Source organism: Nocardioides thalensis (assembly GCF_013410655.1).
Taxonomy (GTDB): Bacteria; Actinomycetota; Actinomycetes; order Propionibacteriales; family Nocardioidaceae; genus Nocardioides; species Nocardioides thalensis.
In genome coordinates this window covers 3049534-3106458 of record NZ_JACCFP010000001.1, presented here as the reverse complement: position 1 = coordinate 3106458, position 56925 = coordinate 3049534, and the positions used below count along the sequence as shown (strand labels likewise).

Genomic DNA, 56925 nt, shown 5'->3' with positions numbered 1-56925 from the left:
TAGGTCAGCACGTGCTCGATTCGAGTTGCCATGTCGGCATCATGGCAGGCGATCGGCGGAAGACCAGGACAGGTCCGGCCGGTTGTTGTGGGGGACACACCTGGGGCCTACGGTGACGGTGTGTCAACGACGACGCACCACACCGACCGTGACCAGCTTCTCAACCAGGCCGCCGACGTCGCCGGCCACAGCCGGGGCTCAGGAGGCCCGCCGGAGGACCCCGAGGCGCTGAGGGCGCTCCTCGCCGCCTACTTCCGGCACGTCGACACCGAGGACCTGGCCGATCGGTCCGAGGTCGACGTCTACGGCTCGTACGCCTCCCACCACCACCTGGCCGACGAGCGGCCGGCCGGCACGGCGCGGGTGCGGGTCTACACGCCGACCGTGGCCGAGCACGGCTGGTCCGCGGGCCGGCACTCGGTGGTGGAGGTCGTCGTCGACGACATGCCGTTCCTCGTCGACTCGCTGACGATGGAGCTCGCCCGCCAGCTGCGCGACGTGCACCTGGTGCTGCACCCGACGTTCGACGTCGAGCGCGACGCCAAGGGACGCCTGCTCAAGGTCCACCCGTCGGCACCCGGCTCGACCGAGCCCACCGAGGGCACGATCCGCGAGTCGTGGATGCACGTCGAGATCGACCGGCTCGGCGACGGCGACGCCGCCGACGCGCTGCGCGCCGACCTCGAGCGGGTGCTGGGCGACGTGCGCGCCGCCGTCGAGGACTGGCCCGCGATGCACGAGCGGGTCAACGAGATCGTCGCCGAGCTGGGCTCCGACGACTGCCCGCCGCTGGACAAGGCGGAGGTCGACCAGGCTGCGCGCCTCCTGAACTGGCTGGCCGACGAGCACTTCACGTTCCTGGGCTACCGCGAGTACGAGCTCGACAAGGTCACGCTCGACGGCGAGCCGGAGGACGTGCTCCGGCCCGTCGCCGGCACCGGACTCGGCATCCTCCGCGAGCACACCGCCGCGGACACCGAGAAGTCCGCCGCGTTCGGCAGGCTGCCCGACGCCGTCAAGAAGAAGGCCCGCGAGAAGAAGCTGCTCGTGCTGGCCAAGGCCAACTCTCGCGCGACCGTGCACCGCCCGGCGTACCTCGACTACGTCGGCGTGAAGAAGTTCGGCGCCAACGGCGAGGTGGTCGGCGAGCGCCGGTTCCTCGGACTGCTGTCGAGCGCCGCCTACACCGAGTCGGTGCTGCGGATCCCGCTGCTGCGCGAGAAGGTCGAGGACGTCATCCGCCGCAGCGGGCACGACCCGCGCAGCCACGACGGCACCGCGCTGCTCGACACGCTCGAGACCTACCCCCGCGACGAGCTCTTCCACACGCCGGTCGCGGAGCTCGCGCCGATCGCGGAGGCCGCGATGCAGGCGCGCGAGCGGCGCGCCGTACGCCTCTTCATCCGCCGCGACACCTACGGCCGCTACCTCTCCGTGCTGGTCTACCTGCCGCGCGATCGCTACAACACGGGCGTTCGTCACCGGTTCGAGAAGATCCTCACCGAGCGGCTCGGCGCGGAGTCGGTCGAGTTCAACGTCTCCATCAACGAGTCGACCACCGCGCGGGTGCACTTCGTCGTGCGGCTCGGCCCCGGCAAGCTGGTGCCCGGCGACGTCGACACGGCCGACCTCGAGCGGCGCCTCGTCGAGGCGTCGCGGTCCTGGCAGGAGGACTTCCTCCAGGCGGTCATGGCGGAGTACGGCGAGGAGGTCGGCGCGATCCTCGGGCGCCGCTACGTCGAGGCGTTCCCCGAGGCCTACAAGGAGGACTTCCCCGCGCGCACCGCCGCCGTCGACCTCGGCCGGGTCGAGGCGGTGCAGGGCGACGGCCTCGACCTCGCGCTCTACGAGGACATCGACGCCGCTGAGGGCGAGGCGCGGCTCAAGGTCTTCCGCGTCGGCGACCCGCTCTCGCTGTCCGGCGTGCTGCCGATGCTGTCGTCGATGGGCGTCGAGGTCGTCGACGAGCGGCCCTACCAGCTCGACGGCCTCGAGCGCCGTACCTTCATCTACGACTTCGGGCTGAGGTACGGCGCCGCGCTGCCCGAGCACGCGCGGGAGCTGTTCACCGACGCCATCCGCGCGATCTGGGACGGCTACACCGAGGTCGACGGGTTCAACGCGCTGGTGCTCAGCGCCGGCATCACCTGGCGGCAGGCGACGCTGCTGCGCGCCTACGCGAAGTACATGCGCCAGGGCAACAGCCCGTTCGCCATCGACTCCATCGAGGGCGCACTGCGCGACAACGTCGAGCTGACCCGGATGCTCGTCGACCTGTTCGAGACTCGCTTCGACCCCGACCTCGACGACTCCCGGCGCGACAAGCGGGAGCACGACCTGGTGGAGCAGATCCGGAAGGGGCTCGACGACGTCGCCAGCCTCGACCACGACCGGATCCTGCGGTCCTACCTGACCCACGTCGAGGCGACGCTGCGCACCAACTACTTCCAGCACCAGCACGGCGACCACATCGGGACGGGCTCGGGCGCGCGGCCGAAGAACTACCTCTCGCTCAAGCTCGAGCCCTCGTCGATCCCCGACCTGCCCGAGCCGCGACCGCGCTTCGAGATCTTCGTCTACTCGCCGCGCGTCGAGGGCGTGCACCTGCGGTTCGGCCCCGTCGCGCGCGGCGGTCTGCGCTGGAGCGACCGGCGCGACGACTTCCGCACCGAGGTGCTCGGCCTGGTCAAGGCGCAGATGGTCAAGAACACCGTCATCGTGCCGGTCGGCGCGAAGGGCGGGTTCTACGCCAAGCAGCTGCCCGACCCCGCCGGCGAGGGCGGCCGCGACGCGTGGCTCGCCGAAGGCGTGGAGTGCTACAAGACGTTCATCCGCGGCCTGCTCGACGTCACCGACAACCTGGTGACCGAGGGCCACACGCTGCCGCCGCCGCGCGTGGTCCGGCACGACGCCGACGACTCCTACCTCGTCGTCGCCGCAGACAAGGGCACTGCGACGTTCTCCGACATCGCCAACGGCGTCGCCGCCGACTACGGCTTCTGGCTGGGCGACGCGTTCGCCAGCGGTGGCTCGGTCGGCTACGACCACAAGGCGATGGGCATCACCGCCCGCGGCGCGTGGGTCTCGGTGCAGCGCCACTTCCGCGAGATGGGCATCGACTGCCAGACGCAGGAGTTCACCTGCGTCGGCATCGGCGACATGTCCGGCGACGTCTTCGGCAACGGGCTGCTCTGCTCCGAGAAGACCCGCCTGGTCGCGGCGTTCGACCACCGCGACATCTTCATCGACCCCGAGCCCGACGCCGCGGCGTCGTACGCCGAGCGGCGCCGGCTGTTCGACCTACCGCGCTCGAGCTGGCAGGACTACGACCGCTCGCTGATCTCCGAGGGTGGCGGGGTCTTCCCGCGCTCGGCGAAGAAGATCCCGATCAACGCGCAGATCCGCGCGGCGCTCGGCATCGGGCGCCACGTCGACTCGATGACGCCCGCCGAGCTGATGCGGGCGATCCTGCTCGCGCCCGTCGACCTGCTCTGGAACGGCGGCATCGGCACCTACGTCAAGGCGTCGACCGAGACCCATGCCGACGCCGGCGACAAGGCCAACGACGCCATCCGCGTCGACGGCACCGAGCTGCGGGCGCGGTGCGTGGGCGAGGGCGGCAACCTCGGGTTCACCCAGCGGGGCCGCATCGAGTACGCCGCCGACGGTGGTCGCATCAACACCGACTTCATCGACAACTCCGCCGGCGTCGACACCTCCGACCACGAGGTGAACCTGAAGATCCTCCTCGACCGCGTGGTCGCCGACGGCGACCTCACCGAGAAGCAGCGCAACAAGCTGCTCGCATCGATGACCGACGAGGTCGCCGAGCTCGTGCTCGCCGACAACTACGAGCAGAACCTCGCGCTCGCCAACGCGCAGAAGAACGCCCCGTCGCTGCTCCACGTCCACGAGCAGTGGATGCGCGACCTCGAGCAGCGCGGCCTGCTCGACCGCGAGCTCGAGGCGCTCCCGTCGCGGTCGGAGGTACGGCGCCGCATCGAGCAGGAGGGGGCGCTCACCCAGCCCGAGCTCGCCGTGCTGATGGCCTACACGAAGATCGTGCTCGCCGACGAACTGCTCGCCTCCGACCTGCCCGACGACCCCTACCTGACGCTCGACCTCCGGGAGTACTTCCCGTCGAAGATCAAGGACGGGTTCGCCGAGCAGATCGAGCAGCACCCGCTGCGGCGCGAGATCATCGTGACCCAGGTCGTCAACGACCTGGTCAACGGCGCCGGGTTCACCTACTGGCCCCGGCTCGCCGGCGAGACCGGCGCGTCGGCTGCCGACCTCACCCGCGCCAACTTCGTCGCGAGGGAGATCTTCGCGTCGCTGCCGCTGCGGCAGGAGCTGGCGACGTACGACAACAAGCTCGACGCGGCGCTGCAGACCCGGATGCGGGTCGAGATGCGCACCCTCGTCGAGCGGGCCTCGCGTTGGCTGGTCACCAACCGGCGGCCCCCGCTCGACAGCCAGGCCACCGTCGACTTCTTCGCCGGGCCGGTGCAGGCGACGATGCTCGAGCTGCCCGACCTGCTGATCGGGCAGGAGCTCGCGGCCTACGAGCAGCGGCGCAACGCGCTCGTGCAGCAGGACGTGCCCGAGGACCTGGCCGCGCGGGTCGCCACGTTCGACGTGGCCTATGCGCTGCTGAACGTCGTCGAGATCGCGATCGGCGACAACCTGCCGCCGGCCGAGGTCGCCCGCGTCCACTTCGCGCTGGGGGAGCGGCTCGGGCTCTCCACGGTGCAGGAGCGGATCGTCGCGCTGCCGCGCGCGGACCAGTGGCAGACGATGGCGCGCGCCGCGCTGCGCGACGACCTGCACGCGCTGCACGCGCAGCTCACGGCCCGGGTCATCGCCGAGACGCCCTCGGGCGACGACGGCAGCGCGGACGCGGCCGACCGGGTCGCGGCGTGGGAGGAGGCGACCGGCGGCGACGTTGTCGAGCAGGCCGCCGCGATGCTCTCCACGATCTTCGAGGACGAGGCGAGCGACATCGCCCGCGTCTCGGTCGGCCTGCGGGTGGTGCGGTCGCTGCTGACCTGACCGGCCGCGGTCGAGTGGCCGCTCCCCGGTGGTCGAGGAGGCCGGCCACGGCCGTCACGAGACCCCGGCCGGTGGTCGAGGAGGCCGTCCACGGCCGTCACGAGACCCCTCGCTGCCAGGGATTCCAGATTTACGTGGTTGCTCGCCGCTTCGGTCGCGGTGCTTGGTTGCTCTACTGCGTCGGCTTCGGGTTGCTTCGGGTCGTCGTTCTGTGGTCGCGGTACGACGGACACGGCAGTCGGAGGTTGAGGTGCGAGGCCGGCCACGGCCGAGCCTCGAAACCACCGATCCAGGGTGGTCGAGGAGCCGTGTTCAGGGTGGTCGAGTAGCCCGTGCGCGCTAGCGCGCGGGCGTATCGAGACCCACTTTCCGTCCACAGACCGTGATCGAGAATTCCCTGTCCACAAGCGGGTTTCCGGCGTCTGGTTGTGTCGGTCCTCGGTAGTTCAATAGGGGTCATGGATCTCGGGATGGCACCTCTCTTCGACCTCCCGGCCGCACCCCCGGCCGGAGCGGTCGACGTGCCGTTGACCGAGGCCCCGCTCTCCCGCGCCGACCAGCTCCTTCGAGACATCAAGGACAACCGCGCCGGCATCAACGAGCGGATGCTCGGCGAGGTCAAGATGCTCGCCGAATGGGCCCTCGAACACACCGTCGAAGTGCCGGAGGACGCCTCCACCCTCACCGAACGCGGCCTGGACACCGGGCTGCCGCTGGCCGGTGAGGGTGCCCCGTTGATCTCCGACTTCGCCGTCCTCGAGCTCGGCGCCATCCTCGCCCGGGGCATCGACTCGATCCGCAACTACGTCGGGCAGGTCGTGGAGCTCTCCCACCGCCTCCCCCAGGTCTGGGCCCGCGTCCTGGACGGCCACGTGCCGGTGTGGAAGGGCCTGCGGATCGCCGACTGCACCCGCGACCTGAACCCCGACGCCGTCACCTACGTCGACCAGCACCTGGCGAGGTTCGCTGCGACCTGCTCCTGGGCCCAGGTCGAACGCCTCATCGACGAAGCCATCACCCGCTTCGACCCCGCGTTGGCCGAGGAACGCCGCAAGCAAGCGGCAGAGACCCGGCACTTCGACATCGACTTCGACCGCGCCGGCACCGACGGCACCGTCCCGTTTCACGGCGAGATCGACCTCGCTGATGCCCTCGACGCCGAACAAGCGCTGCGCCACCGCGCCCGCGAGCTCGCCGAGCTCGGCTGCACCGAGTCCTTCGATGTACGCCGTGCCATGGCCTTCGGCGAGATGGCCCGCTGCGACCTCACCCTCAACTACCTCCCCGAAACCGACAAAGATCCGGTGGTCGAGGAGACCGGCCTGCGTCCGCACACCCCGCGCGGGCGGACCGTGGACCTGACGGTCCACCTCTCCCAGGCCGCGGTCGAAGGCGTCAACCCCGCCGGCGCGGTGGGCCGGCTCGACAACACGCGCTCACCCGTGACCGCGGAACAGATCCGCGAATGGTGCGCCGCCGCGGGCACGATCATCGTCCGGCCCGTCATCGACGTCGCCGGCCACGAACCCACCGGCGCGTATGAGATCGCCGAACGCCAAGCCCGCCAGGTCCTGCTCCGGGACCAGACCTGCGTCTACCCGCACTGCAATCGTCCCGCCGAGGCCTGCGACCTCGACCACGCCATCCCGCACGCCAAGGGCGGCGTGACCTGTCCGTGCAACCTCGCCCCGGTCTGCCGCGGACACCACCGCTTGAAAACACACCGGGCCGGCTGGGCGTATCGGGTCCTCGCGCCCGGGGTCTATTACTGGCGTGCCCGCACCGGGCACCAGTGGCTGGTCACCCCCGGCGGCACCTACGCCCTCGACACCCAACCCTGCCCCGGACCTGTTAAGGCGGCTGACCCGCCACCCGACTAGCTCCCACGCCCCGCACCCCGCCGAACCCCACGACCGGCGGGGGCACAGGCATGTCCGGGGTTGAGGTGCGCACGTCGATGAGGGCTGATCAGCCCAGCGAGGCCCGCATCGCAGGGAAAGCCGTCTCCCGGAAACCCGCGCGGACGTACATGCCGCGCCCCGCTCCAGTCGCCATCAGCTCCGCCCTCCCGACGCCCGTCTGCCGCGCCCACGTCATCACCGCGTCGAACGCCGCCTGCCCGTAGCCCCGACCGCGGTGGTCGGGCGCGGTGCAGACGTTGCTGATGAGCACGTCGCGGCCGTCGGGCACGCCGGGAGACGGCGCGGCATCACGGATGGCGCCGGTGGCGCAGCTGACGACGCTGCCGTCGACCTCGACGACGGCGAGACAGTAGTCGGGGTCGTCGAGCCGTTCGACGAACCAACGGCGCGCGTGGTCCCGCCATTGTTCGCCCGCCCCGGCCACGCCCATCGCCGCGAACATCTCTGCTCGCAGGTCCACCAGCGCGTCCACGTCGGGAGTGGCCGCCTTCCTCACCATCGCCGTTGCCACGAGCCGAGCGTAGGGAGCCGGGCGAGAAAATCAGGCCGCGGACACAACCTCGCGGCCGGTCCGATCCATCACAGGGGTATGACGACGCCCGCCCCGCCCCGCACGGCATCCTTGTCGGCGGAGGTGGTGATGGATCCCGAGCAACAGTTCACGGACCTCTTCGCCGCCCTCTGGCCACGCCTCTACCGGACGGCGTACGGCGTCGCCGGCGACCGTGGGGCGGCCGAGGACGCCGTGCAGAGCGCGATGGCCAAGGCCTATGCCTCGTGGTGGCGGATCCGGAAGGCCGACAACCCCGAGGCATACGTCCGCCGGATGGTCATCAACGAGGTGATCGGCGCCCGGCGCAGCGGTTGGCGGCTACGGGAGCGGCCGCGCGAGATAGTCGAGCACGCCGACGCGCTGCCCTCGCCCGAGACGGGAGTCGCCGACCGCGACGCGGTGTGGACGGCCGTGCTCGCGCTGCCGGTGCGGCAGCGCGCCGTGATCGTCCTCCGTTACTACGAGGACCTGTCGGAGGCCGAGATCGCCGACGCGCTCGGCTGCAGCCGCGGCACCGTGAAGTCGCAGGCGTCCGCCGCCCTCCGGAACCTCCGGAGCGCCGGCATCGAGACCGAAGGAGACGACCGATGACCACCGACCTGCGCACCGCCCTTGCCGAGCGCCTCGACGCCGCTGAGCCGCCCCCGCCCGACCTCGCCCGCGTCCTCCACGACGGGACCACGCTCCGCCGCCGTCGCCGCGCGGTGGTGGCCGGAGCCTCCGGACTCGGGCTCGTCGTCGCCGCCGGTTCGGTCGGCCTCGCCACGCTGGGGGGAGGGAGCGACGGCACCGGGATCGACGAGAGCGCCTACGCGAGCCTCGGCGCGCTCGACTTCTCCCACGGTGTCCGCGCGTACGCCGATCCGGGCAACGAGATCCACCTCGGTGGTCGCACGTTCCCCGCCGACGACCTCGGCTGGCTGGACACCGATGCGGTCGCGACGCCCTACGGCATCGTGTTCTTCGACGAGGGCCGGCCGGGGCTCTTGCGGGAGACCGGCAACGTCGTCTCGCTCGACGACACTGCGCAGAAGGCGCCCGGGGGCTTCCACCCCACGGCCAAGGCCGACGTCACCGGCGACCTCGCAGCCTGGGCGACCTGGCGGGAGGGCGTCGCGACCATCACCGTGCGTGACATGGCGACCGGCAAGGATGTGGCGACCGTCGACGTGGAGTGCAGCAACACGGAGTGCACCGACGTCGTGATCGACGGCATCGACGGGGGTGCGGTCTTCGTCCGCGACGCGGAGGGCACGCGCATCTGGGACAGCGCCACGGGGGACTGGACCGACTTCGCCGGCCCAGAGACCCGGGTGGCGGACGTCCGCAACGGCGTCGTCCTGTACGACGGCCCGGCGCCCACCACTCCGGGGGACTGGCAGCCGGCGGCCGGTTCGATCGACGCCCAGCTCAGCCACGACGGTCGGCACGTCCTCGACTGGAGCAGCACGCTCGAGCCGGTCGATCCCAGGGACGACCCGATCGTGCTGGAGCAGGGGCCTGCGGACGGCATGGGCGCCGCGTGGTGGACCTTCGACACGGACGGGTCGGTGCTCGTGGTGACCGGGAAGAACTACGGCGACTTCACCGTCTACGACTGCAAGCTGCCGAGCGGCGCGTGCGTCGCGGTCGGGCCTCTGCGCACGACGAGCGGGGACCCGGAGTTCATCGGCAACGACATGTGACCTGACGTCTTCCGCCCACCGCGAGCGGGAGGAGGAAAACGATTCGTTCGTTGTCCGTGACAACGAATATGGTCGTGGCACCGATGACGACGACCACGAATGCTCCGGCTCCCGACCAGCGCGACCCGCTCGGCCCCGACCCGGACAATCCGCCTCCCGCCGGCGTCCACTCCCTCTGGCGCCTGCGCCACTACCTCCGCCCGCACAGCGTCTCGCTGGCGATCATGCTGTTCGCCTCGCTCGCGTTCGTCGGGGTGGCGGTGTCGATCCCGTTGGTGATGAAGGCGCTGATCGACGGCCCGATCACCGACCGCGACCTCGGCCCGGTGGTCCCGCTCGGGCTCTGCGTGCTGGCGCTCGGCGTGCTCGAGGCGTTCCTCGTCTGGTGGCGGCGCTGGGTGCAGTCCAACGCGGTTCTCCAGGTCGAGACCACGATCCGCGGCGACCTCTACGCGCACCTCCAGTCGCTGCCGATGAGCTTTCACAGCCGCTGGCAGTCGGGCCAGCTGCTCTCGCGCGCCACCACCGACCTGTCGGCGATCCGGCGGTTCTTCGGCTTCGGCATGGTGTTCCTGGTCATCAACATCGTCCAGGTCACGGCCGTGACGATCGTGCTGCTCTTCATGTACTGGCCGCTCGGCCTGGTCGTCGCCTTCACGTCGGTGCCGGTGGTCTGGCTGTCGATGCGCTTCGAGAAGAAGTACGTCCTCATCTCCCGGCGGGTCCAGGACGAGCAGGGCGACCTCGCCACCCGCGCCGAGGAGGGCGCGGTCGGCATCCGCGTCATCAAGGCGTTCGGCCGCAGCCGCTACATCGGCGACCAGTACGAGGACGCCTCCCGCAAGCTCCACGCCACCAGCATGGAGAAGGTCCGGCTCTCCGCCCGGTTCTGGACGTTCCTCGAGGTGATCCCCAACATCGCGGTCGCGATCGTGCTGCTCTTCGGCGCGATCGGCGTCGGCCGGGGCGACCTGACGCCCGGCGAGCTGGTCGCGTTCATCACCCTCATGCTGTCGCTCGTCTGGCCGGTCGCCTCGCTCGGCGTCATCCTCGCGATGGCCCAGGAGGCGATGACGGCCGCCGCACGCCTGCTCGAGATCTTCGACACCGAGAGCGCGATCGTGGGCGGCACCCGCACGATCGAACGGCCGCGCGGGCACCTGCGCTTCGAGCACGTCGACTTCGCCTTCCCCGACGCCCTCGACGAGCCGGTGCTGCGCGACGTCAACCTCGACGTGCGCCCCGGCGAGACCGTCGCGGTCGTCGGCGCGACCGGCTCCGGCAAGACCGCCCTCACCGCCCTCGTCCCGCGGCTGTACGACGTGACCGCGGGCCGCGTGACGCTCGACGGCGTCGACGTGCGCGAGCTCGACCTCGTGCACCTGCGCCGGCTGGTCGCCACCGCGTTCGAGGACCCCACGCTCTTCTCGATGAGCGCCCGCGAGAACCTCACCCTCGGCCGCGCCGACGCGTCGGACGCCGATATCGAGGAAGCGCTCGACGTCGCCCAGGCCGGCTTCGCGCGTGACCTGCCATGGGGTCTCGAGACCCGCATCGGCGAGCAGGGGATGGCCCTGTCCGGCGGCCAGCGGCAGCGGCTCGCGCTCGCCCGCGCCGTCCTAGCCCGCCCGGCCGTCCTCGTGCTCGACGACACGCTCTCGGCGCTCGACGTCCACACCGAGAAGCTCGTCGAGGAGGCGCTCCGGCGGGTGCTCGCCGAGACCACCGGCATCATCGTCGCCCACCGCGCCTCGACCGTGCTGCTCGCCGACCGGGTCGCCCTCCTCCAGGACGGCACGATCACCCACGTCGGCACCCACAGCGAGCTGCTCGCCACGGTCCCGGCCTACCGCGAGCTGCTCGCCGCCGACGCCAACGCCGACGAGGAGGTCGCGTCGTGACGACGTCCGAATGGCGGGGCATCGCCAAGACCGACGAGGACGAGCACGTCCTCGAGATCGAGCGCAGGTTCACCGGTGGGTCCGGCGAGCTCCTGCGCGAGCTGCTGGCGCCGTACAAGTGGGCCATCTGGGGCCTGGTCGGCATCGTCCTCGTGGAGAACGCCGCGCGGCTCTCGATCCCCTACCTGGTCAAGGAGGGCATCGACACCGGCATCCCGCCGATCCGCGCCGACAACGACCTCGGGCCCCTGGTGACGATCGTCGCGATCGTGCTGCTCGCGACGCTGACCCAGGCCATCACCCGCAACCTGTTCCTGGTGCGGTCGGGCCGGATCGGCCAGGACGTGCTATCCGAGGTACGGCGCCGCGTCTTCCGCCACTTCCAGAAGCTCAGCCCGGCTTTCCACGACGACTACACCTCCGGCCGCGTGATCTCGCGCCAGACCTCCGACGTCGACGCGATCTACGAGATGCTCGAGACCGGCTTCGACGGGCTGGTGACCGCGGCGCTCACGCTCGTCGGCACCGCCGGCCTGCTGCTGTTCCTCGACGTCAAGCTCGGCCTGGTCGCCCTGGTGTGCGGCCCGTTCCTCTTCTGGATCACCAACTGGTTCCGGCGCGAGTCGGCCAAGAGCTATCGCGTGACCCGCGAGAAGGTCGCGCTGGTCATCGTCCACTTCGTCGAGTCGATGGGCGGCATGCGCGCCGTGCAGGCGTTCCGCCGCGAGCCGCGCAACCAGGAGATCTTCGACGACGTCAACGACCAGTACCGGGTCGCCAACCTCAACGCGTTCCGGCTGATCGTCTGGTTCATGCCCGGCATCCGGCTGATCGGCAACGTCACGATCGCGGTCGTGCTGCTCTACGGCGCCTACCTCGCGTTCCACGGCGAGGTCACCGTCGGCGTGCTCGCGGCGTTCCTGCTCTACCTGCGGCAGTTCTTCGAGCCGATGATGGAGATCAGCCAGTTCTACAACACCTTCCAGTCGGCGTCGGCCGCGCTCGACAAGCTCGCGGGCGTGCTCCGCGAGGAGCCCGGCGTGCCCGAGCCCGAGCGGCCGGTGCGGCTCGGACAGGCGCGCGGCGACCTGCGCTTCGACGCCGTCGACTTCGAGTACGCCGAGGGCCGGCCGGTGATCGTGGGGCTCGACCTCGAGGTGCCCGCCGGCCAGACGCTCGCGGTGGTCGGCACCACCGGCGCCGGCAAGACGACGATCGCCAAGCTCGCCACCCGCTTCTACGACCCGACGGCCGGCGCGGTGCGCCTCGACGGCCTCGACCTGCGCGAGCTGACCTCCGACGACCTGCGCCGCAACGTGGTGATGGTGACGCAGGAGAACTACCTGTTCTCCGGCACCATCGCCGACAACATCCGGTTCGGCCGGCCGGACGCGTCGATGGCCGAGGTCGAGGCGGCGACCCGCGCGCTCGGTGCCCACGACTTCATCGCGGCCCTGCCCGACGGCTACGCGACGAAGGTCGCCAACCAGGGCGGCCGGCTGTCTGCCGGGCAGCGACAGCTGGTCGCGTTCGCGCGGGCGTTCCTCGCCGACCCGGCGGTGCTGATCCTCGACGAGGCGACGTCGTCGCTCGACGTGCCCTCCGAGCGGCTGGTCCAGCAGGCGCTGCAGACCGTGCTCGCCGGCCGCACGGCGGTGATCATCGCCCACCGGCTGTCGACGGTCGAGATCGCCGACCGGGTGATCGTGATGGAGCACGGCCGGATCGTCGAGGACGGAGCCCCCGCCGACCTGGCCGCCGCCGGCGAGGGCAGGTTCTCCGACCTCCACGAGGCGTGGCTCGACAGCCTCGCCTGAAACGCGACCAAAGTCGCTGGTGGCTCCTCCGCCCGTTGCCTAGGGTCGGGGCCGTGCCAGCCATCGACGCCCGAGGACTGACCAAGAAGTACGGCGACACGACCGCCGTCGACGACGTGACGCTGGCCGTCGCCCCCGGTGAGTTCCTCGGCGTCCTCGGCCCCAACGGCGCCGGCAAGACCACCCTGCTGGAGATGATCGAGGGCCTGCGGCGGCCCGACGCGGGCTCGGTCACGGTGCTGGACGAGCCGGTGTGGCCGCGCAACCCGGCGCTGCAGACCCGGATCGGCGTACAGCTCCAGGCGTCGTCGTTCTTCGAGCGGCTGACCGCGCGCGAGCAGATCCACACGTTCGCCTCGTTGTACGGCGTGGCCGCGTCGGTCGCCGACGAGTGGCTGGCGCGGGTCGGGCTCACCGACAAGGCCGGCACCCGCGTCGAGGACCTGTCCGGCGGTCAGGCGCAGCGGCTGTCGATCGCCTGTGCGCTGGTCCACGACCCGGAGGTGGTGTTCCTCGACGAGCCGACCGCGGCGATCGACCCGCAGGCGCGGCGCAACCTGTGGGACCTGCTGTCCGGCATCAACGACAGCGGCCGCACCGTCGTGCTCACGACCCACTACATGGACGAGGCCGAGGCGCTGTGCGACCGGGTCGCCGTCATGGACCACGGCCGCGTGCTCCAGGTCGGGCCGCCGGCCGAGCTCGTCGCCGGGACGCCGGACGCCGACCGGCTGGAGGACGTGTTCCTCGCCCTGACCGGACGGGAGTACCGCGAGTGAGGTCCTCCGCCTTCCGTGCGCTCTCCGTCGCGATCCTCAAGGGCTTCCTGCGCGACCGGGCCGCGGTCTTCTTCGCGATCGTCTTCCCGCTGATGTTCCTCGTGCTCTTCGGCGGGCTGTTCTCCGACCAGGGGCAGTCCGAGGTCGACATGATCCAGGTGGGCGAGGTGCCGCTGCTCGAGGAGCTCCCTGGCGATGCGCGCGAGGCGTTCGACGACACCTTCGAGGTGACCCGCTCCGACGACCTCGCCGCGGCGCTCGAGGAGGTGCGCAAGGGCGACGCCGACGTCGCCGTCGAGCAGCAGGGCGACACGCTGGTGGCGCACTACACGGCGACCGACCAGGTCAAGGCCGCCGTCACCCAGGGCACGCTGCGCGCGTTCGTCGACGGCGCCAACGTCGCCGCCACCGGCCGGCCGCCTTCCTTCCACCTCGAGACCGCCGCGGTCGAGGACGACTCGCTGACCACGATCCAGTTCGTCACGCCGGGCCTGCTCGGCTGGGCGATCGCGATGAGCGCCGCGTTCGGCGCCGCCGCGACGCTCCAGGGCTGGCGGCAGTCCAAGCTGCTCCGGCGCCTCCAGCTGGCGCCGGTGTCGACCGGCACGATCGTCGGCGCGCGGGTGGCGGTCACCGTCGCGGTCGCGCTCGGACAGCTGGCGATCTTCCTCGGCGTCGGTGCGGCCGCGTTCGGGCTGACGCTCACGGGGTCGTGGTGGATGGCCGTCCCGCTCATCGTGGTCGGCACCCTGTGCTTCATGGCGATCGGGCTCCTCGCCGGCGCGATCGCGAAGAGCACCGAGGGCGCGGTCAACATGGCCAACTTCTTCGTGCTGCCGATGGCGTTCCTCAGCGGCTCGTTCTTCCCGCTCGACGACGCGCCCACCTGGCTCCAGCGCGTCTCCGACCTGCTGCCGCTCAAGCACCTCAACGAGGGCATGCTCGACGTGATGGTCCGCGGCCAGGGCCCCGGCGCGGCCGCCGTACCCCTGCTGGTGCTGGCCGGGTTCGCCGTCGTCGTGACCGTCCTCGCCGCTCGGCTGTTCCGGTGGGAGACCGCCTGAGCGCCTGCGGCTACCGTGCCTTGGCGTCGAACGCGAGCGTCCGGTGGCCGATCCGGACCCGGGTGCCGTGGACCAGCACCAGCTCGCCGCCGGGCGGCATCCGCATCCAGTCGTCGGTCTGCGGCACGTGCACGTAGGTGCCGTTGGTCGACACGTTGTCGACGAGCACGGCGTCCGGCCCGCGCAGCTCCACCCGCGCGTGCACGCGTGAGACCTGGTTGGACGTGTCGATGACCGGCAGCGCGCGGAACGCGCCGGAGCGCACCCGCTCGTCGCTCGCCGGGTCGCGGCCGAGGAGGTAGGGCACGTCGAGCTGGTAGACCGAGCCGTCGTCGAGCACGACCACGCCGAGCGGCTCGCGCGCCCGCGCGACCTGGCTGGAGTCGTCGACGATCGGCAGCGGCTCGAAGCTCTCGTCGTCGAGGTCGTCGAGGAGCACCGACTGGAAGCTGACCTCCTCGGGCACGTACGGCGGCGGCAGCGGCCGCCCCGAGGACTGGCCGGGCGCCGGCGGGACCACCGGGATCGAGTCGGCCGTCGGTGGTGGCGAGGGCGGTGGCGGAGGAGGCGGCTGCGTCGCTCGCATCTCCTCGACCTCCGCGATCCGGGACAGCATCGAGTCGTCGGCGGGCTCGGCGGCCGGCCCGGTGACCAGCAGCGCCCCCGCGGGGACCACTCCGTCGTGCAGGCGGTACGGCGAGCCGGGGTCGGGCGTGGTCGCGCCGGGCAGCGCGACGGTGACGCTGCCGACCGGCCACGGCACCAGCCGCTCGACCCAGGCGAGCGAGTCGGCGCCGGAGATGACGGTGTCGTCCACGGTCACCGTGACGTCACCGTCGACGAAGACCGACAGCCCGGTGTCGTGCGGCGCGAGGGCGGCGAAGCCGGGGGAGTCGTCGGTCGCGGTCGAGAGCAGCATCGCGTAGCCGCGCACGAGCTGCCGCCCCTGCCCGCCGTTGGCCGCCACCATAGCCGCGTGGTCGACGTACGGCCGCACTACGTCGGGGTCGCTCGACCCGACGAGCAGCACGACCGGTCCGATCCGTGCGAGCGTCCCGTCGCCCGGTCCGGGCACGACGATGCTGGACGCCCAATCCTGTGCCGAGGTCCTCACGACACACGATCCTTCCACCGAACCTCGGTCCGTGGGGCAGGAAGGTGCCATGCTGTACCGGTGGACGGGATAGCCGACTACGAATTCGAGCGCCCGCTGGGGGAGTCCAACTACGGCACCAACTACCTGGCGCGCACTCCCGCGCGGCTCGGCATCGACGCCGACCACGTCGTGGTCAAGGTGATCGCCGGCCCGACGTCCGACGACGCGTTCCGGCGCGCCACCCGCGAGCTGAAGCACTTCAGCGTCGCCGACAGCGACCGCCTGGTCGAGGTCTACGACGCCGGCCGCCACGGCGGCGCGTTCTACTACGCGATGGAGTTCCTGCCGATGGGCTCGCTCGAGAGCCCGGCGTCGCCGCTCGACTCGGGGCGTGCGGTCGCCGCCGTTCGCGACGCGGCACTCGCCGCGCACGCCCTCCACGAGCGCGGGATCGCCCACCGCGACATCAAGCCCGCCAACATCCTGATCGCCGACGACGGCGGCCGGCTCGCCGACCTCGGCCTGTCGCAGCTGCTCGCGCCCGGGATGGTGATGACCGGCCTCGGCCGGATCGGGCTGGAGTACACCGACCCCGCGATCATGACCGGCGCCCAGGCGTCCCGGGCCAGCGACATCTGGTCGCTCGGCGCCTGCCTGCACTTCGCGCTCACCCGGCGCGGGGTGTACGGCGACAGCCTGCCTGCCGAGCCGTTGCTGCTGGTGCGCGCGATCCTCGCGACGAAGCCGATGATCGCCGACGACCTCCCCGGCCCGGCGCGCGACCTGATCTCGGACTGCCTCGACCCGGACGTCACGCGCCGGCCGCGTACGGCGGACGAGGTCGCCGAGCGGGCGACCGCCATCGCGTCGACGATGTCAACGTGATCGTCCTCGCGACGGAAATTTCTGCGGACCCGCAGGTCCAGACCACTTCGCCGCCGTACGATTCCGGCGACCGCTAGGTCGCGCGCTGAAGGGACAACCGATGGAACTGCACGAGAGCCTCTACGCACTGGGCCAGGCCCAGGGCCGCGAGCTGTTCAACGACGCCGACAGCTTCCGCGGCGCGCTGGACGACTGGCTGGACGAGGAGGCCGCCACGACGGGCGACATCAACCTGCTCGTCGACGCGGTGCGCCTCGGCGCCTTCGGCTCGATGTCCTCCATGCTCGACAGCGGCGCCGACTCCGACCGAGCGATCGCCGACGCCGGTGCCCGGCTCGCCCGTGACCGCGGCAGCGCCGACGTGGGCGGCGCGATGTGGGCCCTGTCCGTGCTCGGTTACGCGATCGGCAGGGTCTCCGAGGGCCAGGTGCGCACCTACCAGTCCCAGCACGCGTCGCGGCAGGTCCCGCCGCCGGGCACCGCCGTGCCGCCGGCCGCCGGCGCGCCGACCGCGGTGAAGCCGCAGACGCCCGCCGGTCCGCCGCCGGTGACGCAGCGGCCGGGCGCCACGCCCCCGGCCAACCCGGTCTGGCCGAGCTCCGGTGGCAACCCGACCGCGGTCCCGGGCCAGACCCCGCCGCCCCCGGCCCCGACGCCGGCGCAGCCGGCGTACGGCGGGAGCTTCCCGCCGCCCCCGCAGGGCCCGCAGCCCACGAAGGGCAAGAAGAGCCCGTTGGTGCCGATCCTGGTCGGCCTGGTGGCGCTGCTCGTGATCGCGGCCGGCGTCGTGGGCGCGATCGCGCTTACCGGCGGCGACGACGAGAAGAAGGACGACCCGACGGCCGACGGCAGCGAGACGCCCGACACCGGCGAGCCGGACCTGACCCCGGAGGGCATCACCGAGCGCTACAGCGCGCTCGCGCAGAGCATCGCGTCCGGCACCAGCCTCAAGGAGTGCACGCCCGCCGACTCGCTCGCCGCCGGCGAGGAGGAGAAGCTCGACTGCACCGTCAGCACCGGCACCCTCGTGCTCACGACCTACTCCGACGAGGCCGACATCAACGCCGCGCGCACGAAGGCGATCAACCTCGCGGAGGGCCACCTGACCAACCAGGTCGACTCCGGCTACTTCTCGTTGTTCGACCCGACCGACGCCGAGGACACCTCGCGCCCGGCCTCGCTCTACTGGGACAGCAAGGCCGCCACCCAGTCCGCCCTGCTGACCGCCGCCAACGGCAGCGACGCCGACGCGCTGCTCACCGCGTGGAAGGCGACCACCCCGACCGTCGACGAGCCGACCCGGATCATGTCGCCGGAGCTCCAGGCCCTCGCCGACCAGTTCAGCATCCGCCGCTGCGAGCGGATCCCGACGCTCTACCAGGGTGAGCTCGAGGAGTCGCAGTGCGTGCGCAACGGGAAGTCGGTGTGGGTCGCCGAGTTCGCGGAGGAGAAGGACTTCCGCGACTACCGCGCGCTGGCCAAGCAGCTGTCGAAGCAGGACCAGTACCCGGTCGACTCCTACTGGTGGGACACCAACGACGCCAGCCAGACCGAGCAGGGCAAGATCTACGGCTACACCGACGACTCCAACAACGGCGTCCTGTACTTCGACGACCTCGACTGCCTCTGCTACGTGCAGGCCTACGACAACGGCGACGGCAACCCGGTGGCGCTGTGGAAGTCCTACTTCAACGTGGAGTGACGCGCTAGCGGGCTGCTAGAGCTCGGAGCGGGCCAGGATCGCCATGGTGGTGTCGTCGCCGCCGACCCTGGCCGGCTCCTCCAGCCACGCCGGCAGCTGCTCGCCGATCCAGTCCAGTCCGCGGCTGCGGCCGAACTCGACGAGCTGTTCGCCGGTCTGGCGCCACCAGCCGTCGGCGTCGACGCGTGAGTTGCCGAACCCGTCGGAGCACAGGAACGCCAGCACGGTCTCCTCGACCCGGGTGTCGAGCACGGCGACCCGCAGCGCGCTGAGCGGGTCGGGCTGGCACAGCGAGCTGGTGTGCACCCCGTCGAGGTGGGGGTCGTCCGGCAGCGCACGACTGGCGGTGCCGTGGCGGTCGACGACCACCGAGTCGCCGTCGCCGATCTGGAGGAAGACCATCAGGTCGCCGGCGACGGCGGCGGCCAGCAGGGTGGTGCCGTAGGCGCGCAGCGGGTCGGCCGCGGCGCCGTACTCGCCGAGCTCGATGTCGCTGTAGGGGTTGGCCTCGCGGTGGTGGGCGACCTTCGCGTTCCAGGTCTCGACGATCGCCGCGGCCGCTGCCCGGACGAGCGCCTCCGTCTCTGCGGCGTCGTCGCCCAGCTGCGGCACCAGCCGGCGCAGCACCTCGACCGCGCTGACCGCCGCCAGCGCGGCGCCGGTGTCGCTGCGGAAGTGCAGCCGGTGGCCGTGGCCGTCGGCGACCGCCACCACCGCCTGGTCGCCGTCGCTCCAGGTGAGCACGGCGTCCTGCAGCGGGAGTCCGTCGCGGAGGTGGACCGAGCCGATCGTCGTGCCCGACAGCGTCGTCCAGACCTTCGGCCGCGGACGGGTCGCCTGCGGGTCCGGATCCGTCATCCCAGCGTGCTCCAGATCGGGTCACCGATCGGGCTCGGGGGCGGCGTGGCCGTCGTACCGCCGCCGACGACGGGGCGCGAGGCGACCTTGCTGGCGGCCTTGGACGCCCAGACGATGTACTCGACCAGCTGCTCGGGGTTGTCCGCCCGCAGCAGCGGCACGTCCTCGTCGCCGATGAACCGGCGCAGCGAGTGCATGTCGGCGTCGCGGCCGACGCCGAGGGCGAGACGGACGGCGGTCGCGCCCCACCGGTTGTTGAGCAGCGACTGGAGGCCCTCGGCGAACGTCGTGCCGCTGCTCTGCGTCGGCCGGCCGTCGGAGACCAGGATGATCGCCGGCGGGTAGGCGCTGTGGGACTCGTCGAGCTGGGAGAGCTTGTCGGTGAGCGCGACCAGCGCGCTGCCGAGCTCGGTGAAGCCGCGGGGGACCGCCTCTAGCCGGCTCCAGTGGACCTGGTCGACGGGGGTCGGCTCCTCGATGACCCAGCGCGGCTCGTTGGCGAACGCGAGGACCCGGATCAGCAGCTCGGCGTGCGGGTTGGCGCGCGCCTCGTCGCGCAGGTGCGGCAGCACCTCGGTGATGGCGTTGTTGAGGGCCTGGATCCGGCCGCCGCGCAGCATCGACCCGGAGACGTCGAGCACGAAGATGAAGTGCAACGGCTTGCGCGCCAGCGCGCCACCCAGGCGGTCACTCATGGCTATAGATTGTCATGCATGGTCCTGGCGGAGGGTGAAGTCGTGGATCTCGGGCCCCTCGGCCATGCCCGCGTCACGTCGCTCCTCGGACAGGGCGGGCAGGGCTACGTGTTCGAGGTGCGCCGCGAGACGGGCGAGCCGCTCGCCCTGAAGTGGTACAAGCCCGAGAGCGCGACCACGGAGCAGTACCAGGAGATGCAGCAGCTGGTGGAGATCGGATCGCCCCACCAGCGGTTCCTGTGGCCGTTGAGCATGGCGCGCGTCCCGACGCAGCCGAGCTTCGGCTACGTCATGCACCTGCGCGACCCGCGGTTCCTCGAGCTGAGCTTCCTGCTGCTCAACGCCGACCGCGACGGCAACCCGCTCGACGTGTCGTTCGCCTCGATCATCCAGCTGTGCCGGCAGCTGAGCTACAGCTTCCTGCGGCTGCACGCGCGCGGGCTCTGCTATCGCGACATCTCTTTCGGCAATGTGTTCTTCGACCCCGCCAACGGCGACGTGCTGATCTGCGACAACGACAACGTCGGCATCGACAACGGCACCGGGCGGGTCCTCGGCACGCCGTACTTCATGGCGCCCGAGGTGGTCCGCGACACGACGTACCGCACGCTCCCCAACACCGACACCGACCGGCACTCGCTGGCCGTGCTGCTGTTCTACTCGCTGTTCCTCGGCCACCCGCTCGAGGGCGCGCGCACCGACAGCGGGATGCGCGACGCGCACTGGCTGATGACGCACTTCGGCACCGATCCGCTGTTCTGCATGCACCCGGAGCGCACCGACAACCGGCCGGCCGAGATCGTGCAGAAGTACTGGGGCATCTACCCGCAGTTCCTGCGCGACCTGTTCGTGCAGGCGTTCGTCGACGGCCTCGACCGTCCGGGCGCCCGTGTCACCGAGGGGCAGTGGATCAAGGCGATGGACCGGCTCCGCGACGGGCTGATGACCTGTCCGTCGTGCGGCACCACCAACTTCTGGACGCCGGAGGAGCGCGGGCTCACCTGCTGGCACGACCAGACGCCGCTGCAGCCGTCGTACCTCATGCAGGTCGGGCGCCGCACCCTCGTCGTCGGCCCGCAGGCCGAGATCCGCACCGACCACCTGACCTCCGGGGTCGACCGGCCCACCGTGCTCGCCAAGGTGCGCCAGCACCCGACCGAGCCCGGCCGGTGGGGCCTGCACAACGCGTCCGACTTCTCGTGGCCGGTGTCCTACCCGGGCCAGGAGCTCGTGCTCGAGCCCGGCCGGACCATCGAGCTGGTGGCCGACGCGCGGATCCAGATCAAGAACGCCACGGTTCACGTACGGCGGCCGTAGTCGGCCGTCACTCGAACCAGATGTCGCTGGTCACCAGTGCGACCAGGTCGTCGTGGCCGAGGAGCGGCGTGTCCCGGTCGGGGTCGCCGGGCTGGGTCGAGCTGACGGTGATCCACCAGTGGTCGGTCGTCACGATGTCCGCCCATGTGTGGAGCTCGCCCAGCTCCTCGCCGGGACTGGCGTAGTCGTTCGTCGACACCCAGGAACCGTCTGCGAGCTGCGTGCAGGTCGGGAAGGGTTGCGGCCGCGTGCAGTGCGGCGCGTGGCGGTTGGCCCAGCAGGCCTCCGACTGCGCGCACGTGAAGTACTCGTGATCGGTACGCCACGCGCTGCAGGCACGGAAGACGGGGTCGTTCATCTGCGCGTTGGTGGGGGAGCCCTCGGTGAGCATCGCCCGGGTGCACCCCTCGGGCCGGGGCCCGGGATCGGGGACCGAGTCGGCCGGCGGCGGGGTGTCGTCGTAGAGCTCGGCCACCACCACGGCGTCCTCGAGCGTGAGCTCGACCGTTGCTGGTCCATCCTCGACGGGCTCGGCCACGCTGACGTCGGTCACCTCGCCCTCCGGCAGCACCGCGGCCAGCCGGTCGCGGATCACGTCCAGGGACGCGAGGTCGCGCTGCCCCGCGGCGGGCGCCGTCGCGACGGTGAGGTCCTCGGCGATCGTCGGCTCGGAGCCGCTCGGGAGGAGCGTCACGCCTGCCGCAAGCGCCGTAGCGACCGCGGCCGCCGTACCGAGACTGAGCGCCACCCGGCGGCGTCGTAGTGAGCTCCGACCCCGGGCCACGCCTGCGGCCAGCAGGCGCTCCACGTCGGGCGCCAGGTCCTCGGTCGACCGCTCCAGCAGGGCGGTGAGGTCGTGCTCGTTCATTGCAACGCTCCGTCCCGCATCCGCGCCAGCGCGCGCATGCTCCGGTTCCGAACCGCCCCGGGAGAGAGACCGAGCAGCTTCGCGACGTCTTCGACGGACAGGTCGTCGAGGTAGCGCAGCACCAGGACCGCCCGGTCCAACGGGGAAAGCCCGGCCAGCGCGGCGTGCAGGCTCACCCGCACGTCCGAGCTTTCGGCGTGGTCGATCGACACGCGGTCGGGCAGGTCGTCCGACGGCCTCTCGGTGCTGCTTCGGCGCCGGCGCTCACTGATGAAGGTGCGCGTCAGCACGGTCTGGGCGTACGCCGCCGGGTTGTCGAGGCGTGGCCCGAGCCGCCGGTGCATCCGCACGTAGACCTTCGCGAGCGTCTCCTGGACGAGATCCTCCGCCTCGGTCCGGTGGCCGCAGAGCAGCCACGCCGACCGGTAGAGGTGAGGGGTCCGCGCACGCGCGAACTCCTCGAAGTCGTCAGGCACAGGCTCGATCATGTCTCTCCGGGGTGTAGGTGACACCCCGTATGACGCAACGGGCGCCTCGCCGTGTCACACCTGAGTTCGGGAACTCGGTTGACCGCCGCCCGGGCGGCGCCTGTCATGGGACGGTGACGCCGCGGAAGGTGGTCCTCGTCGAGGGCAACAGCGACCGGGTCGCGCTGCTGACCCTCGCCGCGCGACGGGGTCGCGACCTCGCCGCCGAGGGTGTCGAGGTGGTCAGCATGGGCGGCGTCACCAACACCCGCTCGTTCGCGCTGCGCTATGGGCCCGACGGCCTCGGCGTCCCGCTGGCCGGGCTCTACGACGCCCCCGACGAGGCCAAGGTGCGCGGCGGGCTGTCGGCCGCAGGGCTTCCGGTCTCCGCCGACCCTGGCGGCCTGGCCGAGCTCGGGTTCTTCGCGTGCGTCGCCGACCTCGAGGACGAGCTCATCCGCGCGCTCGGCCTCGACGGCGTGGACGAGGTCATCGCCCGTGCCGGCGAGCGACGGTCGCTCGCGCTGCTCGCGGGCATGCCGGCCCAGCGCGGCTGGACCCGGCTCGCGGTCGTCCGGCGGTTCCTGGGCAGCCAGGGCGGTCGCAAAGCGCGGTACGCCGCTCTCTTCGTCGACGCGCTGGAGGACCATCGGGTGCCGGCGCCGCTGGCGGCGGTGCTGGATCGGGTGTGACACCGTGTGCACGCGTCGACAGTCTGCATGTTCTCGAGAGATCGGAGTGAGTGCTTTGGCCACGCAAGAGGACTACGGCTGGGTTCATGACGTCCTGTTCGAAGCGGCCTGCGTGACAGCGGTGGCCGGCGGGACGCGGGACGGTGTGCTGGCCGCCTTCGGCGCCGACGGGTCCGTCGAGGTCCCCGTCGAAGACGCGTTCGCAGACGAGGCTGATTACGTGTCGGTCGCCGAGGTGCCCGGCGGTGCGATCGCGGTTGAGCACAACGGGTTCCGTGGGTCGCTTCCCGAGGTGCTGGTCCGGGTGGCCGGCGGGGGCGTCACAGCGAGCATGTTCTGGAACGTCAACGACCTCACCGCGTTCAGCTGCGTGCGAGACGGTGTCGTGGTTGCCACCGTTGACATGTACGACGCGGACCAGGCGGACAACGTGGACCTGCCCGACGAGCTCCGCGAGCTCTTCGCGTCGGCGGATCGGGACGACGCCGACCTGCACGCGACCGGCATGGCGATGGTCGAGACGTTCACCGGAGTCAAGGTGCCCGCGGACGTCGTCGAATCCATGACGACCGCCCACCCGATCGGTTGACGATGTCCCCGCCGAACGCGGGGTTCGGCGGGGTTCAGGGCGTGGTCGCTACTCGTCGGGCGGGTCGACCGAGTCGGTCGTGGTGGTGCCGGGGCAGGGACGGGTGTCGAGGGCGTAGGTGCCGCCGGGGGTGACCAGCCACTGTTCACCGGTGCGGCCGCGCCAGAAGTAGACGCCGGGGGCGAGGACCCAGTAGGCCCAGCCGTGCCTATGGGTCTTCAACCGGTGGTGGCCGCGGCAGACCGGCGCCAGGTTGCAAGGGCACGTCACGTCGCCCTTGGCATGGGGGGTTACGTGGTCGAGATCGCAGGCCTCGGCGGGACGAGTGCAGTGCGGGTAGACGCACGTCTGGTCCCGGAGCAGGACCTGGCGGGCTTGGCGTTCGGCGATCTCGTAGGCGCCGGTGGGTTCGTGGCCGGCGACGTCGAGGACGGGCCGGACGATGATGGTGCCCGCAGCGGCGCACCATTCGCGGATCTGTTCCGCGGTCACCGGGGTGTGGGTGTTGTCGAGTCGGCCCACGGCGCCGGCGGGGTTGACGCCTTCGACGGCGGCCTGGGAGAGGTGCACGGTGAGGTCCACGGTCCGCCCGCGCGGGGTGTGCGGACGCAGGCCGGTCTCCTCGACCACCGGGTCGGTGGGGTCGGTGAGGTAGTTGAGGGTGAGGTCGCAGCGGGCCATCTCGCCGAAGGCCATGGCGCGGCGCACGTCGAGGGGTTCGGTGCAGCCGAGCTCGGCGAGCTCGCGGGCGCGGTGGCGCAGCGCTTGTTCGGCGTCGAGGGCATCGGTGAGGTCGACCTCGCCGTGCAGGGGGACGGTGCTGTCGGTGCCGGCGCGGTCGAAGTCGATGTCGAAGTGCCGGGTCTCCGCGGCCGCGGCGCGTCTGGCTTCGGCGAGGTCGGGGTCGAAGCGGGTGATGGCTTCGTCGATGAGGCGTTCGACCTGGGCCCAGGAACAGGTCGCAGCGAACCTCGCCAGATGCTGGTCCACGAACGCGACGGCCTCCACGCCGAGGTCGCGGGTGCAGTCGGCGATCCGCAGGCCCTTCCACACCGGCACGTATCCGTCCAGGACGCCGGCCCAGACCTGGGGGAGGCGGTGGGAGAGCTCCACGACCTGCCCGACGTAGTTGCGGACCGAGTCGATGCCGCGGGCGAGGATGGCGCCGAGCTCGAGGACGGCGAAGTCGGAGATCAACGGCGCGCCCTCACCCGCCAAGGGGAGCCCGGTGTCCAGACCGCGTTCGGTGAGCGTGGAGGCGTCCTCCGGCACGGCGACGGTGTGCTGCATGGCCCATTCGGCGATGTCGCGGACCTCGCCGAGCTGTTGGTCGGTGATGATCCTCCGGCGCTGTGCGATTCCTTTCAGCAGTTCGTCGGCGCGGGAGAGCGGGGCCTCGGTCAACGGCGCGTCGACGGTGCCGGCCGGGGGTGCGGCCGGGAGGTCGAAGAGGGGTGCCATCCCGAGATCCATGACCCCTATTGAACTACCGGGGACCGACACAACCAGACGCCGGAAACCCGCTTGTGGACAGGGGATTCTCGATCATTGCCTGTGGACGGGAAGTGGGTCTCGATACGCCCGCGCGCTAGCGCGCACGGGCTACTCGACCACCCTGAACACGGCTCCTCGACCACCCAGGACACGGCTCCTCGACCACCCTGGATCGGTGGTTTCGAGGCTCGGCCGTGGCCGGCCTCGCACCTCAACCACCGACTGCCGTGTCCGTCGTACCGCAACCACAGAACGACGACCCGAAGCAACCCGAAGCCGACGCAGTAGAGCAACCAAGCACCGCGACCGAAGCGGCGCGCAACCACGTAAATCTGGAATCCCTGGCAGCGGAGGGGTCTCGTGACGGCCGTGGACGGCCTCCTCGACCACCGGGAAGGGGTCTCGTGACGGCCGTGGCCGGCCTCCTCGATCCCCTGGTCGACCGAGGCCTACTCGGGTTGCTGGGTGTCGGTGCGGATGCCCTGGGTGCGCTGACGGACGGCTTCGACGTCGGCACCCTGGTGGAAGCGGTAGCGATCCGTGCCGGCGAAACAGAGCGCGAAGAGGCCAAGGACGATGACGCCGACGATGATCCAGAAGAACATGGGTGCCTCCAGTGGCTTGAGTGGTGAATCTACCCGCGCCCTGGCCGCGCCAACCACGACTTTCAGGCGGATGGCATCCTCACGCCCATGATGCGCCGCGAGCTCCAGGACGTCCCCGGCGTCCGGTTGGTCCCTGACCGGGCGACCGGAGTCGGGGCGCTGGTCCTCGCCGGCTCCAGCGGCCGGGTGGACGAGGAGCGGGCCGCTCTGCTGGCGCGCCACGGTGCGCTGGCCGAGTCGGTCCAGTGGTTCGGTGGGCCGGGACAGCACGACGGGCCGTGGGAGATCGCGCTGGAGCTGTTCCTCGGGCGCGTCGACGACCTTGCCGAGGACTGCGACCGGGTCGTGGTGCTGGGCACCTCGTTCGGCGCGGAGGCGGCCCTGCTGACCGGAGTGCACAGCGACCGGGTGTCGGCGGTGGTCGCGTTCGCGCCCTCCGACGTGGTGTGGACCGGGGTGACCGGCGACGGCCGGGCCACGTCGCACTGGACCCTCGGAAATGAGGCCCTCGCCTGCGTGCCGTTCGTCGACGACTGGGAGCCGGCCGGCGACCCGCCGGCGTACGTCGACTTCTACCGCGCGTGCCGGGCGCGGTTCCCGGAGAAAGCGGCCGAGGCGGCGATCCCGGTCGAGCGGATCCCCGAGGTCGTGACCGTCGCGGGCGGTGACGACCAGGTCTGGCCGGCGGTCGAGCACGCCGAGTCGATCGCGGTACGGCGCCGACGGCACGGCCTCGCCACCATCGTGGTCACCGACCCCGAAGCCGGCCATCGCACCGTGCTGCCGGGCGAGCCGGTCGTCGCCGCCGGGGCGCGGATGGCGCGCGGCGGGACGGAGGAGGCCGATCGCCGCCTCGGCCGCGCGGCGTGGGGGCACATCCAGGCGCTGCTGTGACCGCTTAGCTGGCCTTGCGGGCGGCCGTCTTCTTGGTGGTCGACTTCTTCGCCGTCTTCTTCGAAGCAGCGGACTTCTTCGAGGCCGCCTTCTTGGCCGGCGCCTTCTTGGCAGCGGACTTCTTCGACGAGGACGACTTCTTCGCGGCGGGCTTCTTCTCCTCGGCCGGCGCCTCGCCGCGCGAGGTCTTGGCCGCGTCGACGGAGCGCTGGAGCGCGGCGAGCAGATCGACGACCTCGCCGCCGGTCTTCGTCGAGGTGGGCGTCCGCTGGATCTCGCCGCCCTCGATCTTGGCCTTCACCACGGCCTGCACGGCCTCGGCGTAGTCGTCCTCGAACTCGTCGGGGTCGAAGTCGCCGGCCAGGGTCTCGACGAGCATCTGCGCCATCTTGACCTCGGCGTCCTTGACCTCGCCGGTCTCGATGTTGAAGTCGGGCTTCCGGATCTCGTCGGGCCACATCATCGTCTGCATGACGATCACGTCGTCGCGCACCCGCAGGACCGCGGTCGTCGTCCGGTTGCGGATCGCGACGGTGACGACGGCCATCCGGTCGGCGTCGACGAGCGCCTGGCGCAGGAGGGCGTAGGGCTTGGCGCCGCTCGACTCCGGCTCGAGGTAGTAGCTCTTCTCGAAGAGCAGCGGGTCGATCTGCTCGCGCGGCACGAACTTCTCCACCGAGATCTCGCGCGACGACGACGTCGGCAGCTCGGCGAGGTCGTCGTCGGTGAGCACGACCATCTCGCCGTCCTCGGTCTCGAAGCCCTTGGCGATGTCGGCGTAGGGGACCTCCTCGCCGTCGATCGAGCAGACCCGCTGGTACTTGATGCGACCGCCGTCCTTGGCGTGGACCTGCCGGAACGACACGTCGTGGCTCTCCGTCGCGGAGTAGAGCTTCACCGGGACGCTCACCAGGCCGAAGGAGACGGCGCCCTTCCAGATCGCACGCATAGAGACGAGGGTACGCCGCCGAGGGGACATGATGGGCCGCGTGACCCTGCTCCCCATGCTCGCGACCGTCGGCAGCCACGTGCCGACGGGGGAGGGGTGGCTGCACGAGGTGAAGTGGGACGGCGTCCGCGCGCTGGCCACGCTCGCCGGCGGCGACGTCACCCTGACCAGCCGCAACGGCAACCGGATCACGGGTGCCTGGCCCGAGCTCGTGACCCCGCCCGACGGCCACGACGACCTCGTCGTCGACGGCGAGATCATCGCGCTCAACGAGCGCGGCGTGCCCGACTTCCGGGTGCTCGCGGAGCGGATCCACGTGCGCAAGGCCGCGCAGGTCGCACGGCTCGCCGAGCGGGTGCCGGCGACGTTCATGGTCTTCGACGTCCTGAGGTACGGCGGCCGCGACCTGACGCGGCTGCCGCTCACCGAGCGCCGCGAGGTGCTGGAAGGGCTGGAGCTGGGCCGGTGGCAGGTGCCGGCGACGTACGACGACGGGCCGATGCTGCACGACGCCACGAAGCAGCAGGGACTCGAGGGGATCGTGAGCAAGCGCAGCGACTCGCTCTACCGCCCGGGAGAGCGCACGTCACACTGGCTCAAGTTCGCGCACCGCCACCGCGCGTCGTACGTCGTGGGCGGGTGGCGCCCGCAGACCGGCACGTCCGACCGCCTCGCCGCGCTGCTGGTGGGGGAGCCGACCGCCGAGGGCCTGCTCTACCGCGGCCGCGTCGGCAGTGGCATCGGCGCCAAGCAGTCGCGGGCGCTCACCGAGCTGGTGGCCTCGCTCGGCCGCGCGACCAGCCCGTTCGCCGACGAGGTGCCGAAGGTCGACGCCGCCGGGACCCATTGGCTGGATCCCGTGCTCGTCGTCGACATCGAGACCCACGGCCACGGCTACGAGCGGCTGAGGCAGCCGTCCTTCCAGGGCGTGCGTTCCGATCTCTCACCCGACGACCTACGGTGGGGCCCGTGAGACGCCTCCTGCTCCTCGCCCTGGCCGGCCTGCTGCTGGGGGCGCTGCTCCCCGCGACACCGGCCTCCGCGGCGGCGAAGGACTGGCCCTGGCCGCTGCCCTGGCCCGACGTCGACGACGCGGCCGCGACCCAGCCGGCGGACGCGCCCGCCGCAGACCTGGCGTCCGGCGGCACCGTCCGCCTCGGTGGCGTGAAGGTCGAGCTGCGCGCCCGCACCCGGCAGGTGGTCACCTACAACCACCGCAGCGGCCACAGCGGGCGCATCTCGTTCTGGGTGAAGCGCAAGGGCACCTGGCACGAGCGGCTGAGCGCCACCGACGGCCGCATCGGGTACGGCGGGCTCGTCCCGCGCAAGGAGCGGCGCCAGGGGACAGGCACCACGCCGCTCGGCACGTTCGGGATGCCGTTCGCGTTCGGCATGCACCGCGAGCGCGACGCCTGGGACATCCGCTACCGCAAGGTCCGCAAGGGCGACTACTGGGTGCAGGACAACGCCTCCGACCACTACAACCGCTACCGCAACAAGAGCCAGGGCGGCTTCCGCTGGTGGCTCGACGGCGAGAACTCCTCCGAGCGGTTGCTCGACTACCGCGACCAGTACGAGTGGGCGATCGTCATGGACTTCAACTGGAACCAGGTGCGCTATCGCGGCTCCGGCATCTTCCTCCACGTCAACGGCTCCGGCGCGACCGCCGGCTGCGTGAGCGCGCCGCGGTGGTTCATCAAGCGCGTGATGAAGCACATCGACAAGGACAAGGGTCCGGTCATCGCGGTGGGCAGGTGACGCCTCCGGGCGAGGAGGTCCACGTCGACGTCGAGGGCCGCACGCTCAAGCTCTCCAACCTCGGCAAGGTCCTCTACCCGGCGACCGGCACCACCAAGGGCGAGGTGCTCGACTACTACGCGCGGATCGCGCCGGTGCTGCTGCCGCACCTCGCGGGCCGCCCGGTGACGCGCATCCGCTGGCCGCACGGGGTGCAGGACATGAGCTTCTTCGAGAAGAACGCCCCGGCCGGCACGCCGTCGTGGGTGCGCACGGCGAAGGTGCCGACGACTGGCTCGCGCGGCGAGAGCCGGTACGGCGACACGCTCGTCTTCCCTATCGTCGAGGACCTCGCGACGCTGATGTGGATGGCCAACCTGGCCGCGCTCGAGCTGCACGTGCACCAGTGGAGCGTCGACGAGGACGGCGACCCGGTCGGCGCCGACCGCGTCGTCATCGACCTCGACCCCGGCGAGCCGGCCGGTCTCCACGAGTGCTGCCAGGTGGCGCTGCTGGCGCGCGAGGCGCTCGACGAGCGCGGCCTCGCGGCGTACCCCGTGACCAGCGGCAGCAAGGGCCTCCACCTCTACGCGCCTCTCGACGAGCCGCTGCCGCCCGACGAGACGAGCGCGCTCGCCAAGGAGGTGGCCGAGGAGCTCCAGGAGGCGTACGGCGACCGCGTCACCGCGACGATGACGAAGGCCCGTCGGGCGGGGAAGGTGTTCTTCGACTGGTCGCAGAACGCGGGGTCGAAGACGACCGTCGCGCCGTACTCCCTGCGCGGCAAGGAGCGGCCGACAGTCGCGACGCCGCTGGGCTGGGACGAGGTCGAGGCGGGCGCCGAGGACGAGATGGAGCTCGGCCAGTTCTCGTTCACCGAGGTGCTCCAGCGCGTGGAGGAGTACGGCGACCTGTTCGCCGATGCCCTGCCCGGCTGACCGACGAGGCGGGGGACGTCAGGCGCCGCGGCGACGCAGCGAGTAGACGTCGAACTCCGCGACCTGGCCGGCGCCCTCGCTGACCGGGTCACCGGTGCCGGCGTCGAGCTCGTCGAGGGTGGCGTCGATGAGCAGCTGGAACTCCGGGGAGGGGTTGGTGACGCGCATCGGCGTCGGGGCGACCTTCCAGCCGTCGCGGCCGAGGTCGTTCATCAGCCTGACCAGGCTGGTGTTCTTCTCCGCGGCGAAGCCCTCGAACCCGTCGGCGGCCTCGATCAGGTAGACCGGCCGGGTGACCGCGAGCGCGACGTCGTCGTACAGCGGCACCCACAGGCGCGCGTACTCGTACGTCCGGTTCTTGCTCACATCATCAGTCTAGGCCGGTCCAGGCCCGGACTTGCGTTGCTTTTCGGTCACGCCGAGCGGAGCGGCCTCACTGCGACCGGGTCGACCACGTTGGCGAGGTCGAGTACGGCGCCGAGCACCGCGCCGTTGCCGACGATGGGCGGGGCGTCCACGACGTCGGCCACGATGCAGGTGACGTTGTCCCGGCTGCCGGCCTCGAGCGCCGCCTCGACGAGACGCGCGGTGGCCGTGCTGCGCGACGGGTCGCGCAGGATCTCGGCCAGGTCGTGGTCGGGCACCACGTCGGTGAGGCCGTCGCTGCACAGGAGCAGCCGGTCGCCGGCGCGCAGGTCGAGCCAGAGCAGGTCGGGCGTCGGCTCCGTCTGCGCGTCGAGCGCCTGGAGGACGACGTTCCGGTACGGCGAGGCCGCTGCCTCCGCGGTGGTGAGCCGCCCGGAGTCGACCATCGCCTGCACCATCGTGTGGTCGTGGCTGAGCTGGGTCAGCCCGCCGTCGCGGAACAGGTAGGCGCGGGAGTCGCCGAGATGGGCGAGGCCGAACCGGAGGCCGTCGGTGAGGACGGCGGTCAACGTCGTCGCCATGCCGGTGCGCGCGGGAACGGCCTCGACGCCGGCGGCGATCTGCGCATGGGATTCGCCGACCGCCCGCTGCAGCACGCGGAGCGGGTCGTAGCCCGGGTGCGCGAGCGCGCGGGCGCTGACGACGTACGACGTCGTGGCCGCCGCGACCTCACCGGCCGCGGCCCCGCCGACGCCGTCAGCGACGCAGAGCAGGTAGGGCCCGGCGAAGCCCGCGTCCTCGTTGTGGTCGCGCACGCGACCGGTGTCGCTCAGCGCGTCGTAGCGGAACTGCAGCATCGGGAACCACCCCTCTCGGGGCCATGCTGCCCCGCGTGCCTGTGAAACGGCTAGGTGCGGGCGAAGAGTTCCCTCAGGAGCTCAGGACCTGAAGCCGACCTGGCCGCTGACCGAGCGGCCGATCTCGACGTACGCCAGCTTGGCGGTCGGGACGACGATGACCTTGCCCTTGGCGTCGGTCAGGGAGAAGACGGCGGAGTCGTCGCCAGCGCCGAGCGCCTCGCGCAGTGCCGCGGTGATGTCCTCGGTCGACTGGTTGCTCTCGACGACGAGCTCGCGGGAGGCGTTCTGCACGCCGATCTTGACCTCGACGGTCATGTTCTCTCCTTGGTCACTGCACAGACGGGACGGTGGGAACGTTAGTCGGTGAGTGGGTAACCCCGGATGCCGCGCCACGCCAGGCCGGAGACGAGCGCCACGGCCTGCTCGCGGTCGAGCCCACCACCCTCGGTGAGCCAGAACCGGGCGCTGACCTGTGCCATTCCCACTAGCGAGACGGCCAGCAGCTTCGACGCGTCGGCGGGGAGGCCGGTGTCCTCGCCGATCACGGCCGCGATCATCTCGGCGCACTCGATGGTGACCCGCTCCACGTGGGCCCGCACCTCGGGCTCGTTGGTGAGGTCGGACTCGAAGACCAGCCGGAACGCGCCGGTGTCGTGGGCGACGTACCCGAAGAACGCGTCGATCGCCGCGGCGACCCGCTGCTTGTTGTCGTGAGTCGACTCCAGCGCCGCACGACAGTTGGCGATCATCGTGTCGCACGACGCGTCGAGGAGCGCGAGGTAGAGCTCGAGCTTGCCGGGGAAGTGCTGGTAGAGCACGGGCTTGGACACGCCGGCGCGCTCGGCGATGTCGTCCATCGCGGCGGAGTGGTAGCCCTGCGCGACGAACACCTCGAGCGCGGCGCTCATCAGCTGGGCCCGGCGCTCGCGGCGGGGCAGCCGCACGCCACGGGGGCGGTCGTCCACGTCGTACGACTCGGTCACCACTGGACCCTCCTGATCAAGCGCGTGCTACCCACGGGTAATGCGACGGTGAGCCTACTCCGTGCGACTTCGGGTCCGGATGACGGGACGTGGCGCGGTCGCCTTGGGCCCGCGGGCGACCATGGATGTTCCCGAGGGAACACCGGACGCAGCGTGCGTGTTGTGCGGTGCGTCTGCGTCAAGAGTCCGAACAGGAGCTATCCGTGAGTTTTCCCGCGCTGGTCGAGCCGGCCGACGAGCTGACCATCGACGAGGTACGTCGCTACAGCCGCCACCTGATCATCCCCGACGTGGGCATGACCGGGCAGAAGCGGCTCAAGAACGCCAAGGTGCTGGTCATCGGCGCGGGCGGCCTCGGCAGCCCGGCCCTGATGTACCTCGCGGCGGCGGGCGTCGGCACCATCGGCATCGTCGAGTTCGACGAGGTCGACGAGTCCAACCTCCAGCGCCAGATCATCCACGGCCAGTCCGACATCGGCCGCCCGAAGGCCGTCTCGGCCCAGGAGTCGGTCGCCGAGATCAACCCCTACGTGAACGTGATCGTCCACGGCGAGCGCCTCGACAACGACAACGTGTTCGAGGTCTTCGAGGGCTACGACCTGATCGTCGACGGCACCGACAACTTCGCGACGCGCTACATGGTCAACGACGCGGCGTACCTGCTCGGGATCCCTTACGTGTGGGGCTCGATCTACCGCTTCGACGGCCAGGCATCGGTGTTCGCGCCGAAGCAGGTCGAGGGCGCGCCCTGCTACCGCTGCCTCTACCCCGAGCCCCCGCCGCCGGGCATGGTCCCGAGCTGCGCCGAGGGCGGCGTGCTCGGCGTCCTGTGCGCCTCGATCGGCTCGATCCAGGTCAACGAGGCCATCAAGCTGCTGACCGGCATCGGCGAGCCGCTCGTCGGCAAGCTGATGATCTACGACGCCCTCGAGATGGAGTACCGCAAGCTCAAGGTCCGCAAGGACCCCAACTGCGCGCTGTGCGGCGAGAACCCGACCGTCGACGCGCTCATCGACTACGAGTTCTTCTGCGGCGCCGTCTCCGACGAGGCGGCCGAGGCCGCGGCCGACTCGACGATCTCCGTGGTCCAGCTCGAGCACCTGCTCAAGGAGCGCGAGGAGGGCACCCGCGACTTCGTGCTCATCGACGTGCGCGAGCCCAACGAGTACGAGATCAACAAGATCCCCGGCTCCGTGCTGATCCCGAAGGGCGAGTTCCTCAACGGCAACGCGCTCGCGCAGCTGCCGGCGGTCGACTCGGGCAAGCAGGTGATCATGCACTGCAAGTCCGGCGTCCGGTCCGCCGAGACGCTCGCGATCGTGAAGGGTGCGGGCTACGACGACGCGGTCCACGTGGGTGGCGGCGTCGTGGCGTGGGTCAACCAGATCGACCCGTCGCAGCCGTCGTACTGAACCTCCCCGGTAACTGCGACACGGCATCGCCGTAACCGCGACAGCGGTTCGTCGTTGTCCAGACCAGCAGACTTTCGGTCTTCGTTCGCACCGAGGGAGCACCTGAGGGCCCCGTCGCCGCCGCGACGGGGTCCTCGGCGTCTCCGGCAGGATGTCCTGCGTGGATGAGGCGTACGTCGAGCGGGTGCTCGAGACCGTGGAGCAGATCCCGCCCGGGCGGGTGACGACGTACGGCGCGATCGCGGCCGTCGTCGGGGGCGGCCCACGGCAGGTCGGGACGGTGATGGCCCACCACGGCGGGCCGGTGCCGTGGTGGCGCGTGGTGCGCGCCGACGGCACGCTGCCGCCGAGCCACGACGGCCGCGCCGAGGCGCACTACGAGGCCGAGGGGACCCCGCAGCGCGCCGACGGGCGGCTGATCATGCTCGAGGCGTTCTGGGACCCGGCGGATCCCGACTAGCGGTGGCTCAGCCCAGGGCCGCGACCGCGGCGTCGTAGTCGGGCTCGGTGGCGATCTCGGGCACGAGCTGGGTGTAGACGACCTTGCCGTCGGCGTCGATCACGAAGACCGAGCGGGCCAGCAGTCCCTCGAACTTGCCGTCGGTCAGGGACACGCCGTAGTCGTCGCCGAAGCTCGACCGGAAGCCGGAGGCCGCGACGACGTTCTCGACGCCTTCGGCGCCGCAGAACCGGGCCTGGGCGAACGGCAGGTCGTTGGAGACGCAGATGACCTGGGTGTTCTCCAGGCCGGCCGCGAGCTCGTTGAACTTCCGGACGCTCGCGGCGCAGACGCCGGTGTCGACGCTCGGGAAGACGTTGAGGACCGTGCGGGTGCCCGCGGGAAGCTTGACGGTGCTGAAGTCGCTGCCCACCAGCTCGAACGCCGGGGCGGCCGCGCCGACCTCCGGGAGCTCGCCGTTGGTGTGGACCTCGTTGCCGCCGAGTGCAGTGGTAGCCATGCGGTGAGGCTAGGGCATGGCTCCCAAGTCCCCGCCTGCTGCGCGACGTTTCCGACTCGACCTGGCTGTGTTGCCGTCGCTCGACGTGCGATCGAGCACGCCAGCGCTCCGGCGCCTTGCCAGCTCGGCCGCAAACGTCGCTCGCGACGGCGCTGACCTGGGAGCCATGCCCTAGCGAAGCCGTCCGAGGAGTCCGGCGGCCGTCCGGATCTCCAGCAGGCGGCGCTCCCAGGTGATGCCGACGACCACGAGCAGCGCGCCGCCCAGACCGATCCACACCCACGCGGGCGCGTCACCGGCGTACGGCCCGAGCTCGCGGAGCACCACGGTGGCGCCCACCGCGGCCCCGACGACCAGCGGCGCGCTCCAGCGGAGCGCGGCACCGGCGACGGTCATCAGGACGGCGCCGAGGCCGAGCAGCACCGCGCGCAGCGAGGCCGGGTCGTCCAGCACCCACAGCAGCGAGGGGAGCGTGGCCAGCAGCAGGCCGGGCGTCAGCATCGTCGCGGTCGAGGCGTCGGGGTCGCGGCGGAGCCCGATCAGGCCGATGACGGTCAGGATCGCTGCCAGCGGCAGCGTGTAGGCCTCGGGCTCGCGGACGCCGAGATCGCCGAGGCGCACCCACGTCGCGAGCAGCAGGATCGCGCCGCCGGCCCATGCCGCGTGGCGCCGCGACTCGTGGATCACCGCGGTGGCCGAGACCAGGAAGCCCAGCACGGTCAGGTGCAGCGCGAGCGAGGAGGCGGTGTCGGGAGCCGCGTTGATCGCGAGCAGGCCCCCCAGCAGGCCGGCCAGGAGTGCGGGCTGCTCGACCTCGTGACGGGGCCGGGCGATGGCGAGCACGCCGAGCGCCAGCAGCAGCGGGACCCCGCGCCACGTGGTGTCCAGGTCCGCGGCGGCGGTGGCGGACCAGACGAGCAGCGCGAGGCTCGGGCCGAGGCAGGAGCCGCCGACGGCCCGGAGCGCCGGGACGCCCGCCCGGAGGTGGAGCGCCGCGGCGACCACCAACGCGACCGCGGAGGCAGCGACGGTCAGGCCCGACCACGGGAGACCCAGTACGACGGCGGTGCCGCCGACGACCATGCCGAGGGCGGCGACGCCGAGCTGGGCGCCGTCGTCCAGCGCCAGCGCGACGGTGGCGGCGCCCGCCGCCGTCACGAGCAGGACCGCGATCGCGGCAGCGACGGGCACGTCGTACGACGCGACGGTCACGGCCGCGGTCACCCCGGCGACGACGCCCGCGACCGCGGCCCAGGCGATCCAGGTCGACCGCGCCCGGTCCCTGGTGCCGGACACCAGCAGGGCGGCGATCGCGACGACGACCAGGGCCGACGGCACGGTCAGCAGCGGCTCGGTCGCGGGCTCCGTGCCGGTGAAGCGGCCGGCGGCCCGCAAGCGGTCGGACGAGACGACCTCCATCCAGCGGCCGAGCGCGATGCTCGTGGTCACGAGGACGAGGCCGCCGAGGATCACGCCGCCGATCACGGCCGGGGCGACGGCGACCGGCCGCAGCAGGGCCGGGAGGAACGCCAGCGCGAGGGTCCACCCGAGGGTGATCAGCAGGGCCACCAGGCCGACGGTCTCGACCGGCGTGTCGATGCACGGGACGGCCAGGGCGGCGGTCACGACCAGGGCGGCGACCGAGCCGCCCCACTGGATCAGCGCCCGGTGGCGCAGGACGACGCCGGGCACCACGGCGGCGGCCGCGGTCGCGAGCAGCGACCAGCCGGAGCCGTCGAGCCACAGCTGCTCGACGGACGGGGTGTCGAGCGCCTCGCCGAGGGCGACCAGCCCGCCGAACGCCCAGGCGATTCCGGCCGGAGCGGCGAGGCTTCCCGCGAGCACCCCGAGGCCGGCGCGGCGCGCGGCCAGCGTCCCGGCGACGCCGAGGACGACCGCGAGGTGGCTGGTCAGGAGCGGGTGGCCGATCGTCTCGAGCGCGCCGCAGTAGGCGACGAGGAGGCCGAGGCCCGCGATCAGCTGGGGTGCGACCAGCCGCGGCCGTCCGGCGAGGCGGAGGGCGCCGACGGCGGTGCCGGCGACGAGGAGAGCGACACCCGACGCCAAGGCGATCGCTCCGTCCGACAGCTCGCCGAACCAGCCCGCGTTGCCCGCACCGACCACGTCGAGCGCGAGCATCCCGAGGCCGACGACGACGAGGGACTCGCCGGCGATCCGCAGGCCGAGTCGGTGCAGCAGAAGCGCGGCACCGCCCGAGAGGGCGGTGAACGCGAGCAGCACCGCCGTACGGCCGCCGACGCCGAGGTGCGACCACGACACGGCCAGGAACGTGACCGCGGCGACCAGGAGGAAGAACGCGCCGAGCCCGAGCAGGATCTTGGGCACCGACGCCCAGGCGACGCCCGTACGACGCGCCGGCGCGGACTGCGGGAGCGGCGGCGGAGGGACCGGTGCCGGCGGGACCGCGGGCGGTGCGGGCGGTGCGCCCACCGCGACCGGGACCCGGCTCTCCTGCTGGAGTCGCGCGAGCAGCACGTCGGCGCGCCTGAGCGTGGAGAACAGCTCCGTCGCGAGCGGATGACGAACCTGGAGCCCGCAGGACGGGCAGGCCGGGACGGCGTGGGGCAGGTCCGAGCGGCAGTCGGGGCACAGGGACGGGTCGGCGTAGCGCATGCATCCATTCCGTCAGTCGCAGCGCCGACCGGACACAGCGCGACGACTCAGGCGACCTGAGTAGACGTACTCAACCGCGCGGCCCGTCCACAGCCCTACCCACAGATCTGTGGACGACGGGACGCGCTTCTGTGGACGCGCGCCGGAGTGTTGTGGACGACACGCCGGAAACCCGAAACCCATGGAAAAACCTGGGATGAACCCCTTGCGCGGCCCGGACGGCCGGGCATAGAACTACTCCCACGCACTCCTCCGGGAGAGCGGGATCAACCGGAAGACGCAAGATCCGTACGGCTGGTCGCTCCGCAAGGAGTGCCGCCGCGTGGGCCGGGTGGCGAGGCCCATGGGATCGAGAGAGCCGGTGGATCGATCGGGAGCGTCACCAGTACCGATCACCTGAGAGGCGCTTGTTGCTCATACCAACAAGCGCCTCTCTCCTTTTTTCCGGCAGACTGGCCGGTTGCGGACATTCGTCCGTTCGGAACGGTCCAGTCGGTGAGTTCTTCCGCCAGCTCACTGTCGCGCGGCGCCTTCGTCTGACAATCTGCGCTCGAGGCCGCCACGTGCTCATCCCCATGCCGAACGACTCGGGAGCTTCCGTGAACCTGGTTCCACGCCTATCGGTGATCGCCGCCTCGGCCGCGCTCGCCACCCTCACCATGGTCGGCCTCGCGCCGACAGCCACCGCAGCCGAGGACGACGGTCGCGGCCGCGAGGCCGACACCAGCGCCACCCGGCCGCTGCCGCCGGACGCCCGGATCGACGAGCGCGGCGTCGCGCCGGAGCTCGCCGGGCCCAGCGCCGCGCTGGAGATGCCGGCGTCCTATCCGCACGAGCCGCAGCTCACCGTCTACCAGGACAACCCGGGGGACGCCTCCGACACCGGCGGGCTTCTCGGCCACGACGACCTCGCGCCGATGTTGATGGACCTGATGGAGACCAGCAACCGGCTCTCGGTCCAGGTCGTCGGCCAGTCCACCAGCGGCCGGGACCTCTACCTCGCGACGGTCACCGCCCCCGAGACCGCCGCGCAGACCGCCCAGCAGACCGCGTGGCGCGAGCTGATCAAGGAGGACCCCGAGGCGGCCGCTGCTGACGAGGAGCTGCAGGCCGGCTACAAGACGCCGATCTGGATCAGCGCCAACATCCACGGCAACGAGTGGGAGGGCACCGACGCCGCGATGGCGACGATCGAGGACCTCGTCACGGCGCCGTGGAACGAGGTGAGCGCCCTGCTGCGCGAGCACCGGATCTACTTCTCGCTGAGCCTCAACCCCGACGGCCGGACGCTCGGCACCCGCGCGACGGCGCAGGGCCTCGACGCCAACCGCGACCTGATCACCAACACGACGCCGGAGACGCTGTCGTTCATCCGTACGGCTCACGCGATCCAGCCGCTCTACAGTGCCGACTTCCACGGCTACACCCGCGTGCTCCAGGTCGAGCCCGGCGGCCCGCCGCACGGCGAGAACTACGAGTACGACCTGTTCCTGCCCCAGGCCTACGCGATGGCGCTGGCGGTCGAGGAGGACGTCGTCGCGGCGGCCATCCCCGGCAACACCTACTTCAACGTCGAGAGCGGCGAGGTCGTGCCGGAGGTCACCGGGCCCGAGACCGCCCACATCAAGATCCCGTACCGCGACACCCCGTCCGGCTGGGACGACTACCCGCCGATCTTCACCGCGCAGTACGCCGCGTTCTTCGGTGCGTCGACGAGCACGGTCGAGCTGCCCAAGAGCCGTCCTAACAGCAACAGCCAGACCCCAGCCAACGCTGCGATCAACGTCGCCGTCGCCGAGCAGACGATGACGAGCATGATCGACTACTTCAACAGCGCCTCGGACGACTTCCTGGGCAACCAGATCGAGACCTTCCGACGCGGCGTGGCCGGCGAGGCCAAGGACTCACTCACGCTGGAGGAGATCGAGGCCGTGCCCGGCCCGGACCAGTGGAAGCCGCTGTGGGACGTCGCGGACAACCAGGACCCCGTAGTGGTCCCGCGCGCCTACGTCATCCCGGTCGGCGACGCCCAGCGCTCCCAGAGCGACGCGCGACGCCTGGTCGAGCAGCTGCTCCTGCACGACATCGAGGTCGGGACCCTCGACGCGGCGGCGACCATCGCAGGCAAGAGCTACCCCGCAGGGTCCTACGTCGTCGACATGCACCAGCCCCTGCGCGGCCTGGCGAACTCGCTGCTCGACCTCGGCACCGACATCTCCGACAAGGTGCCATCGATGTACGACATCTCGGCGTGGAGCTACAGCTACCTGTGGGGAGCGACGGTCGACAAGGCCGGCCTCACCGAGGAGGGTTCGCTGCCGGCGACCACCCCGGTCACGGCGCCGAAGCCGGCCGGCCCCGTGCCTGCACACGGCAAGCACCTGACGTTCGACCTCGCCGGCGTCGCGGACTACCAGGCCCTCAACCAGCTCCTGGAGGCGGGTGTCGAGGTGGCGATGCCGACCGACGGGAGCGCGATCGTCGGTCCGGACGACCGCGGCGAGCTCGCGGCGGTGGCCTCCGAGCTCGACATCGAGGTCGAGGCCGCGTCGGCCGCTGACCTCGCGGCGCTGACGGCCGAGGAAACGAGGTTCCTCAGCGACCTGACGGTGGCCTACGTCGGCAACCAGGACGACCGGCTCTCGCTCACCGAGCTCGGGTTCGACGACCTGGTCGCCGTCAACGCGGCGTCGGTGAACGCCGACCCCACGCTGGTGACCGGCGCCGACATCCTCTGGATCGGCGGGGCCTTCAGCGTCGACCAAACCGCACGGGACGCGATCCAGGCGTGGGTCGACGCAGGGCACTCGATCGTCGGCCGCACCCACCGCGCGTTCGAGGTCGCGGCGTCGTACGGCCTGGTCTCCGGCACCGTCGTGCCCGGCAACGGCGCCGGCAACGGCATCGTCGCGGTCGACACGCCGGCGGACTCGATCCTGGCGCCCTACGCGCAGGACCACTCCTTCATCTACCCGGCGTACTGGTTCACCGACCTGGGAGCGAGCACCACGGCCGCCCAGACCTACGACGCCGAGGACCCGTTCCTCGCCGGGCACTGGCGCGCGGGAGACGCGGGCACGGACGGTCCCGCCAGCGCCGCAGGAAAGGCGTCGGTGGTCGTCGGCGAGGCGGAGTCGGGGGCGAAGGCCGTCGTGTTCGGCACGTCGGTCTTCTTCCGCACGCACCCGAAGGGTGGCCTGAGCCAAGCCGCGCGCGCCCTGTTCTGGGCCGGCCCCGAGGGCGACGTGGTCAAGGTCCCGTCGACCACGACGCTGAAGGCCAGGAAGGTCGCGCCCCGCAAGGTGCGGCTGACCGTGAAGGTCACCGTGCCGGGGGTGAGCGGCGACTTCCGGGTCGTCGTCACGGACAAGGGCGAGGTGCTCCGGCGGATCACGGTCCCCGAGTCAGGCGTCGCCTCGGTCACGGTGAAGCTCCCGCGGGGCACGCACCGGCTGAAGGCATCGCTGCCCGCTGGCGACCAGTACCTGGGCAGCACGTCCGAGGTGGCGGTCGTCAGGATCCGCTGACCGTACCGGTCACCTGAGAGGCGCTTGTTGCTCATGCCAACAAGCGCCTCTCTCCCTTTTGCCCTCTGCGCTCAGCGCCCGGAGACGGTGAGCGTCGCGTGAGCGGCGTCCGAGCGGCCGAGCGTCTCGGCGATCGCCCGGGCCACCTGCCGGCGGGAGACCTTGAGGCCGTCGAACTCGTCGTTCGCGCTGACGCGCGCGGCCTCGGTCTCTTCGCCGTCGTGCAGCACGACCGGCCTGATCAGGGTCCAGTCGAGCCCGCTGCCGCGGACGACGTCCTCCTGCCGCTCGCTGTCCTCGACCTGCCGCTTGATGACGAAGCTCAGGAACACCTTCAGCGAGATCGGCAGGTTGCGATAGGTGTCGCCCAGGCCGTACATCGACTCCACCACGAGGCGCGTGACGCCCTGGCGCTGCATCGCGCCGACGACCTCGCGGGTCCCGTCCGAGCGCACCCGCAGAGGCGTCGACGCCCGGTGGAGCCACTGCACCTTGAGCGGGTTGTCGCTGATCCCGAGCGTGACCACCACGGCGTCCTGGCCGATCACCGCCTTCTCGACGTCGGCCGGCGACATCACGTCGCCGTCGACCCGGCGGACGGCCGCGTCGCCGTAGTCGGCCGCGGACGCCGTCCGCGCGAATGCCGTGACGTCGTGACCCGCCGCCGCCAGCTCCCGGACGACCTGGTTGCCGCTGCCCCTGCTCGCTCCTACCACCAGCACCTTCATGACCTGCTCCTCTCGGTTGGTTGATCCGTGGCACCAGCGTGACGGCGATTGCCTGGACGATCCATGCCATATCGACCGTGACTCTTGCTCATTCGTCCACGGTGGAGCAGGATGGCGGCGTGGACCCGATCGCGAGCGCCCTGGGCGACCTCGAGCTGCGCAGCGTCTTCTACAGCGCCTCCGACCTGAGCGCGCCGTGGGGCGTCGACATCCCGGCGATCCCCGGCACCGTGATCTTCCACCTGCTGACCGAGGGGGAGGCCGTGGTGCGGGTGGAGGGCGAGGACGTCGCGCTCCGGGCCGGGCAGCTGCTGCTGGTGCCGCACGGCACCGGCCACGCGATCGCGAGCGACGTCGACGCCGAGACCGCCCCGCTCTTCGACCTGCCCCGGATCGAGCTGACCGACCGCTACGAACGGATGAGCGTGCACGGCGGCGGCGCCCCCGCCTCGCTCGGGTGCGGCGCGGTCTGCTTCACCGACGCGGCCGTCGCCCGGCTCATGAGCTCGCTGCCGCCGTACCTCCTGGCCGGCGAGAGCGACTGGCTCCGCGCGACCATCGACGTGGTGCGCGAGGAGTCCGCCGCGGAGCGGCCCGGCGCCGAGGTGGTGACCGTGCGGCTCGCAGAGGTGCTCGTCGTCTATGCGATCCGCTCCTGGCTGGAGTCGACGACCCCGTCGCGGGGCTGGGTCGCCGCGCTGCGCGACCCGTACGTCGGCCGCGCGCTCGCGGCCGTCCACGACGAACCCGGTCGGCCCTGGACCCTGCCCGCGCTCGCCGCCGAGGCCGCGATGTCGCGATCGGCCTTCGCCGCGCGATTCACCGACCTCGTGGGCGAGCCGCCGATGGCCTACGTGACGTCGTGGCGGATGGACGTCGCGGGCCGACTGGTGCGCGAGGGCGAGCTGACGCTCGCGGCCGTCGCCGAGCGCGTCGGCTACCGGTCGGAGGCGGCGTTCAACCGCGCGTTCCGCGCCGCTCACGGCATGCCGCCGGGGCGCTACCGGCGCGAGCCGTTCCGGCTGCCCGTGATCGAGGACCTGGTGCCTGCCTGAATGTGTCGTGCCCGGGTGGTTGAGTAGCGGCTGAGATGACCGCGACCCAGCAGATCAGCTACCACCTGGCCCCGCCCGCTGCGGCCACCGCGCCGCCGACGCTCGACGAGCACCAGCAGCGGGTCGTCGACCACCCCGGCGGGCCGCTGCTCGTGCTGGCCGGCCCCGGCACCGGCAAGACCACCACGCTCGTGGAGGCGATCGTCGACCGCATCGAGCGGCGCGACGCGAGCCCCGACCAGGTCCTCGCGCTGACGTTCTCCCGCAAGGCCGCCGACCAGCTCCGCGACCGGGTGACGGCGCGGCTGGGCCGCACCACCGGCACCCAGCTGAGCTCGACGTTCCACTCGTTCGCCTACGGGCTGGTGCGGCGTTATGCGCCCGCCGAGCTCTACGAGGCGCCGCTGCGGCTGCTCTCCGCGCCCGAGCAGGACGTCGTCCTCCGCGAGCTGCTCGCCGACCACCCCGAGTCGGTGCGCTGGCCCGACCGGTTCCGCCACGCGCTCGGCACCCGCGGCTTCGCGCGCGAGGTGCACGCCGTGCTCGGCCGGGCCCGCGAAAAGGGCCTCGACGGCGAGGCGCTGCGCCGGCTGGGAGAGGAGTCCGGCACCGACGAGTACGTCGCCGCCGGCCTCTTCCTGGAGCAGTACCTCGACTCGCTCGACAGCCAGGGGGCCACTGACTACGCCGACCTCATCCGTCGGGCGCGGATCGAGGCGGAGGTGCACCGCGACGAGCTGCGGGCGCAGTACGACCACGTCTTCGTGGACGAGTACCAGGACACCAATCCCGGCCAGGTCGCGCTGCTGCGCGCGATCGCGGGCGACGGGCGCAACCTGGTCGTCGTCGGCGACCCGCACCAGTCGATCTACGCGTTCCGCGGCGCCGAGGTGCGCGGCATCCTCCGCTTCCCGACCGACTTCCCGCAGGCCGACGGGCGTCCCGGCGACGTCGTCGCCCTGCGCACCACGCGCCGGTTCGGCAACCGGATCCTGCTGGCCTCCCAGCGGGTCGCGGGCCGGATCGGCCTGCCGGGCACGATCGACGAGGGCGCCCGCGAGGCGTTCCTGTCCCCGGAGAGCCTGCCGGGTCCGCACGGCGACGGACGGGTAGAGGTGATCACGTTCGACACCGAGCGGGCCGAGGCCGACCACCTCGCCGACATCCTGCGCCGCGCCCACCTCGAGGACGGCATCGGCTGGGACGACATGGCGGTCCTGGTGCGCTCGGGGCGCGGCAGCATCCCGCCGCTGCGCCGCGCGCTCGGCGCCGCCGGCGTGCCGGTCGAGGTCGCCAGCGACGAGGTGCCGCTGGTGCGCGACCCTGCCGTGCTGCCGCTCCTCGACGCGCTGCGGGCGGTCGTTCACCTGCACACCGACGACCACTCCGATCCCGGCTACGTCGACGCCGGTCGCGCGGAGGCGCTGCTCACGGGCCCGCTCGGCGGGATGGACGCGGGCGACGTACGACGGCTCGCGCGGCAGCTCCGCGCCCGCGAGAAGGACGAGGCACAGGAGTCCCACGGCACCCCGCGCTCCTCGCGCGAGCTGGTGCGGCTGGCGGTGGTCGACGCGACCCACCTCGACGGGCTGTCCGGCCCGGAGGTCGAGCGCGCCCGCGCGGTCGCCGGGCTGCTGGCCCGCGTCCGCGCCGAGCTCGACGCCGGCGCCGCCGCCGAGGAGCTGCTCTGGATGCTGTGGTCCGGCACCGGCTGGCCGCAGCGGCTGCGTCGGGGCGTCGAGGCCGGCGGGGGAGCCGCGCGCCGGGCGCACCGCGACCTCGACTCGGTCTGCGCGCTGTTCGACGTCGCCGCCCGGGCGGGCGAGCGGCGCGAGCACCTCGCGGTCGCGCCGTTCCTCGAGAGCCTCGTCCAGCAGGAGATCCCCGCCGACACCCTCGCCGACCGTGGGGTGCGCGGCGCCGCGGTGCGGCTGCTCACCGCCCACCGCAGCAAGGGCCTGGAGTGGCGACTCGTCGTGGTCGCCCACGTCCAGGACGGCGGGTGGCCCGACCTGCGGCGCCGGACGACGCTGCTGCAGGCCGACCGCATCGGGCCCGGCACGGTGGTGCCCGCCGTGACGCCGCGCGAGCTGCTCGCCGAGGAGCGGCGCCTGTTCTACGTCGCGTGCACCCGCGCGCGCGAGCGGCTTGTCGTCACCGCGGTCGCGTCGCCCGACGACGACGGCGAGCAGCCGTCGCGGTTCCTCGAGGAGCTGGTGCCCGACCGCGACCACATCCGGCACCAGGTCGGCCGGCCGCCGCGGCCGCTGTCGATGACCGGGCTGGTCGCCGAGCTGCGCCGTACGGTCGCCGATCCCGACCAGCCGGAGGCGCTGCGCGAGGCGGCCGCCCGCCGGCTGGCGCGGCTGGCCGACGAGACGACCGGCCGGCGCCAGCTGGTGCCCGCCGCCGACCCGGCGACCTGGTGGGGCACCCGCGCCGCGAGCTGGGCCGAGCGCCCGCTCCGCGAAGCGGGCCGGCCGGTGCCGATCTCGGCGAGCGTGCTCGACGCGATCGCGGCCTGCCCGGCGCGGTGGTTCCTCGAGAGCGAGGCGGGGGGCGTGGTGCGCGCCCATCAGTCGGCCAACCTCGGCCAGCTGGTGCACGCGCTCGCCGAGCGGGTCGCCGACGGCAGCGCGCCCGCCGAGATCGACGCGCTGATGGCGGAGGTCGACCAGGTGTGGGACCGCCTCGACTTCCGCACGCCGTGGTCCAAGGCCCGCGAGCACAAGCGGGTGCGGGCCGCGCTCGAGCGGTTCCTGACCTGGCACGAGCGCAACCCGCGGCGGCTGCTCGACACCGAGGCGCGGTTCTCGACGGTCGTCACGATGGACGACGGCACCGAGGTCGGCCTGATCGGCTACGCCGACCGGATCGAGCTCGACGGCGACGGCAGGGTGGTCGTCGTCGACCTCAAGACCGGCCGCAACAAGCCCTCGGGCCCGCAGGTGAAGGGGCACGTGCAGCTGGCGCTCTACCAGTACGCCGTCGACGAGGGCGCGCTCGACCGGCCCGAAGAGGGTCTCACCGGGCTGACGTCCGGGGGCGCCGAGCTGATCCAGCTCGGCCTCGAGGACGGCTCCGACACCGTGACCACGCAGAAGCAGGAGCCGCACCTGCCCGACGGACCGGAGCGCACGGCCCTGCGCGAGCGCATCTCCCACACCGCCCGGCTGCTCCGCGACGAGCGGTTCCCGGCGGTCGCGGGCGAGCACTGCCGCGACTGCGGCTTCAGCCCGCTGTGCCCGATCAAGAGCCCGGGGTCGGTGGTGGAGCGATGACGACCACCGTGGGCGTGGAGATCCGGACGCCGGAGGACCTCCGGCGGGTGATGAAGGCCGACTTCCCGCCGAGCACCGAGCAGTGGGCGGCGATCACCGCGCCGCTCGAGCCGGCGGTCGTGATCGCCGGCGCCGGGTCCGGCAAGACCACGCTGATGGCGGCCCGGGTCGTGTACCTCGTGCTGACCGGTCAGGTGCGGCCCGAGGAGGTGCTCGGCCTGACGTTCACCACGAAGGCGGCGGCCGAGCTGCGGCAGCGCATCCGCACCGCGCTGACCGCTGCCGGCGTACTGGACCTGAAGGCGGGGCCCGACGACGAGGAGGTCCTCGAGCCGACGGTCGCCACCTACAACGCCTACGCCGCCAACCTGCTCACCGACCACGGGCTGCGGATCGGCCACGAGCCCGACACCCGGGTGATCACCGACGCGGCGCGCTACCAGCTCGGCGCGCGGGCCGTCGACCGCCACGACGGACCGGTCGAGAAGCTGTCCGACCACCCGCCGACGGTCATCCAGAACCTGCTGGCGCTCGACGGCGCGATGAGCGAGCACCTCGTCGGCCCCGACGACGTGCTGGCGTTCGACGCGCAGGAGCGGGCGTCGTTCCAGCGGGAGCTCGAGCGCGAGCAGGCCGACAAGAACCGGAAGACCTACTGCTCGGCCTGCCAGGGCGCGATCGACGTCATCGACAAGCGCGGCGAGCTGCTCGGGCTGGTGGGGTCCTACCGTCGCCTCAAGCGCGACCTCGGGCTGATGGACTTCAGCGACCAGATCGCGCTGGCCGCGCGCTTGGCCGAGGAGCAGCCGGGCGTGGGCGAGACCGAGCGCGGCCGGTTCAAGGTGGTGCTGCTCGACGAGTACCAGGACACCTCGGTCGCTCAGGCGACCCTGCTGGCGCGGCTCTTCGGCGGCGGCCACGCGGTGATGGCGGTCGGCGACCCCAACCAGGCGATCTACGGCTGGCGCGGCGCCTCGGTCTCCAACATCGTCAACTTCCCCGACATCTTCCCGGCCCGCGGCGGCACGGTGCCGGTGCTTCCGCTGACGATCAACCGGCGCTCCGACACCCGGATCCTCGACGTCGCCAACCGGCTCGCGGCGCCGCTGATGGAGAAGTACGGCGACAAGGTCGCCACCCTCCAGCACGGCACGGAGCGGCCCGGGCAGGTGCGGGTCAAGGTGTTCGAGACCCACCTCGACGAGCTCGCCTGGCTCGCCTCGGAGGTGCGGGCGACCCATGAGTCCGGTGTCCCGTGGGGCAGGGTCGCGGTGCTGAGCCGCGACAACCAGCACGGCGAGGCCGTCTTCGACGCGCTGACCGGAGCCGGCATCCCGGTCGAGATCGTGGGTCTGTCCGGCCTGGTGCGGTTGCCGGAGGTCGCCACCGTCGTCGCGACCCTCAAGCTGGTCCAGGACGTCACCGACAACGCGTCGCTGCTCACCCTGCTGGCCGGGCCGCGGTGGTCGATCGGGCTGCGTGACCTCCGGCTCCTCGCCGAGCGTGCGCTCGAGATCGCCGGCCGCAGCGGGCGACCGGTCGACGCCGCGTCGCTCCACGAGCAGCTGGTCGCCGTCGCCGACGGCATCGACCCGGCCGAGATCCCGTGCCTCGACGACGCGCTCGCCGATCCCGGTGACGGGCCCTACTCGGCCGAGGCCCTGGAGCGGTTCGGACTGCTGCGCGACGAGCTGCGCCAGCTGCGGTCGGCGGTGGGGGAGCCGCTGCTCGACCTGGTCCGCCGCATCGTCGACGTCACCGGTGTCGACGTCGAGCTCGCGTCGTCGGTGAGCGACGCCGCGGCCGCCCGCCGCGAGAACCTCGACCTCTTCGTCAAGGCCGTCGCCGACTTCCAGGCCGTCGACGGTGACGTGACGCTGCCGGCCCTCATCGCCTGGCTGACCGCTGAGGACGAGGCGGGCAACGGCCTCGAGGTCGCCACCCCGTCCGAGGCCGACTCGGTCAAGCTGCTCACGGTGCACCGAGCCAAGGGCCTCGAGTGGCACACGGTGTTCTGCGTCGGCGTCGGGGAGGGCCGCTTCCCGAGCACCCAGGGCCGCTCGCTGTGGTGCACCTCGCCGTCCGTGCTCCCGGCGCCGCTGCGCGGCGACGCGGGCGACCTGCCGCAGCTGGCGGGCCACGACAAGTCGGCGCTCGACGCCTACCGTGCGGCGACCCGGGCCCACGAGGCGGAGGAGGAGCTCCGGCTCGGCTACGTTGCGTTCACCCGTCCCGAGCACGTCCTCTGGGTCACGTCGTTCCTCTGGGGGACCCGCAAGACCCCCTACGGACCGTCGTCCTTCCAGGAACAGATCCGCGAGCTCTGCGAGGAGTGGGGCGAGCCGGTCGAGTGGCTGGAGAAGCCCGAGAAGGGCGCGCCCAACCCGCTCGACGCCGCCGACCCCGCCCGACCGTGGCCGGTCGAGGGCGTGGGCGCCGAGACCGCACGCAGGCTGGACGCAGCCGCCCGGGTGCGGTCCGCCGACCCGTCGGCCGACGACCCCGCCCTCGACCTCGTCCAGGAGGCGCGGGTCGCCGAATGGGACGCCGCGATCGACCGGCTGCTCGCCGAGGCCCGTGCCGAGCGCGCGGCCGAGGTGCGGGTGCCGCTGCCGACCACGCTGTCGGCGACCGCGGTCGCGCGCCTGCGCGACGACCCCGACGGCTTCGCGCGCGACCTGGCCCGCCCGATGCCGCGGCCGCCGGCCCCCGCCGCGCGGTTCGGCACCCGTTTCCACGCATGGGTCGAGGCGCGGTTCGGCCAGCAGGGCCTGTTCGAGCCCGACGACCTGTCCGGCCGCGGCGACGCCGACATCGACGAGATCGGCGACGAGACCGAGCTGCGGGCGTTGATCGAGCGGTTCGAGGCCGGCCCGTTCGGGACCCGGGTGCCGGTCGCCGTCGAGGCGCCGTTCGGGTTGGTGCTCGCGGCCGCCGACGGCGGCCGCCAGGTCGTGCGCGGCCGTATCGACGCGGTCTACGAGGACGACGGCGGTCCCGGCACCTACCTGGTCGTCGACTGGAAGACCAACGCCAAGCAGACCGCCGACCCGCTCCAGCTCGCGCTCTACCGGCTGGCCTGGGCCGAGCTGCGCGGGGTGCCGGCCGAGTCGGTGCGCGCGGCGTTCTTCTACGTGCGCTCCGGCGAGCTGGTCGTCCACGACGACCTGCCCGGGCGGGCGGAGGTCGAGGCGCTGCTGGGCGGCGCTGCCTCGTAGGCTCGCCGGCGTGAGCTATCCCCACCTCGACCTGGCCCGCGACGCGCACGACCGGCTGGGGCTGCACCGCACCGACGAGGCCTGGCTCGCGGAACGCTGGGCCGACGAGGGCAGCCGGGTGCTCGTCGTGTCCGGCACCCGGGTGCGGCCCGAGGAGGGGCGTCTGATGTGGGTCGCGCCGGCGGAGGCGCCGGACGGCGTACGGCTGCTGCTGGGGGCGCGCGACGGTACGACGTACTGGGCCGTCGTGACCGGCCCCGAGCAGGCGGCCGCTGAGAAGGACGCGTGGCTGCCGCTGCGCGGGCTGCTGCCGGCTCTGTCGGCGGAGCCCGGGCACGCGCCGCTGGTGATGCACGCCCTCGGGTTGGCGGAGTGGCTCTGGGTGACCCGCTTCTGCCCGCGCTGCGGGGGGAAGCTCGAGCCCCGCGCGGCGGGCCACGAGCTGGTGTGCGTCGACTGCGGGAAGCCGCAGTTCCCCCGGTCCGACCCGGCTGTGATCATGCTCATCACCCAGGGCGAGCCGGGATCCGACGACGAGCGGTGCCTGCTCGGCCGTGGCCCCGGGTGGCCGGAGGGGCGGTTCTCGACGCTCGCCGGCTTCTGCGAGCCGGGGGAGACCCTCGAGGACGCCGTCCGCCGCGAGGTGCTCGAGGAGACCGGCGTCGTCGTCGGCGAGGTGACCTACTTCGGCAACCAGCCGTGGCCGCTCCCGAGCAGCCTGATGCTGGGCTTCCACGGCCGCGCCGTCAGCGACGAGATTCGCCTCGACGACGACGACGTCGAGGACGCCCGCTGGTTCACCCGCGCGCAGATGCGCGAGGAGGCGGAGGCGGGCACGCTGCTGCTGCCCAGCGGCGTCTCGATCAGCCGGTCGCTCGTCGAGAGCTGGTACGGCGGCCCGCTCCCCGGCACCTGGTGAGTGCCGACTCGGCTCATCCTCACGCCTGAGGGGCGCCGAGTCGGCCGGTGATCACGCGCCGGCTCACCACTCCCAGAGCGTGAAGACGAGCCGACTCGGCGGAAATCAGACGGCGAGGGAGGCGAGCTTCTGCTTGACCTGGGCGACGCTGGGGTTCGTCTGGGCGGTGCCGTCGGCGTAGACGAGGGTGGGCACGGTCTGGTTGCCGTCGTTGGCGGACTCCACGATCGCGGCGGCGTCGGGGTGCTGCTCGATGTCGACGATGTCGTAGGCGATGCCCTCCCGGTCGAGCTGGCTCTTCAGCCGGTGGCAGTAGCCGCACCAGGGGGTGGTGTACATCGTGAACGAGCTCATCGGGAAGTGTCGCCTCCGGCGTCTAGGGTCTTCGACGTCCATCCAACGCAGTCCACCAAGGAGATGTTCCGCCCGATGACTGGCGCGTCCCGCACCGACGCCCCCGCGGAGGCGCTGCTGAGCGCCCTCGACCCCGAGCAGCGTCAGGTCGCGGAGGCGCTCCGCGGGCCGGTGCGCGTGCTCGCGGGAGCGGGCACGGGCAAGACGCGGGCGATCACCCACCGCATCGCGCACGGGGTGCTGACCGGGGTCTACGCCCCGACTGAGGTCCTGGCCGTGACGTTCACCACGCGGGCGGCGGGCGAGCTCCGCCAGCGGCTGCGCCAGCTCGGCGCGCCGGGGGTCCAGGCGCGCACGTTCCACAGCGCCGCGCTGCGCCAGCTGCGCTACTTCTGGCCCCACGTCCACGGCACTGAGCTGCCCGAGCTGACCGAGTCCAAGCTCGGGATGGTCGCGGGCGCGTGCCGCCGGGTCGGGGTCCAGGCCGACCAGGCGCTGCTGCGCGACCTCGCCTCCGAGATCGAGTGGTCCAAGGTCAGCAACGTCGGCCCTGATGACTACGCGCGCGTGGCCCCTCGCCGCGGCCGCGCGGTCGCCGACCAGCCGCACGAGACCGTCGGCAAGGTGTTCGCGGCCTACGAGGAGGTCAAGCGCGAGCAGGGCCGCATGGACATGGAGGACGTCCTGCTCCTCACCGCGGGCGTCCTCGCCTCCGACGAGCGGGTCGCGGCCCAGGTGCGCCGGCAGTACAAGTGGTTCGTCGTCGACGAGTTCCAGGACGTCTCGCCGCTGCAGTCCGCGCTCCTCGACCTGTGGCTGGGCGGCCGCGACGAGCTGTGCGTCGTGGGCGACCCCGCGCAGACGATCTACTCCTTCGCTGGCGCCCAGTCGTCGTACCTTCTCGACTTCGCGAAGCGGTTCCCCGGCGCCACCTCGATCGAGCTGGTCCGCAACTACCGGTCGACGCCGCAGGTCGTCACCGCCGCCAACACGCTGCTGTCGGGCACGAGGAGCGCCGGTGTGGAGCTGCGCTCCCAGCAGGCCGCCGGGCCCGCCGTCCGCTTCAACGGCCACCCCGACGGGGTCGCCGAGGCCGCGGCGGTGGCCGACCAGGTGGCGCGGCTGCACCGCGGCGGCACGCCGTACGGCGAGATGGCGGTCCTGTTCCGCATCAACGCCCAGTCCGAGACCTTCGAGGACGCGCTGTCCGACCGCGGCATCCCCTACGTCGTCCGCGGCGCCAAGCGGTTCTTCGACCGGCCCGAGGTGCGCGAGGCCGTGACCCGGCTGCGGGGCGCCGCCCGCTCCGGGGAGGCCGACGGCACTCCCTGGGTGCAGGTCGTGCACGACGTGCTCGCCGCGATGGGCTGGACCGCCGAGCCGCCCACGGCCCGCGGACAGGTGCGCGACCGCTGGGAGTCGTGGCAGGCGCTGGCCACGCAGGCCGAGGAGTTCGCGGTCGAGCACGGTCAGGAGGCCACGCTCGCGTCGTTCGTCGACGACCTCGACCGGCGCGCGACCGAGCAGCACGCGCCGGCCGCCGACGGTGTCACGCTGGCGACGTTCCACGCGGCGAAGGGACTCGAGTGGGACGCCGTGTTCTGCTGCGGCGTCCAGGACGGCACCCTCCCGTTCACCCACGCCCAGGGCGACCCGGTCGCGGTCGAGGAGGAGCGGCGGCTGCTCTACGTCGGCATCACCCGCGCCCGCAAGGACCTCTCGGTCTCGTGGGCGGCCGCCCGCAACCCCGGGCAGGCGCCGCGCCGGCAGCCGTCGCCGTTCCTGCGCTCCCTGCTCCCGGAGGGCCAGCGACCCGAGCCCGCCCGCACCCGCGGCAGCAAGGTCGCCCGCTGCCGGGAGTGCCACCAGCCGCTCGGCACACCGGCCGAGCGCAAGCGGGGCCGGTGCTCGACGCACCCGATCCGCTACGACGAGGCACTGTTCGAGCGGCTCAAGGCGTGGCGCCTCGAGACCGCCCGCGAGGCGGGCGACGAGGGCAAGCCGCTGCCGGCGTACGTCGTCTTCACCGACGCCACCCTGGAGCTGATCGCCGAGCACAAGCCGGGCGACCTCGGAGCGCTCGGCCGCATCAGCGGCGTGGGCCCGAGCAAGCTCGAGAAGTACGGCGACGCGGTGCTCCATGTGGTCGGAGAGGCCTCGTGAAGGTGCGGGAAAGCGGTCGCTGAGCCGACTGGACTAGTCCGCAAGAAGGAAAATCGAAAAAAGTCATAAAATCGTTTGCTCCTTACATGCGGCTACCGATAGCGTGCCGTGCACAAGGAAAACCCCGCGCACCACGGCCCTGACAAGGCCGGCGCCCGAGCTGCTGAAGGAGGTGGCACCCATGGAGAAGTTCACGACGATGACGCCGAGCACCCCGCTCGCGTTCGCCGCTGCGTCCACCGCTGCGCTCGTCGCCTACCCGTGCGCCACCTCCGCCCACGCCGCCACGCTCCGCGTGGACGTGCAGGGCATTTCCGCGCGTGCGTGGGATGGCGTCGACGTGACGGCCGGCAAGCGTCGGACCGCAGCCGACATGGGTCTCGGCTTTGCCGCCGTCACCACCCCGGGTTCTCTCACCTGGAGTCCGCCGATCTGAGGACACTCAGACTCAGCAGCCTCCAGGCCGCGGAACCCGACACCGGGATCCGCGGCCTTCGTGTTTCTCAGACGAGAAATCGATCGCCGCGAACCGGTCCGCAAGCCAACCGATGAAGAACCAATCGCGATCAGGTCAGAGACGAGGAGGTGAAAGAGATGACGACCAGTGTTCTCGAGCCCAGCTTGAGCACCTTGCACGACGAGGTGTTCGCGTACGACGGTCCGGACGCCGACAGGCTGCCGTGCCGTGTGAACGACCCGGAGCTGTGGTTCGCGGAATCGCCCAGCGACGTGGAGTTCGCCAAGGCGCTGTGCACGGACTGCCCGGTCCAGCAGCTCTGCTTGGCGGGCGCCCTCGAGCGGCGCGAGCCGTGGGGTGTCTGGGGCGGTGAGCTGTTCCTCTCCGGAGTAGTGATCCCCCGCAAGCGGCCCCGGGGCCGGCCCCGCAAGGACGCCGCCTGATCCTCCGCACCACCCCCTCCCTCCAGCACAACAACTTTCACCACTTTCAAGAACGGAAATCACCATGCACCTCATGAACGAAGACCTGGCCCGCGCGCAGATGTCCGCGCGCCTGGGAGAGGCGCGTCAGCTGCGCGAGGCCAAGGCACTGGCCCGCGCCCGCCGCATCAGCCGTCAGGCTGAGCGTGCTGCGCAGCAGGCTCGTCTCGCTCTCGCCCGCGCGCTCTGACACGACAGAGACATCAGCAGCAGCTGTGAATCCTCCTCGGGGACGAAGAGTCCCGGAGGTCACGCACCCTGATCGCGGGTGAACATCGGAATCCAGCGGCCGGCCCTGACCGTATGTCGGGGCCGGCCGCTGGTGCATTTTCCTAGAGTGGGAGGGTGCCGGTCACCTGTGACTACTGCGGCCGCCCGTCGCCGGACGGGGACGACGTGCCGCTGACCTGGACCACCGCCGTGGAGCGGGGCGTGCTGCGCAGGTTCTGCGACGTGTGCTCGCGGGAGCACCTGCGGGCGATGGAGGGGAAATTGGACTCGGAGTGGTGGTAGCTGGTTGATGGGTGGGGGTCGGCGGGGTCGGTGGGTCGGTGGCCGACCGGGACGGACGGACCTCCCTCCCGGCTTGGCGTCTCCGCCGCGCTGCGGCGCCCTGGGGTTGGGCGCCGCTGGGGTCGGGGCGCCGGCGCGTCGTCGACGAATCGCCGGGAGGCAGGCCCGTCCCGGTCGGCCCCCGCGCCGCCGCCGTGGTTGCGGAGCGGTGGGGGTGGGCGTCAGGGGAGGTGCATGAGGAGGTCCCAGGCGCAGCCGCAGTCGGGGTGGCGGAGCCAGCGGGTGACGGTCGGGGCCGCGGTGGGGGCGATGTCGACGGTGGTCGACCAGGTGCTGGGCTCGTCGCCCTCGAGGTAGCGGGTCAGGTCGCGGACCGCCCAGGTGAGGGCGAGGCGGCTGGTGAGGGGGTCGACGGGGGCGATCGGGGAGTGGGGGTGCGCGGCCTGCTCAATGAGGAGCGGGAGCCGCGGGTCGGTCTCGGACTCGTGGGCGTCGACGCAGCGGACGCACGCGGTGCGGCCGGGGTCGACGAAGGGGCCGACCCGGCGGGTGGCGCCGGTGCCGGACACCAGGAGGTGGGGGAGGCCGGCGCGCAGCAGCGGGTCGACCAGGCCGCGACGGGCCGGGCCCGCCGTGACGACGAGGTGGACGGCCGGGTCGCGGTCGTCGAGGCGCAGACCCGCCTCGGCGAGCAGGTCGCCGAGGCCGTCGGCGGCGGTCGGCTCGGCGGTGAGGCCGACGGTGCCGGCCGCGCGGGCGGTACGGCGCCGCGGGGCGTCGGACCCGAAGAGCATCAGGTCGGAGTCCGCCGCCGCACCGGCCGCGTCGTCGACCAGCAGGTCGGCCGCGGCGAGCCGGGCGAGCGCGTGGCGGGCGTCGTCGTCGAGCGGACCGGGGTCGTGGCGGGCGGCGAGCGCGTCGAGCAGGGCGCGGACCGACGCGCGGTCGGGCAGCTGGACCGCCAGCGGGAGCCGGAGGCCGACCTGGAGGGTCAGCGGGTCCCGGCGGAGGACCGGCACGCCGGGACGCAGGCGCAGCGTCCCGAGGTCGGGGGATGCCTCCACGCTGCCCATGCCCCCACGGTGGCACGCGGGCGCCGTACGGCGTCGCCGTTGTCCACAGGCCCCGCAGCGGGCCCGAAATGAGCCGCGGGCGGGACCACCGTGGTGGTCCCGCCCGCGTGCTGAGGTCCTAGGGCTGGCTCAGGCCTTGCCGAGGATCCGGTTGAGGTTGGTGCCGCACTCGGGGCAGACGGCCTTGGCCATCCGCGTGCCCTTCTCGTTCACCTTGACTTCGCCCTCGGCCTCGCGCTTGGCCTTGCACTTCACGCAGTAGAACTCGCCGCTCCAGGTCTCCGCCATGACGGCCTCCTTGCTATCGATTCATCGTTCGGTCGTCGCGACGGGGGTTCAGGGGAAGCCCGTCGGGGTCCGGGTACGAAACCCCGAACCACACCGACCCTACGGCACGCTCAGTCGGAGTCGCAGTAGCGTGCCCCGCATGTCTGAATCCGCTCTTCCGGGCCCGCCGGGCGCTGCGGGGCCCACGCTCAGCTCCCTGCGGCTCGAACGGCCCTCCGAGGGGGTCGCCCTGCTGGTGCTCGACGACCCCTCGATGCGCAACGCGATGAGCGAGGAGATGACCGCGTCCTGGGTCGCGGCGGTGGACTTCCTGGCGGCCGACCCGACCGTCCGGGTCGTCGTCGTGACGGGGGAGGGCAGCGCGTTCTGCTCGGGCGGCAACACGTCCTGGATCGCCTCCGAGCCGGGCGCGACGCCCGCCGAGCTGCGGGAGCGGATGCTGCCGTTCTACCGCGCGTGGCTCTCGATCCGGAAGCTCGAGGTCCCGACGATCGCCGCCATCAACGGGCACGCCATCGGCGCGGGGCTCGCGATGGCCCTGGCGTGCGACATCCGGTACGCCGCCCGCGGCGCCCGCCTGGGCGTGCCGTTCCTCAAGCTGGGGATGCACCCGGGCATGGCGACCACCTACCTGCTGCCTGACGTGGTGGGCCCGGCCGCGGCACGCGACCTGCTGCTGACCGGACGACTCGTCGACGCCGACGAGGCCCTCGCGCTCGGGATGGTCTCGCGGGTGCTCGACCCCGACACGTTCCGTGCCGACGTGCTCGCGACCGCGGCGGAGGTCGCCGCCACCGCGCCGATCGCCAGCCGCCTGACCAAGACGGCCCTCGCCCGCGGCCACGCCAGCGTCGAGGCGTGCCTGGACTGGGAGGCGCTCGCCCAGCCCGTGACGCTCGCGACCGAGGATCTCCAGGAGGGCATCCGGGCGGCGCAGGAGAAGCGCCCACCGCGGTTCACCGGACGCTGACACAGGAAGAGGCCCCCGGTCCGCCTTGGCCGTTTGCCTTCCCCTTGCGAACGGCCGCCGCGGCCCGAGGGCCTCGTCTGAGGTAGACGCTAGGCAGTCGCGGGCGACGGGGTCAATCCGGCGG

At 72.1% G+C, this 56925-nt stretch carries 50 protein-coding genes (1 of these 50 only partly in view); 30 read left to right on the top strand and 20 right to left on the bottom strand.

The window, feature by feature from the left end; genetic code table 11:
- Positions 1 to 32 carry the start of a DUF2505 domain-containing protein gene (locus tag HNR19_RS15175; protein WP_179668698.1) on the bottom strand. 451 nt of this gene lie to the left of the window's left edge, so 32 of the gene's 483 nt are visible here — the first part of the coding sequence; its start codon is at positions 30 to 32; its stop codon lies off the left edge, out of view.
- 88 nt (positions 33 to 120) lie between these two features.
- On the opposite strand from HNR19_RS15175, the gene HNR19_RS15170 reads away from it, so the two are divergent.
- Both HNR19_RS15170 and HNR19_RS15165 read left to right on the top strand, forming a co-directional pair.
- Entirely contained in the window at positions 121 to 5052 is a 4932-nt protein-coding gene (locus tag HNR19_RS15170) for an NAD-glutamate dehydrogenase (protein WP_343047206.1), read from the top strand.
- A 470-nt stretch (positions 5053 to 5522) separates the two neighbouring features.
- Entirely contained in the window at positions 5523 to 6932 is a 1410-nt protein-coding gene (locus tag HNR19_RS15165; protein WP_179668696.1) for an HNH endonuclease signature motif containing protein, read from the top strand.
- An 88-nt stretch (positions 6933 to 7020) separates the two neighbouring features.
- Here HNR19_RS15165 and HNR19_RS15160 read toward each other — a convergent pair whose 3' ends face one another.
- Positions 7021 to 7485 carry a GNAT family N-acetyltransferase gene (locus HNR19_RS15160; protein ID WP_343047205.1) on the bottom strand — a complete coding sequence of 155 codons (465 nt, stop codon included), beginning with the start codon at positions 7483 to 7485 and terminating at the stop codon, positions 7021 to 7023.
- 129 nt (positions 7486 to 7614) lie between these two features.
- Between HNR19_RS15160 and HNR19_RS15155 the strand changes: the two genes are divergently transcribed.
- From HNR19_RS15155 to HNR19_RS15130, 6 genes are all read left to right on the top strand, one after another.
- The gene (locus HNR19_RS15155; protein ID WP_179668695.1) at positions 7615 to 8118 is read left to right on the top strand and encodes a SigE family RNA polymerase sigma factor; all 504 of its coding nucleotides are present in this window, start codon (positions 7615 to 7617) and stop codon (positions 8116 to 8118) included.
- Positions 8115 to 9212 (top strand): hypothetical protein, encoded by a 1098-nt coding sequence (locus tag HNR19_RS15150; RefSeq protein ID WP_179668694.1) that lies wholly within the window; start codon positions 8115 to 8117, stop codon positions 9210 to 9212. Before HNR19_RS15155 ends, HNR19_RS15150 begins: the two co-directional genes overlap by 4 nt.
- A gap of 83 nt (positions 9213 to 9295) precedes the next feature.
- A complete protein-coding gene (locus HNR19_RS15145) occupies positions 9296 to 11113 on the top strand; it encodes an ABC transporter ATP-binding protein (RefSeq protein ID WP_179668693.1) in 1818 nt (605 codons plus the stop codon).
- Positions 11110 to 12930: an ABC transporter transmembrane domain-containing protein gene (locus HNR19_RS15140; RefSeq protein ID WP_179668692.1), complete on the top strand. Its 1821-nt coding sequence runs from the start codon at positions 11110 to 11112 to the stop codon at positions 12928 to 12930. Before HNR19_RS15145 ends, HNR19_RS15140 begins: the two co-directional genes overlap by 4 nt.
- 53 nt (positions 12931 to 12983) lie before the next feature.
- A complete protein-coding gene (locus HNR19_RS15135) occupies positions 12984 to 13709 on the top strand; it encodes an ATP-binding cassette domain-containing protein (protein WP_179668691.1) in 726 nt (241 codons plus the stop codon).
- Positions 13706 to 14773 carry an ABC transporter permease gene (locus HNR19_RS15130; RefSeq protein WP_218910274.1) on the top strand — a complete coding sequence of 356 codons (1068 nt, stop codon included), beginning with the start codon at positions 13706 to 13708 and terminating at the stop codon, positions 14771 to 14773. Before HNR19_RS15135 ends, HNR19_RS15130 begins: the two co-directional genes overlap by 4 nt.
- Positions 14774 to 14783: 10 nt before the next feature.
- Here HNR19_RS15130 and HNR19_RS23595 read toward each other — a convergent pair whose 3' ends face one another.
- Positions 14784 to 15887: an FHA domain-containing protein gene (locus HNR19_RS23595; protein WP_179668690.1), complete on the bottom strand. Its 1104-nt coding sequence runs from the start codon at positions 15885 to 15887 to the stop codon at positions 14784 to 14786.
- Between the two features lie 60 nt (positions 15888 to 15947).
- Here HNR19_RS23595 and HNR19_RS15120 point away from each other — a divergent pair, with 60 nt between their 5' ends.
- Positions 15948 to 16754 (top strand): protein kinase domain-containing protein, encoded by an 807-nt coding sequence (locus HNR19_RS15120; protein WP_179668689.1) that lies wholly within the window; start codon positions 15948 to 15950, stop codon positions 16752 to 16754.
- A 100-nt stretch (positions 16755 to 16854) separates the two neighbouring features.
- Positions 16855 to 18456 carry a hypothetical protein gene (locus tag HNR19_RS15115; protein ID WP_179668688.1) on the top strand — a complete coding sequence of 534 codons (1602 nt, stop codon included), beginning with the start codon at positions 16855 to 16857 and terminating at the stop codon, positions 18454 to 18456.
- A 15-nt stretch (positions 18457 to 18471) separates the two neighbouring features.
- Here HNR19_RS15115 and HNR19_RS15110 read toward each other — a convergent pair whose 3' ends face one another.
- On the bottom strand, positions 18472 to 19314 hold the full coding sequence (locus HNR19_RS15110; protein ID WP_179668687.1) for a PP2C family serine/threonine-protein phosphatase: 843 nt from the start codon (positions 19312 to 19314) through the stop codon (positions 18472 to 18474).
- The gene (locus HNR19_RS15105; RefSeq protein WP_179668686.1) at positions 19311 to 20009 is read right to left on the bottom strand and encodes a vWA domain-containing protein; all 699 of its coding nucleotides are present in this window, start codon (positions 20007 to 20009) and stop codon (positions 19311 to 19313) included. The genes HNR19_RS15110 and HNR19_RS15105 overlap by 4 nt, the downstream gene beginning before the upstream one ends.
- Positions 20010 to 20051: 42 nt before the next feature.
- On the opposite strand from HNR19_RS15105, the gene HNR19_RS15100 reads away from it, so the two are divergent.
- A complete protein-coding gene (locus HNR19_RS15100) occupies positions 20052 to 21326 on the top strand; it encodes a protein kinase domain-containing protein (protein WP_179668685.1) in 1275 nt (424 codons plus the stop codon).
- Between the two features lie 7 nt (positions 21327 to 21333).
- On the opposite strand, the gene HNR19_RS15095 is transcribed toward HNR19_RS15100, so the two are convergent.
- Positions 21334 to 22194 carry a hypothetical protein gene (locus tag HNR19_RS15095; protein ID WP_179668684.1) on the bottom strand — a complete coding sequence of 287 codons (861 nt, stop codon included), beginning with the start codon at positions 22192 to 22194 and terminating at the stop codon, positions 21334 to 21336.
- Positions 22191 to 22670 (bottom strand): SigE family RNA polymerase sigma factor, encoded by a 480-nt coding sequence (locus tag HNR19_RS15090; RefSeq protein WP_343047204.1) that lies wholly within the window; start codon positions 22668 to 22670, stop codon positions 22191 to 22193. Before HNR19_RS15090 ends, HNR19_RS15095 begins: the two co-directional genes overlap by 4 nt.
- Before the next feature lie 125 nt (positions 22671 to 22795).
- On the opposite strand from HNR19_RS15090, the gene HNR19_RS23590 reads away from it, so the two are divergent.
- Together HNR19_RS23590 and HNR19_RS23585 are read left to right on the top strand one after the other, a co-directional pair.
- Positions 22796 to 23353: a TOPRIM nucleotidyl transferase/hydrolase domain-containing protein gene (locus HNR19_RS23590; protein ID WP_179668682.1), complete on the top strand. Its 558-nt coding sequence runs from the start codon at positions 22796 to 22798 to the stop codon at positions 23351 to 23353.
- Between the two features lie 4 nt (positions 23354 to 23357).
- Complete coding sequence (locus HNR19_RS23585) at positions 23358 to 23942, top strand: DUF6461 domain-containing protein (protein WP_343047203.1); 585 nt, start codon at positions 23358 to 23360, stop codon at positions 23940 to 23942.
- A gap of 48 nt (positions 23943 to 23990) precedes the next feature.
- Here HNR19_RS23585 and HNR19_RS15075 read toward each other — a convergent pair whose 3' ends face one another.
- Positions 23991 to 25403 (bottom strand): HNH endonuclease signature motif containing protein, encoded by a 1413-nt coding sequence (locus HNR19_RS15075; protein WP_179668680.1) that lies wholly within the window; start codon positions 25401 to 25403, stop codon positions 23991 to 23993.
- A gap of 482 nt (positions 25404 to 25885) precedes the next feature.
- On the bottom strand, positions 25886 to 26041 hold the full coding sequence (locus tag HNR19_RS15070) for a hypothetical protein (protein ID WP_179668679.1): 156 nt from the start codon (positions 26039 to 26041) through the stop codon (positions 25886 to 25888).
- An 87-nt stretch (positions 26042 to 26128) separates the two neighbouring features.
- Between HNR19_RS15070 and HNR19_RS15065 the strand changes: the two genes are divergently transcribed.
- Positions 26129 to 26935 (top strand): acyl-CoA thioester hydrolase/BAAT C-terminal domain-containing protein, encoded by an 807-nt coding sequence (locus tag HNR19_RS15065; RefSeq protein ID WP_218910273.1) that lies wholly within the window; start codon positions 26129 to 26131, stop codon positions 26933 to 26935.
- A gap of 4 nt (positions 26936 to 26939) precedes the next feature.
- Here the strand turns inward: HNR19_RS15065 and ku are convergent, their stop codons facing one another.
- Positions 26940 to 27884 carry a non-homologous end joining protein Ku gene (gene ku, locus HNR19_RS15060; RefSeq protein ID WP_179668678.1) on the bottom strand — a complete coding sequence of 315 codons (945 nt, stop codon included), beginning with the start codon at positions 27882 to 27884 and terminating at the stop codon, positions 26940 to 26942.
- Between the two features lie 40 nt (positions 27885 to 27924).
- Here ku and ligD (HNR19_RS15055) point away from each other — a divergent pair, with 40 nt between their 5' ends.
- Genes ligD (HNR19_RS15055) through ligD (HNR19_RS15045) form a run of 3 tightly spaced genes read left to right on the top strand, consistent with a single transcriptional unit; the run spans position 27925 to position 30559 of the window.
- Complete coding sequence (gene ligD, locus HNR19_RS15055; protein WP_343047202.1) at positions 27925 to 28857, top strand: non-homologous end-joining DNA ligase; 933 nt, start codon at positions 27925 to 27927, stop codon at positions 28855 to 28857.
- Positions 28854 to 29642 carry a L,D-transpeptidase family protein gene (locus HNR19_RS15050; RefSeq protein WP_179668677.1) on the top strand — a complete coding sequence of 263 codons (789 nt, stop codon included), beginning with the start codon at positions 28854 to 28856 and terminating at the stop codon, positions 29640 to 29642. The genes ligD (HNR19_RS15055) and HNR19_RS15050 overlap by 4 nt, the downstream gene beginning before the upstream one ends.
- On the top strand, positions 29639 to 30559 hold the full coding sequence (ligD, locus tag HNR19_RS15045) for a non-homologous end-joining DNA ligase (RefSeq protein WP_179668676.1): 921 nt from the start codon (positions 29639 to 29641) through the stop codon (positions 30557 to 30559). The genes HNR19_RS15050 and ligD (HNR19_RS15045) overlap by 4 nt, the downstream gene beginning before the upstream one ends.
- 18 nt (positions 30560 to 30577) lie before the next feature.
- On the opposite strand, the gene HNR19_RS15040 is transcribed toward ligD (HNR19_RS15045), so the two are convergent.
- From HNR19_RS15040 to HNR19_RS15025, 4 genes are all read right to left on the bottom strand, one after another.
- Complete coding sequence (locus HNR19_RS15040) at positions 30578 to 30925, bottom strand: hypothetical protein (RefSeq protein ID WP_179668675.1); 348 nt, start codon at positions 30923 to 30925, stop codon at positions 30578 to 30580.
- 47 nt (positions 30926 to 30972) lie between these two features.
- Positions 30973 to 31782 carry a PP2C family protein-serine/threonine phosphatase gene (locus tag HNR19_RS15035; RefSeq protein WP_179668674.1) on the bottom strand — a complete coding sequence of 270 codons (810 nt, stop codon included), beginning with the start codon at positions 31780 to 31782 and terminating at the stop codon, positions 30973 to 30975.
- Between the two features lie 81 nt (positions 31783 to 31863).
- Positions 31864 to 32100, bottom strand: a complete 237-nt coding sequence (locus HNR19_RS15030) for a DUF3107 domain-containing protein (protein ID WP_179668673.1) — start codon at positions 32098 to 32100, stop codon at positions 31864 to 31866.
- Between the two features lie 41 nt (positions 32101 to 32141).
- Positions 32142 to 32693: a TetR/AcrR family transcriptional regulator gene (locus HNR19_RS15025; protein WP_179670291.1), complete on the bottom strand. Its 552-nt coding sequence runs from the start codon at positions 32691 to 32693 to the stop codon at positions 32142 to 32144.
- 278 nt (positions 32694 to 32971) lie between these two features.
- Between HNR19_RS15025 and moeZ the strand changes: the two genes are divergently transcribed.
- Both moeZ and HNR19_RS15015 read left to right on the top strand, forming a co-directional pair.
- Entirely contained in the window at positions 32972 to 34180 is a 1209-nt protein-coding gene (moeZ, locus tag HNR19_RS15020; protein WP_179668672.1) for an adenylyltransferase/sulfurtransferase MoeZ, read from the top strand.
- A 151-nt stretch (positions 34181 to 34331) separates the two neighbouring features.
- Positions 34332 to 34640, top strand: a complete 309-nt coding sequence (locus tag HNR19_RS15015; RefSeq protein ID WP_179668671.1) for an MGMT family protein — start codon at positions 34332 to 34334, stop codon at positions 34638 to 34640.
- A gap of 7 nt (positions 34641 to 34647) precedes the next feature.
- Here HNR19_RS15015 and tpx read toward each other — a convergent pair whose 3' ends face one another.
- Together tpx and HNR19_RS15005 are read right to left on the bottom strand one after the other, a co-directional pair.
- Complete coding sequence (gene tpx / locus HNR19_RS15010; protein ID WP_179668670.1) at positions 34648 to 35139, bottom strand: thiol peroxidase; 492 nt, start codon at positions 35137 to 35139, stop codon at positions 34648 to 34650.
- A 171-nt stretch (positions 35140 to 35310) separates the two neighbouring features.
- Positions 35311 to 37773, bottom strand: a complete 2463-nt coding sequence (locus tag HNR19_RS15005) for an SCO7613 C-terminal domain-containing membrane protein (protein WP_179668669.1) — start codon at positions 37771 to 37773, stop codon at positions 35311 to 35313.
- Positions 37774 to 38372: 599 nt separating this feature from the next.
- On the opposite strand from HNR19_RS15005, the gene HNR19_RS15000 reads away from it, so the two are divergent.
- On the top strand, positions 38373 to 41300 hold the full coding sequence (locus HNR19_RS15000; RefSeq protein ID WP_218910270.1) for a M14 family zinc carboxypeptidase: 2928 nt from the start codon (positions 38373 to 38375) through the stop codon (positions 41298 to 41300).
- Between the two features lie 71 nt (positions 41301 to 41371).
- Here the strand turns inward: HNR19_RS15000 and HNR19_RS14995 are convergent, their stop codons facing one another.
- Positions 41372 to 42028 carry an NAD(P)-dependent oxidoreductase gene (locus HNR19_RS14995; protein ID WP_179668668.1) on the bottom strand — a complete coding sequence of 219 codons (657 nt, stop codon included), beginning with the start codon at positions 42026 to 42028 and terminating at the stop codon, positions 41372 to 41374.
- 119 nt (positions 42029 to 42147) lie between these two features.
- Between HNR19_RS14995 and HNR19_RS14990 the strand changes: the two genes are divergently transcribed.
- Genes HNR19_RS14990 through nudC form a run of 4 tightly spaced genes read left to right on the top strand, consistent with a single transcriptional unit; the run spans position 42148 to position 50501 of the window.
- Positions 42148 to 43083 carry a cupin domain-containing protein gene (locus tag HNR19_RS14990; RefSeq protein WP_179668667.1) on the top strand — a complete coding sequence of 312 codons (936 nt, stop codon included), beginning with the start codon at positions 42148 to 42150 and terminating at the stop codon, positions 43081 to 43083.
- Positions 43084 to 43118: 35 nt separating this feature from the next.
- On the top strand, positions 43119 to 46364 hold the full coding sequence (locus HNR19_RS14985; protein ID WP_179668666.1) for an ATP-dependent helicase: 3246 nt from the start codon (positions 43119 to 43121) through the stop codon (positions 46362 to 46364).
- A complete protein-coding gene (locus HNR19_RS14980) occupies positions 46361 to 49582 on the top strand; it encodes an ATP-dependent helicase (protein ID WP_179668665.1) in 3222 nt (1073 codons plus the stop codon). The genes HNR19_RS14985 and HNR19_RS14980 overlap by 4 nt, the downstream gene beginning before the upstream one ends.
- Positions 49583 to 49592: 10 nt before the next feature.
- Positions 49593 to 50501 (top strand): NAD(+) diphosphatase, encoded by a 909-nt coding sequence (gene nudC / locus HNR19_RS14975; protein ID WP_179668664.1) that lies wholly within the window; start codon positions 49593 to 49595, stop codon positions 50499 to 50501.
- A 105-nt stretch (positions 50502 to 50606) separates the two neighbouring features.
- On the opposite strand, the gene HNR19_RS14970 is transcribed toward nudC, so the two are convergent.
- The gene (locus tag HNR19_RS14970; RefSeq protein WP_179668663.1) at positions 50607 to 50855 is read right to left on the bottom strand and encodes a mycoredoxin; all 249 of its coding nucleotides are present in this window, start codon (positions 50853 to 50855) and stop codon (positions 50607 to 50609) included.
- A 75-nt stretch (positions 50856 to 50930) separates the two neighbouring features.
- Between HNR19_RS14970 and HNR19_RS14965 the strand changes: the two genes are divergently transcribed.
- The 5 genes from HNR19_RS14965 to HNR19_RS14945 all read left to right on the top strand — a co-directional run bounded on the left by HNR19_RS14965 (position 50931) and on the right by HNR19_RS14945 (position 54470).
- Positions 50931 to 53018, top strand: a complete 2088-nt coding sequence (locus tag HNR19_RS14965) for an ATP-dependent helicase (RefSeq protein ID WP_246303518.1) — start codon at positions 50931 to 50933, stop codon at positions 53016 to 53018.
- A 181-nt stretch (positions 53019 to 53199) separates the two neighbouring features.
- Positions 53200 to 53454, top strand: coding sequence for a hypothetical protein (locus tag HNR19_RS14960; protein WP_179668661.1), 255 nt, complete (start codon positions 53200 to 53202; stop codon positions 53452 to 53454).
- Positions 53455 to 53612: 158 nt separating this feature from the next.
- On the top strand, positions 53613 to 53918 hold the full coding sequence (locus HNR19_RS14955; protein WP_179668660.1) for a WhiB family transcriptional regulator: 306 nt from the start codon (positions 53613 to 53615) through the stop codon (positions 53916 to 53918).
- Positions 53919 to 53991: 73 nt separating this feature from the next.
- Positions 53992 to 54147 carry a hypothetical protein gene (locus HNR19_RS14950; RefSeq protein WP_179665965.1) on the top strand — a complete coding sequence of 52 codons (156 nt, stop codon included), beginning with the start codon at positions 53992 to 53994 and terminating at the stop codon, positions 54145 to 54147.
- Positions 54148 to 54302: 155 nt separating this feature from the next.
- Entirely contained in the window at positions 54303 to 54470 is a 168-nt protein-coding gene (locus HNR19_RS14945; protein ID WP_179668659.1) for a hypothetical protein, read from the top strand.
- Positions 54471 to 54691: 221 nt separating this feature from the next.
- Here the strand turns inward: HNR19_RS14945 and HNR19_RS14940 are convergent, their stop codons facing one another.
- Both HNR19_RS14940 and HNR19_RS14935 read right to left on the bottom strand, forming a co-directional pair.
- Positions 54692 to 55543: a hypothetical protein gene (locus HNR19_RS14940; protein WP_179668658.1), complete on the bottom strand. Its 852-nt coding sequence runs from the start codon at positions 55541 to 55543 to the stop codon at positions 54692 to 54694.
- A 129-nt stretch (positions 55544 to 55672) separates the two neighbouring features.
- Positions 55673 to 55831, bottom strand: a complete 159-nt coding sequence (locus HNR19_RS14935) for a DUF5679 domain-containing protein (protein ID WP_107776774.1) — start codon at positions 55829 to 55831, stop codon at positions 55673 to 55675.
- Positions 55832 to 55970: 139 nt separating this feature from the next.
- Between HNR19_RS14935 and HNR19_RS14930 the strand changes: the two genes are divergently transcribed.
- Positions 55971 to 56801: an enoyl-CoA hydratase/isomerase family protein gene (locus HNR19_RS14930; RefSeq protein WP_179668657.1), complete on the top strand. Its 831-nt coding sequence runs from the start codon at positions 55971 to 55973 to the stop codon at positions 56799 to 56801.
- Positions 56802 to 56925: the final 124 nt, after the last annotated feature.

What these genes read in the sequence shown, in the direction of transcription:
- HNR19_RS15165 (WP_179668696.1), top strand. Translation starts at nt 5,523, where the DNA reads ATGGCACCTCTCTTCGACCTCCCGGCCGCACCCCCGGCCGGAGCGGTC.
- HNR19_RS15155 (WP_179668695.1), top strand. Translation starts at nt 7,615, where the DNA reads ATGGATCCCGAGCAACAGTTCACGGACCTCTTCGCCGCCCTCTGGCCA.
- HNR19_RS15150 (WP_179668694.1), top strand. Translation starts at nt 8,115, where the DNA reads ATGACCACCGACCTGCGCACCGCCCTTGCCGAGCGCCTCGACGCCGCT.
- HNR19_RS15145 (WP_179668693.1), top strand. Translation starts at nt 9,296, where the DNA reads ATGACGACGACCACGAATGCTCCGGCTCCCGACCAGCGCGACCCGCTC.
- HNR19_RS15115 (WP_179668688.1), top strand. Translation starts at nt 16,855, where the DNA reads ATGGAACTGCACGAGAGCCTCTACGCACTGGGCCAGGCCCAGGGCCGC.
- HNR19_RS15110 (WP_179668687.1), bottom strand. Translation starts at nt 19,314, where the DNA reads ATGACGGATCCGGACCCGCAGGCGACCCGTCCGCGGCCGAAGGTCTGG.
- HNR19_RS15105 (WP_179668686.1), bottom strand. Translation starts at nt 20,009, where the DNA reads ATGAGTGACCGCCTGGGTGGCGCGCTGGCGCGCAAGCCGTTGCACTTC.
- HNR19_RS15095 (WP_179668684.1), bottom strand. Translation starts at nt 22,194, where the DNA reads ATGAACGAGCACGACCTCACCGCCCTGCTGGAGCGGTCGACCGAGGAC.
- HNR19_RS15075 (WP_179668680.1), bottom strand. Translation starts at nt 25,403, where the DNA reads ATGGCACCCCTCTTCGACCTCCCGGCCGCACCCCCGGCCGGCACCGTC.
- HNR19_RS15070 (WP_179668679.1), bottom strand. Translation starts at nt 26,041, where the DNA reads ATGTTCTTCTGGATCATCGTCGGCGTCATCGTCCTTGGCCTCTTCGCG.
- HNR19_RS15065 (WP_218910273.1), top strand. Translation starts at nt 26,129, where the DNA reads ATGATGCGCCGCGAGCTCCAGGACGTCCCCGGCGTCCGGTTGGTCCCT.
- ku (WP_179668678.1), bottom strand. Translation starts at nt 27,884, where the DNA reads ATGCGTGCGATCTGGAAGGGCGCCGTCTCCTTCGGCCTGGTGAGCGTC.
- HNR19_RS15035 (WP_179668674.1), bottom strand. Translation starts at nt 31,782, where the DNA reads ATGCTGCAGTTCCGCTACGACGCGCTGAGCGACACCGGTCGCGTGCGC.
- HNR19_RS15030 (WP_179668673.1), bottom strand. Translation starts at nt 32,100, where the DNA reads ATGACCGTCGAGGTCAAGATCGGCGTGCAGAACGCCTCCCGCGAGCTC.
- HNR19_RS15025 (WP_179670291.1), bottom strand. Translation starts at nt 32,693, where the DNA reads ATGAGCGCCGCGCTCGAGGTGTTCGTCGCGCAGGGCTACCACTCCGCC.
- HNR19_RS15015 (WP_179668671.1), top strand. Translation starts at nt 34,332, where the DNA reads ATGTCCTGCGTGGATGAGGCGTACGTCGAGCGGGTGCTCGAGACCGTG.
- tpx (WP_179668670.1), bottom strand. Translation starts at nt 35,139, where the DNA reads ATGGCTACCACTGCACTCGGCGGCAACGAGGTCCACACCAACGGCGAG.
- HNR19_RS15005 (WP_179668669.1), bottom strand. Translation starts at nt 37,773, where the DNA reads ATGCGCTACGCCGACCCGTCCCTGTGCCCCGACTGCCGCTCGGACCTG.
- HNR19_RS14995 (WP_179668668.1), bottom strand. Translation starts at nt 42,028, where the DNA reads ATGAAGGTGCTGGTGGTAGGAGCGAGCAGGGGCAGCGGCAACCAGGTC.
- HNR19_RS14985 (WP_179668666.1), top strand. Translation starts at nt 43,119, where the DNA reads ATGACCGCGACCCAGCAGATCAGCTACCACCTGGCCCCGCCCGCTGCG.
- HNR19_RS14980 (WP_179668665.1), top strand. Translation starts at nt 46,361, where the DNA reads ATGACGACCACCGTGGGCGTGGAGATCCGGACGCCGGAGGACCTCCGG.
- HNR19_RS14970 (WP_179668663.1), bottom strand. Translation starts at nt 50,855, where the DNA reads ATGAGCTCGTTCACGATGTACACCACCCCCTGGTGCGGCTACTGCCAC.
- HNR19_RS14965 (WP_246303518.1), top strand. Translation starts at nt 50,931, where the DNA reads ATGACTGGCGCGTCCCGCACCGACGCCCCCGCGGAGGCGCTGCTGAGC.
- HNR19_RS14960 (WP_179668661.1), top strand. Translation starts at nt 53,200, where the DNA reads ATGGAGAAGTTCACGACGATGACGCCGAGCACCCCGCTCGCGTTCGCC.
- HNR19_RS14955 (WP_179668660.1), top strand. Translation starts at nt 53,613, where the DNA reads ATGACGACCAGTGTTCTCGAGCCCAGCTTGAGCACCTTGCACGACGAG.
- HNR19_RS14950 (WP_179665965.1), top strand. Translation starts at nt 53,992, where the DNA reads ATGAACGAAGACCTGGCCCGCGCGCAGATGTCCGCGCGCCTGGGAGAG.
- HNR19_RS14940 (WP_179668658.1), bottom strand. Translation starts at nt 55,543, where the DNA reads ATGGGCAGCGTGGAGGCATCCCCCGACCTCGGGACGCTGCGCCTGCGT.
- HNR19_RS14935 (WP_107776774.1), bottom strand. Translation starts at nt 55,831, where the DNA reads ATGGCGGAGACCTGGAGCGGCGAGTTCTACTGCGTGAAGTGCAAGGCC.
- HNR19_RS14930 (WP_179668657.1), top strand. Translation starts at nt 55,971, where the DNA reads ATGTCTGAATCCGCTCTTCCGGGCCCGCCGGGCGCTGCGGGGCCCACG.